The sequence below is a fragment of the Streptomyces sp. NPDC003379 genome (assembly GCF_053589195.1).
In genome coordinates this window covers 169,869-213,109 of record NZ_JBSFRK010000014.1, presented here as the reverse complement: position 1 = coordinate 213,109, position 43,241 = coordinate 169,869, and the positions used below count along the sequence as shown (strand labels likewise).

At 71.2% G+C, this 43,241-nt stretch carries 39 protein-coding genes (1 of these 39 only partly in view); 15 read left to right on the top strand and 24 right to left on the bottom strand.

The features are described from left to right. The first annotated feature begins 601 nt into the window (after nt 1-601). Nucleotides 602-1,612, top strand: coding sequence for a tryptophan--tRNA ligase (trpS, locus tag ACWDVB_RS16525; protein ID WP_451515226.1), 1,011 nt, complete (start codon nt 602-604; stop codon nt 1,610-1,612). Here trpS and ACWDVB_RS16520 read toward each other — a convergent pair. Next, on the bottom strand, nt 1,567-2,592 hold the full coding sequence (locus ACWDVB_RS16520) for a GlxA family transcriptional regulator (RefSeq protein ID WP_451515227.1): 1,026 nt from the start codon (nt 2,590-2,592) through the stop codon (nt 1,567-1,569). The genes trpS and ACWDVB_RS16520 overlap by 46 nt on opposite strands. Nucleotides 2,593-2,666: 74 nt before the next feature. Between ACWDVB_RS16520 and ACWDVB_RS16515 the strand changes: the two genes are divergently transcribed. Next, nucleotides 2,667-3,251: a cysteine hydrolase family protein gene (locus ACWDVB_RS16515; protein ID WP_451515228.1), complete on the top strand. Its 585-nt coding sequence runs from the start codon at nt 2,667-2,669 to the stop codon at nt 3,249-3,251. Between the two features lie 20 nt (nt 3,252-3,271). Here the strand turns inward: ACWDVB_RS16515 and proC are convergent, their stop codons facing one another. From proC to ACWDVB_RS16495, 4 genes are all read right to left on the bottom strand, one after another. Next, the gene (proC, locus tag ACWDVB_RS16510) at nt 3,272-4,096 is read right to left on the bottom strand and encodes a pyrroline-5-carboxylate reductase (RefSeq protein ID WP_451515229.1); all 825 of its coding nucleotides are present in this window, start codon (nt 4,094-4,096) and stop codon (nt 3,272-3,274) included. Nucleotides 4,097-4,190: 94 nt separating this feature from the next. Beyond that, entirely contained in the window at nt 4,191-4,928 is a 738-nt protein-coding gene (locus ACWDVB_RS16505) for an ABC transporter permease (protein ID WP_451515230.1), read from the bottom strand. 26 nt (nt 4,929-4,954) lie between these two features. Continuing rightward, entirely contained in the window at nt 4,955-5,797 is an 843-nt protein-coding gene (locus ACWDVB_RS16500; protein ID WP_451515231.1) for an ABC transporter ATP-binding protein, read from the bottom strand. Nucleotides 5,798-5,868: 71 nt separating this feature from the next. Then, a complete protein-coding gene (locus ACWDVB_RS16495; RefSeq protein ID WP_451515232.1) occupies nt 5,869-6,351 on the bottom strand; it encodes an EamA/RhaT family transporter in 483 nt (160 codons plus the stop codon). Nucleotides 6,352-6,523: 172 nt separating this feature from the next. Between ACWDVB_RS16495 and ACWDVB_RS16490 the strand changes: the two genes are divergently transcribed. Continuing rightward, a complete protein-coding gene (locus ACWDVB_RS16490) occupies nt 6,524-8,782 on the top strand; it encodes a protein kinase domain-containing protein (RefSeq protein ID WP_451515233.1) in 2,259 nt (752 codons plus the stop codon). A 174-nt stretch (nt 8,783-8,956) separates the two neighbouring features. Here the strand turns inward: ACWDVB_RS16490 and ACWDVB_RS16485 are convergent, their stop codons facing one another. From ACWDVB_RS16485 to ACWDVB_RS16465, 5 genes are all read right to left on the bottom strand, one after another. Further along, entirely contained in the window at nt 8,957-9,274 is a 318-nt protein-coding gene (locus ACWDVB_RS16485; protein WP_451611965.1) for an SH3 domain-containing protein, read from the bottom strand. Nucleotides 9,275-9,376: 102 nt separating this feature from the next. Beyond that, nucleotides 9,377-11,230, bottom strand: coding sequence for a dihydroxy-acid dehydratase (ilvD, locus tag ACWDVB_RS16480; RefSeq protein ID WP_451515235.1), 1,854 nt, complete (start codon nt 11,228-11,230; stop codon nt 9,377-9,379). 184 nt (nt 11,231-11,414) lie between these two features. Next, nucleotides 11,415-12,047, bottom strand: coding sequence for a TetR/AcrR family transcriptional regulator (locus tag ACWDVB_RS16475; protein WP_451515236.1), 633 nt, complete (start codon nt 12,045-12,047; stop codon nt 11,415-11,417). Beyond that, complete coding sequence (locus ACWDVB_RS16470; protein ID WP_451515237.1) at nt 12,044-12,868, bottom strand: sugar phosphate isomerase/epimerase family protein; 825 nt, start codon at nt 12,866-12,868, stop codon at nt 12,044-12,046. The genes ACWDVB_RS16475 and ACWDVB_RS16470 overlap by 4 nt, the downstream gene beginning before the upstream one ends. Nucleotides 12,869-12,967: 99 nt before the next feature. Next, nucleotides 12,968-13,903 (bottom strand): Ppx/GppA phosphatase family protein, encoded by a 936-nt coding sequence (locus ACWDVB_RS16465; protein WP_451515238.1) that lies wholly within the window; start codon nt 13,901-13,903, stop codon nt 12,968-12,970. Nucleotides 13,904-14,511: 608 nt separating this feature from the next. Between ACWDVB_RS16465 and ACWDVB_RS16460 the strand changes: the two genes are divergently transcribed. Continuing rightward, complete coding sequence (locus tag ACWDVB_RS16460) at nt 14,512-15,327, top strand: hypothetical protein (protein WP_451515391.1); 816 nt, start codon at nt 14,512-14,514, stop codon at nt 15,325-15,327. Between the two features lie 4 nt (nt 15,328-15,331). Here the strand turns inward: ACWDVB_RS16460 and ACWDVB_RS16455 are convergent, their stop codons facing one another. Next, nucleotides 15,332-17,161: a BACON domain-containing protein gene (locus tag ACWDVB_RS16455; protein WP_451515239.1), complete on the bottom strand. Its 1,830-nt coding sequence runs from the start codon at nt 17,159-17,161 to the stop codon at nt 15,332-15,334. A gap of 177 nt (nt 17,162-17,338) precedes the next feature. Here ACWDVB_RS16455 and radA point away from each other — a divergent pair, with 177 nt between their 5' ends. Both radA and disA read left to right on the top strand, forming a co-directional pair. Further along, a complete protein-coding gene (gene radA, locus ACWDVB_RS16450) occupies nt 17,339-18,748 on the top strand; it encodes a DNA repair protein RadA (RefSeq protein ID WP_451515240.1) in 1,410 nt (469 codons plus the stop codon). Nucleotides 18,749-18,827: 79 nt separating this feature from the next. Beyond that, a complete protein-coding gene (gene disA, locus ACWDVB_RS16445) occupies nt 18,828-19,952 on the top strand; it encodes a DNA integrity scanning diadenylate cyclase DisA (protein ID WP_451515241.1) in 1,125 nt (374 codons plus the stop codon). A 59-nt stretch (nt 19,953-20,011) separates the two neighbouring features. Here disA and ACWDVB_RS16440 read toward each other — a convergent pair whose 3' ends face one another. Continuing rightward, nucleotides 20,012-20,818, bottom strand: a complete 807-nt coding sequence (locus tag ACWDVB_RS16440) for a hypothetical protein (protein ID WP_451515242.1) — start codon at nt 20,816-20,818, stop codon at nt 20,012-20,014. A 196-nt stretch (nt 20,819-21,014) separates the two neighbouring features. Here ACWDVB_RS16440 and ACWDVB_RS16435 point away from each other — a divergent pair, with 196 nt between their 5' ends. Next, entirely contained in the window at nt 21,015-21,707 is a 693-nt protein-coding gene (locus tag ACWDVB_RS16435; protein ID WP_451515243.1) for a phosphatase PAP2 family protein, read from the top strand. 32 nt (nt 21,708-21,739) lie between these two features. Here ACWDVB_RS16435 and ACWDVB_RS16430 read toward each other — a convergent pair whose 3' ends face one another. Continuing rightward, nucleotides 21,740-22,366, bottom strand: coding sequence for a response regulator (locus ACWDVB_RS16430; protein ID WP_451515392.1), 627 nt, complete (start codon nt 22,364-22,366; stop codon nt 21,740-21,742). A 38-nt stretch (nt 22,367-22,404) separates the two neighbouring features. Then, complete coding sequence (locus ACWDVB_RS16425) at nt 22,405-23,991, bottom strand: sensor histidine kinase (protein WP_451515244.1); 1,587 nt, start codon at nt 23,989-23,991, stop codon at nt 22,405-22,407. Between the two features lie 537 nt (nt 23,992-24,528). On the opposite strand from ACWDVB_RS16425, the gene ACWDVB_RS16420 reads away from it, so the two are divergent. The 5 genes from ACWDVB_RS16420 (at nt 24,529) to cseC (ending at nt 29,083) form a co-directional block, all read left to right on the top strand. Beyond that, nucleotides 24,529-25,464, top strand: coding sequence for an A/G-specific adenine glycosylase (locus tag ACWDVB_RS16420; RefSeq protein ID WP_451515245.1), 936 nt, complete (start codon nt 24,529-24,531; stop codon nt 25,462-25,464). A 216-nt stretch (nt 25,465-25,680) separates the two neighbouring features. Next, complete coding sequence (locus ACWDVB_RS16415; RefSeq protein WP_125514296.1) at nt 25,681-26,229, top strand: SigE family RNA polymerase sigma factor; 549 nt, start codon at nt 25,681-25,683, stop codon at nt 26,227-26,229. A 29-nt stretch (nt 26,230-26,258) separates the two neighbouring features. Next, nucleotides 26,259-26,861, top strand: a complete 603-nt coding sequence (locus tag ACWDVB_RS16410) for a hypothetical protein (RefSeq protein WP_451515246.1) — start codon at nt 26,259-26,261, stop codon at nt 26,859-26,861. 69 nt (nt 26,862-26,930) lie between these two features. Next, nucleotides 26,931-27,644 carry a two-component system response regulator CseB gene (gene cseB, locus ACWDVB_RS16405; RefSeq protein ID WP_451515247.1) on the top strand — a complete coding sequence of 238 codons (714 nt, stop codon included), beginning with the start codon at nt 26,931-26,933 and terminating at the stop codon, nt 27,642-27,644. A gap of 8 nt (nt 27,645-27,652) precedes the next feature. Next, nucleotides 27,653-29,083: a two-component system sensor histidine kinase CseC gene (gene cseC, locus ACWDVB_RS16400; protein WP_451515248.1), complete on the top strand. Its 1,431-nt coding sequence runs from the start codon at nt 27,653-27,655 to the stop codon at nt 29,081-29,083. Between the two features lie 22 nt (nt 29,084-29,105). Here the strand turns inward: cseC and ACWDVB_RS16395 are convergent, their stop codons facing one another. Together ACWDVB_RS16395 and ACWDVB_RS16390 are read right to left on the bottom strand one after the other, a co-directional pair. Then, complete coding sequence (locus ACWDVB_RS16395; RefSeq protein ID WP_451515249.1) at nt 29,106-29,552, bottom strand: VOC family protein; 447 nt, start codon at nt 29,550-29,552, stop codon at nt 29,106-29,108. 65 nt (nt 29,553-29,617) lie between these two features. Further along, the gene (locus tag ACWDVB_RS16390; protein ID WP_451515250.1) at nt 29,618-31,264 is read right to left on the bottom strand and encodes an MDR family MFS transporter; all 1,647 of its coding nucleotides are present in this window, start codon (nt 31,262-31,264) and stop codon (nt 29,618-29,620) included. Between the two features lie 155 nt (nt 31,265-31,419). On the opposite strand from ACWDVB_RS16390, the gene ACWDVB_RS16385 reads away from it, so the two are divergent. Further along, nucleotides 31,420-32,007 carry a TetR/AcrR family transcriptional regulator gene (locus tag ACWDVB_RS16385; protein WP_451515251.1) on the top strand — a complete coding sequence of 196 codons (588 nt, stop codon included), beginning with the start codon at nt 31,420-31,422 and terminating at the stop codon, nt 32,005-32,007. A gap of 33 nt (nt 32,008-32,040) precedes the next feature. On the opposite strand, the gene ACWDVB_RS16380 is transcribed toward ACWDVB_RS16385, so the two are convergent. Further along, nucleotides 32,041-32,730: a M23 family metallopeptidase gene (locus tag ACWDVB_RS16380; protein ID WP_451515252.1), complete on the bottom strand. Its 690-nt coding sequence runs from the start codon at nt 32,728-32,730 to the stop codon at nt 32,041-32,043. A gap of 480 nt (nt 32,731-33,210) precedes the next feature. On the opposite strand from ACWDVB_RS16380, the gene ACWDVB_RS16375 reads away from it, so the two are divergent. Continuing rightward, entirely contained in the window at nt 33,211-36,267 is a 3,057-nt protein-coding gene (locus ACWDVB_RS16375; protein ID WP_451515253.1) for an NACHT domain-containing protein, read from the top strand. A gap of 97 nt (nt 36,268-36,364) precedes the next feature. On the opposite strand, the gene ACWDVB_RS16370 is transcribed toward ACWDVB_RS16375, so the two are convergent. Then, complete coding sequence (locus ACWDVB_RS16370) at nt 36,365-38,893, bottom strand: ATP-dependent Clp protease ATP-binding subunit (protein ID WP_451515254.1); 2,529 nt, start codon at nt 38,891-38,893, stop codon at nt 36,365-36,367. Nucleotides 38,894-39,332: 439 nt separating this feature from the next. Between ACWDVB_RS16370 and ACWDVB_RS16365 the strand changes: the two genes are divergently transcribed. Further along, on the top strand, nt 39,333-39,923 hold the full coding sequence (locus ACWDVB_RS16365) for an SCO3374 family protein (RefSeq protein ID WP_451515255.1): 591 nt from the start codon (nt 39,333-39,335) through the stop codon (nt 39,921-39,923). On the opposite strand, the gene ACWDVB_RS16360 is transcribed toward ACWDVB_RS16365, so the two are convergent. The 6 genes from ACWDVB_RS16360 to ACWDVB_RS16335 all read right to left on the bottom strand — a co-directional run. Beyond that, entirely contained in the window at nt 39,902-40,240 is a 339-nt protein-coding gene (locus ACWDVB_RS16360; protein ID WP_451515256.1) for a histone-like nucleoid-structuring protein Lsr2, read from the bottom strand. The two genes, ACWDVB_RS16365 and ACWDVB_RS16360, sit on opposite strands and share 22 nt — an antisense overlap. 227 nt (nt 40,241-40,467) lie before the next feature. Beyond that, nucleotides 40,468-41,010 carry an amino-acid N-acetyltransferase gene (locus tag ACWDVB_RS16355; RefSeq protein ID WP_451515257.1) on the bottom strand — a complete coding sequence of 181 codons (543 nt, stop codon included), beginning with the start codon at nt 41,008-41,010 and terminating at the stop codon, nt 40,468-40,470. 9 nt (nt 41,011-41,019) lie between these two features. Next, complete coding sequence (locus tag ACWDVB_RS16350; RefSeq protein WP_451515393.1) at nt 41,020-41,406, bottom strand: BlaI/MecI/CopY family transcriptional regulator; 387 nt, start codon at nt 41,404-41,406, stop codon at nt 41,020-41,022. 178 nt (nt 41,407-41,584) lie between these two features. Further along, on the bottom strand, nt 41,585-41,764 hold the full coding sequence (locus ACWDVB_RS16345; RefSeq protein ID WP_451515258.1) for a hypothetical protein: 180 nt from the start codon (nt 41,762-41,764) through the stop codon (nt 41,585-41,587). A 14-nt stretch (nt 41,765-41,778) separates the two neighbouring features. Then, complete coding sequence (locus tag ACWDVB_RS16340) at nt 41,779-42,387, bottom strand: hypothetical protein (protein WP_451515394.1); 609 nt, start codon at nt 42,385-42,387, stop codon at nt 41,779-41,781. A 399-nt stretch (nt 42,388-42,786) separates the two neighbouring features. Further along, a protein-coding gene (locus ACWDVB_RS16335) for a type III pantothenate kinase (RefSeq protein ID WP_451515259.1) crosses the window boundary here: on the bottom strand, nt 42,787-43,241 show its 3' portion. Its footprint extends 352 nt past the window's final position; 455 of the gene's 807 nt are visible here — the last part of the coding sequence; its start codon lies off the right edge, out of view; the stop codon is at nt 42,787-42,789.

Genomic DNA, 43,241 nt, shown 5'->3' with positions numbered 1-43,241 from the left:
CTATCAGACTCTTTCGTGTCCGACTTCCTCGGTGCCTTTCCGGTTCCCGCTCCGGCCTTTCGGCTTTCGCGTTTCCCTTTCCGGCGGTTCCGACTCTATCAGATCCTTTCGGGCCTGATTCCCAGTCAGCGGGAGTTGTCTTCGCGGCTGTTGGGCCGTTCCGACGAGTGAGACTTTAGCGGAATCGTGGCTCCCGACCTAATCGGGGGCGTCCTTTCGAACGCCGATTCCTCATTTCGCAAATACACATGAAAACGAGCCGAAGGCGGATCCCGGAAGGGAACGCGACGTCGATCGCTTGATGGTTGTTGCGGAATGGCTGCCCGGGGACCGACCAAGTGGTCGACGCTCACGTCGGGCAACTCGGAGAACACTACGTATGCCCTCCTGGAGTGTCAACTCCCTGCCGGGGGGTCCCCCCAGCGCTAGTCTGAAGGGCATGACAACGCATGCGTACACCCAGCTGTGGTGGGCCGCCTGACGGCGGCCGTACATACGCATGTACCCAACGGCCGCCGTCTCGGCGGCCGTTCGTGTTTCTCCCCCTGGAGGACCCGGAGCCCGGTCGTCGGGCCGGCGGTCCCGAGCAGGAGGCGGAGAGATGACGAGGATCTTCAGCGGGGTCAAGCCGACGGGGCATCTGACCCTGGGGAACTACCTGGGAGCCATCCGGCAGTGGGCCGAGGTGGACCAGTACCGGGCCGAGTCGCTGTTCAGCGTCGTGGACCTGCACGCGCTGACGGTGGACCACGATCCCGGTCGGGTGCGCAGGCTCAGTAGGCAGGCGGCGACGCTGCTGCTCGCGTCGGGGATCGATCCCGAGCGGGCCACCGTCTTCGTCCAGAGCCATGTCGACGAGCATGCCCGGCTCTCGTATCTGCTGGAGTGCGTCGCCACGGACGGCGAGATGCGGCGGATGATCCAGTACAAGGAGAAGTCCGTGCGCGAGCGGGCGCGGGGCGGGAGCGTGCGGCTGTCGCTGCTCACCTATCCCGTGCTGATGGCGGCGGACATCCTGGCGTACGGGGCCGACGAGGTGCCCGTCGGTGAGGACCAGACGCAGCACGTCGAACTCACTCGGGACCTGGCGGTGCGGTTCAACCAGCGGTACGGGCAGACGTTCGTGGTGCCTCGTGCCACGCCTCCCAAGGTGGCGGCGCGCGTCATGGACCTGCAGGACCCGGTGTCGAAGATGGGCAAGTCCCACGAGGCGGGGGCCGGGATCGTCTATCTGCTGGACGAGCCGGACATCGTGCGGAAGAAGATCTTGCGGGCGGTCACGGACAGCGGCAGCGAGGTCGCCTTCGACCGCGAGTCAAAGCCTGGGGTCTCGAATCTGCTGGAGATCCTCGCCGCTTGCGGAGGCGGGAACCCAGAAGCCTTGAGCGGTGTATACGAGTCGTATGGCGCACTGAAAAGGGACACCGCCGAGGCCGTGGTGGAACTTCTCAGGCCCGTACAGGAGCGGCACAAGGAGCTGGTGGCGGATCCCGCGTATGTAGAGGAGGTGTTGCGGCAGGGGGCTGAGCGGGCCAGGGGGATGGCCAGGCCGACGGTGGACGGTGCCTATCGGGCGATCGGGCTGTTGCCGCCGGTGAACGAGGTGCGGTAGGCGCGGGGGCTGGTGGCGAGGCGCGATGCGAAGTGCTGGCGCATCGTGACCTCGCTGCCGAATCCCGCGCGGCGGGCCACCTCGGGCATGGGCAGGTCGGTGCGTTCGAGCAGCTTCTGTGCGGCCGCGATGCGCTGGTCCAGGAGCCAGCGGAGTGGGGTCGTGCCGGTGGCTGCCGTGAAGTGGCGGGCGAAGGAGCGTGCCGACATGCCTGCGCGGGTGGCGAGGTCGGTGACGGTGAGCGGTTCGTGGAGGTGACGGAGGGCGTATTCGCGTACGGAGGCGAGGGCATCGGCGTCGCGGTCGGCGCGTGGTGTGGGGTACTCGATGAACTGGGCCTGGGTGCCGGTGCGGAAGGGGGCGGTGACCATGGAGCGGGCGATGGTGGCTGCTGTTTCGGAGCCGTGGGCGGTGCGGACCAGGTGCAGGCACAGGTCGATGCCGGCGGCTGTGCCCGCGGCGGTCCAGATGTTGTCGTCCTCGATGAAGAGGGCGTCGGGTTCGACGTTGACCAGGGGGTGATGGGTTCGGAGGAGTTCGACGAGGTTCCAGTGGGTGATCGCGCGGCGCCCGTCCAGGAGTCCTGCCTGGGCGAGGGCGAAGGCGCCGCCGCAGAGGGCCGCGATGGTGATGCCTCGTGCGTGGGCCGTGCGCAGGGCTTCGAGGATCGGCTGCGGTGCGGGCGTGAGGTGTTCGTCCAGGCCGGGGACGACGATCAGGTCCGTGCCGGTGAGCCGGGTCAGCCAGGCGAGGGTGCGGTCGGGTGCGAGCGTGAGTCCGCCTCGGATGGGGACGGGGGCGGGGTCCGCGGCGACGCGGCGGAGGTCGAAGCGTGGGACACCGCGGTCGGAGCGGTCGGTGCCCCAGACCTCGGTGATGACGGAGACGTCGAAGGCACGGATGCCGGGAAAGGAGAGGAGGGCGATCCGCTGGGGGTGTTCGGGGGTCTCCGTGGAGGCGGCGGTGCTGGTGCTGGGCACGGTGGCAGTAAACCATCGATCGCTGGCTTCTGCGCCTCTGGGGTGGCGGTGGCCGTGGCGGCAGCATCGTGGTCATGGAGATCGCAGAGAACGCAGCGCTGGTCGTGGTGGACGTACAGAGGGGGTTCGAGGAGGAGGAGTTCTGGGGGGCCAGGAACAATCCGGCGGCCGATGACAACATCGCCGCACTGATCGACGCGTGGCAGACGGCGGGGCGTCCGGTGGTCTTCGTACGGCATGACTCGCCGAAGCCGGGGTCGCCGTTGCGGCCGGGTTATAAGGGGAACGACTTCAAGGAGTACGTCGAGGAGCGGCGGGGGAAGGGGGCAGGGCCGGAGCTGTTGCTGACGAAGACCGTGAACTCGGCCTTCTATGGGACGCCGGATCTGGACGCGTGGCTCAAGGCCGCGGGGATCACGCAGTTCGTGGTGGCCGGGATCCAGACCAACATGTGCGCGGAGACGACCGCGCGGATGGGTGGGAATCTCGGGTACGAGGTGTTGTTCGCGCTGGACGCGACGTACACCTTTGATCTGGCGGGGCCCTTTGGATGGCGGCGTGGGGCGGAGGAGTTGGCGCAGGCCTCGGCGGTTTCCCTGCATGGTGGGGGGTTTGCTGAGGTGGTGACCACCTCGTCGCTTCTCTCGCCGGGGGCGTAGGTCCGGGGCTTGCCGCTGCGTCAGTTGTTGTTGCCGGAGGCCAGTTCGCGGCTGCGGTCTCGGGCGGCTTCCAGGGCGGCGATGAGGGCGGCGCGAACGCCGTGGTTCTCCAGTTCGCGGATGGCGTTGATCGTCGTGCCCGCGGGGGACGTGACGTTCTCGCGGAGCTTCACGGGGTGTTCGCCGCTGTCGCGGAGCATGACGGAGGCGCCGATCGCCGCCTGGACGATCAGGTCGTGGGCCTTGTCGCGGGGCAGGCCGAGCAGGATGCCCGCGTCGGTCATGGCCTCGACGAGGAAGTAGAAGTAGGCGGGGCCCGAGCCGGACAGGGCCGTGCAGGCGTCCTGCTGTGTCTCGGGGACCCGCAGCGTCTTGCCGACGGCGCCGAAGATGTCCTCGGCGTGGGCCAGCGCGTCGGCGGTGGCGTGGCTGCCGGCGGAGATGACGGACATGCCTTCGTCGACGAGGACGGGGGTGTTCGGCATGACGCGGATGACCGGGGTGCTCTCGGCCAGGCGTTCTTCGATGAAGGCGGTGGTGATGCCGGCGGCGGCGCTGATGATGAGGCGGTCGGCGGTGACGTGCGGGGCGAGTTCGTCGAGCAGCTTCGCCATGTCCTGGGGCTTGCAGGCGAGGATGAGGGTGTCGGCCTGCTTGGCGGCGTCGGCGTTGCTGACGGGGGTGACGCCGTAGCGGGTGCGGAGCTCGTCGGCGCGTTCCTGGCGGCGGGTGGTGACCAGGAGGTCGGCGGGGGCCCAGCCGCCGCGGATCATGCCGCTGAGCAGGGCTTCACCGATCTTTCCGGTGCCGAGGACTGCGACTTTCTGGCTCGTGGTGCGGCTCATGAGCGGGGCCTCCGGGGTTGCGTCGTCCGAGGGCCATCCTCGCATTGGGGTGCGTCGGGCAGGTGGTGCGTCCGGTGGGCGGACGGGCCGGGGTTCAGGCCGTGCGGCGGCGCAGGGTCGCCGCGCCCAGGGCGAGGACCAGGAGGGCGCAGGCGGCGACGATGACGGCGTCGCGTACGAAGTCACCGGTGATGTCGGGGTGGCGGAGGACTTCGTTCATGCCGTCGACGGCGTAGGACATGGGGAGGATGTCGGAGATCCGCTCCAGGGCCGGTTGCATGCTGGGGCGGGGTGCGAACAGGCCGCAGAGCAGGAGCTGGGGGAAGATCACCGCCGGCATGAACTGGACGGCCTGGAACTCGGACGCGGCGAAGGCGGAGACGAAGAGGCCGAGGGCGGTGCCGAGCAGGGCGTCGAGCAGGGCGACCAGGAGCAGCAGCCAGGCGGAGCCGGTGACGTCCAGGCCGAGGGCCCACAGCGCGAGCCCCGTGGCGAGGGCGGACTGGACGATGGCGAGGGCGCCGAAGGCGAGGGCGTAGCCGGCGATGAGGTCGCCTCTGCCGAGGGGCATGGCGAGGAGGCGTTCGAGGGTGCCGGAGGTGCGTTCGCGGAGGGTGGCGATCGAGGTCACCAGGAACATCGTGATGAGCGGGAAGATGCCGAGGAGCGAGGCGCCGATGGAGTCGAAGGTGCGGGGGTCGCCGTCGAACACGTAGCGCAGGAGCAGCAGCATCACGCAGGGGACCAGGATCATCAGCGCGATGGAACGCGGGTCGTGGCGGAGCTGGCGCAGGACGCGGGCGGCGGTGGCGAGGGCGCGGTAGGGGTTCATCGGGGGCTCCTCGTCTCTCCTGGCGTTCAGCGGGACGGGGCCGTGGCCTCGTCCACGAGGTGGAGGAAGGCCGCTTCGACCGTGTCGGAGTGGGTGCGGGCGCGCAGGGCTTCCGGGGTGTCGTCGGCGAGGATCTCGCCGTCGCGCATGAGGAGGAGGCGGTGGCAGCGTTCCGCCTCGTCCATGACGTGGGAGGAGACGAGGATGGCGGCGCCTCGTTCGGCGGCGATGGTGTGGAAGAGGTTCCACAGGTCGCGGCGGAGTACGGGGTCGAGGCCGACGGTCGGCTCGTCGAGTACGAGGAGTTCGGGGGCGCCGAGGAGTGCGACGGCGAGGGAGACGCGGCTGCGCTGGCCGCCGGAGAGGTTGCCGGCGAGGGAGTCGGCGTGCGAGGTGAGGTCGACGTCATCGATGGCTCGGGTGACGTGGTCGCGGCGGCGTTCGGCGGCGGTGCCGCGGCCGGGGTCGAGGACGGCCGCGAAGTAGTCCAGGTTCTGGCGGACGGACAGGTCGTCGTAGACGGAGGGATGCTGGGTGACGTATCCGATGCGGGAGCGCAGGTCGGGGGCGCCCGCCGGGTGGCCGAGGACGCACAGGGTGCCGGTGACCTTGGCCTGGGTGCCGACAACCGCGCGCATGAGGGTGGACTTGCCGCAGCCGGAGGGGCCGAGCATCCCGGTGATCCGACCTCGCGGAACCGCGAAGTCGAGGCCGCGGAGGACGGTGCGGGGGCCTCGGACCACGGTGAGGTCCTTGGCGAGGATGGCGGGGCCGGGGCCAGGGCCGGGGCGGGTCTCGTCGCCGTTGGGCTGGTCGCCGTCGGTCTGGCTGAGGAGGGCATCCCTCGGACGCCGCCTGTTATTCATCACACGATGAATAATCCTCCGGGGGGTGTGGCCCGTCAAGGGCTCGTGGGGGCGGCGGCCGGAAACGGCGCGCGTCAGGCCCTGCGCCTCTTCCGTGACGGGTTGCCCGTCCGTCGTGACGTCCGCTTCGCGTACTGGATGCGTGCCGCCTCGTACTCCTCGCGGTGCAGTTGTTCACCCGGGGCCTCGGTCAGGGAGCGGACGAAGTAGGCGAGGAGGCTGCCGATGAAGCCGATCGTCAGCAGGCCTCGCATCGAGGCCTGGGACGCCGGGTCGTGGCGCTTGGTGAAACCCTCCCAGGTGCGGCGGAAGGCGAGCGCGCTACAGATCGCGAACATCACGACGACGAGGAGGTTGACGAACTTGCCCACGTCCGCGATGGCCAGACCCTCGTACGCGAAGCGCAGCACGAAGCAGCCCGCCGCCGCCGCGAGCAGCGAGCCGACGGCGACACCGGCACGGCGGGCGCCGTAGCCGCCGTCGTGGGCGACCCACGTCGCGCCGAAGAAACGGATGGGCTCGGGCCGCGGGCCGGGGATGGTGGGTTCTTCGCTCACCTTTTGATTATCGCCCGGTGAGGGGGCGTGCCCGGCCGGGCGGCGACACGAGGGCTGCGTGGCGCGGCGCCGCGGCGCGCCCTATTCGTCCCCCTCCTTGTCCTCCCCCACCACCCGGCGGCTACGTTGGGCGGCGTAAGACGTAACGGGGGATCGCGGGGAGGTCCGGACAGTGTCACTCCGTGGAGGAGACCCGGAGGAGATCGGCGGCTATCCGCTGGAGGCGCGGCTCGGCGCCGGCGGCATGGGCACGGTCTTCCTGGCGCGCACGGCTTCGGGGCGCCCCGTGGCGATCAAGCTGATCCACCAGCAGTTCGCGGACGACGAGGAGTTCCGGATCCGCTTCCGGCAGGAGGTGGCCGCGGCCCGGCGGGTCAGCGGTGCCTTCACCGCGGCCGTGATCGACGCCGATCCGGAGGCCGCGCATCCGTGGATGGCCACGACGTACATCGAAGGCCATACGCTCGCCCAGCGCATCGCCAAGCACGGGCCGATCGGCGGCGCCGAGCTGCGCACGCTGGCCATTGGTCTGACGGAGGCGTTGCGCGACATCCACCGTGCGGGGGTCGTGCACCGGGATCTCAAGCCGTCCAATGTGGTTCTCTCCCCCGAGGGGCCCCGGGTCATCGACTTCGGCATCTCGCGCGCGGCGGACCAGCAGACGCTGACGATGACGGGGCGGGTCATCGGGACGCCGCCATTCATGTCGCCGGAGCAGTTGCAGGCGCCGCGCGGGGTGGGGCCGCGCTCCGACGTCTTCTCGCTGGGCACGCTCCTCGTCTACGCGGCGACGGGGCAGGGGCCCTTCGACGCCGACAGCCCGTACATGACGGCGTACCAAGTCGTGCACGAGCCGCCGTCGTTGGGTTCGGTCCCGGTCGCGCTGCGGAAGGTCGTCGAGCCGTGCCTGGCGAAGGACCCGAAGGACCGGCCCTCGGCGGACGAACTCCTCGTACGGCTGCGGGACCTGCCCACGGATCTCGGGGGCGCGGCTCCCTCGGGGGGTGGCGCGCGCAGTACGCGTGAGACGGATACGCAGCACCATCTGTCCACGGATGACGCCACGCCGCCTCCGACCGCCCCGCAGCGGGCCGGCACCGGTGCCCCCGGTACCCGCCGCCGCCCGCGTGCCGTACTCGCGGCCGTCGTCGCCGTCGCCGCGATCTGCGGCGGCGTCGCGCTGATGCGGGGCGGTGACTCCGGCGGGCCGGGCGGCGCAGGTGACGCAGGTGGCGCGGGCGACGGGGGACGCAACGTCGCGGCGACCGGGGCGCCCCTCCCGGACGGGTTCCGGCCGTGGCGGAAGACGGTGCCCGGCGGCCGGGCGGACATCCCGGACGAGCTGCGGTGCGAGGCACGCGGTGACGCGCTGTTCTGCGGGGGCGGCGGGGTCGTCGCGACCCGGATCAGGGCGTCCGACGGTTCCCGCGTGTGGACGGAGAAGAGTCCGGGCGTGCCGGTCCAGGGCATGCATCTGGTGGGCGTCACCGACGACACGGTGCTCGGTTACCGCTTCGCGGCCGAGGGCGCGACCGGTCCGGCCACCGAAGTGGTCGCCGTCGACGCGGACAAGGGCGAGGAGCTGTGGTCCGTGCCGTCCGGCGCCCAGTCGACGGCCGTGACGGGGCGGACGCGGGACGCCGTGGTGCTCGGCTCCACCGTCGTGACGGTCGACGCGTCGAACTCCCGCTTCGAGGGGCGGCGGGCGCACAGCGGGAAGGTGCTGTGGCGCGAGCCGTTCCCCTCGGGCACGCAGTGCGCGCCGGTTCCGGCGGGCACGCGGCTGTACGCGATGTGCGCGCCGGACGCCGAGGTGTCCTCGGGCGAGGTGCGCCACCCCGTTCTGCGCGCCGTCGACCTGGCCTCGGGTCGCCTGGGCGGGGCCGTCGCCGTCAAGGGCCCCGTCATGCCGGTCGGTACCGCCGGTGACAGTCTCGTACTCCTTCATCAGCGGATGGAGGGACCGGCGTCGGTCGGCTTCGACGGGGTGACACGGGTGGACCGGGCTCTGCGCAAGGTCACGTACTCGCGCCTGGCGAAGACGTACGACGGTACGCCCGCGACGGCGGGCGGCACGGTCTATGTGAGCGGGCGGACCGGGCTCGTCACGGCGCTCGACCCCGCGACCGGCCGGAAGAAGTGGTCCCGGCAGACGGGCGTGGAGGGCGCGTCGGGGCCGGTGGCCGGGGACGGCGACGGCGACGGCGACGGCGACGGGGTGCTGTACTTCAGCTCGGCCAGCGGCAGGGTCGTCGCGCTCTCCGCACTCAAGGGCGAGCCGCTGTGGACGACGAATCCGCGGGCCGACGGCGTGGCGGGCGAGGTGAACGCCGCGCCGCGCGTCACCGTCGCCGGGCGCCTGCTGGTCGTGGCCGCGGCCAAGAACACGGTGCTCGCCTTCGACGCGACGACGCCGCCGAAATCCGGCTGAGCCCACTCCTCCGGGGCCCGGCAGTTCCCCGGGCCGTGCGCCGCCGTCGGGGGCGTCTCGTGGTCGGGGTCGCAACCGAGAGCACCGTGCTCGCCTTCGACTCGACGACGACACCGCCGCCGAAATCCGGGTGAGCCCCCTCTTCCGGAGTCCGGCGGCTTCCGGGGGCGCTCGTCAGCAGCGTGGTGCCACGTAGCCGTTGCTGCCCGTGCGGACGTACGTGTCCGAGATGTACCGGCCGCTGCCGATTCGGTCCCACAGTTTCGAGGTGCCGGTCGGGCCCGTGACCGTTTCGCCTGATTTCTGGCACTGGATGGTCACGCGGGTGCCCGCGCTGAGGCGGCCGACCTTGGAGTACGACGTGCCGGGGCCGGAGCGGACGTTGACGTCCGCGGCGATCGGGTAGGTCCTGGCGGCGGCCTGCGCTGCCTGCGCTGCCGACGCCTCGGTCTCGGCCTCGATGTCCGTGGCGTCGGACGTCTCTGGCGTCATGACGTTCTCGCTCATCGTGTTCCCCCGTAACCGGCGGCGCGGGCCGCCCTTGGCATGTTCCTCACACCAAGGACGCGCCCGCGCCCCAAAAGGTTTCGGGTCTCAGCCGAGCTTCGACACGTCCCGCACCGCGCCCTTGTCGGCGCTGGTCGCCATCGCCGCGTACGCGCGCAGGGCGGCGGAGACCTTGCGCTCGCGGGCCTTGGGCTCGTACACGCCGCCGAGCGCCTCGCGGCGGCGGTCCAGCTCCGCGTCGTCGACGAGGAGCTCGATCGTCCGGTTCGGGATGTCGATGCGGATCCGGTCGCCGTCCTCGACGAGCGCGATCGTGCCGCCGGACGCCGCCTCGGGCGACGCGTGGCCGATCGAGAGGCCGGAGGTGCCGCCGGAGAAACGGCCGTCGGTGACCAGGGCGCAGGCCTTGCCGAGGCCGCGGCCCTTGAGGTAGGAGGTCGGGTAGAGCATCTCCTGCATGCCGGGGCCGCCCTTGGGGCCTTCGTAGCGGATGACCACCACGTCCCCTTCCTTGACGCCCTTGGTGAGGATCTTCTCGACGGCCTCTTCCTGCGAGTCGCAGACGACCGCGGGACCCTCGAAGGTCCAGATCGACTCGTCGACGCCCGCGGTCTTCACCACGCAGCCGTCCACGGCGATGTTGCCCTTGAGGACGCCGAGGCCGCCGTCCTTGGAGTAGGCGTGGGCGACATCGCGGATGCAGCCGTTCGCGGCGTCCGTGTCGAGGGTGTCCCAGCGCTCGGACTGCGAGAACGCCTCGGCGGAGCGCTTGCAGCCGGGGGCGGCGTGCCACAGCTCGTCGGCCTCGTCCGACGCCGACCCGCTGCGGATGTCCCAGGTGTCCAGCCACTCCTTGATGGACGGCGAGTGGACGGTGTGCACGTCCTCGTTGAGGAGGCCGCCGCGGTACAGCTCGCCGAGGATCGCGGGGATGCCGCCGGCGCGGTGCACGTCCTCCATGTAGTACGTCGTGGTGGGCGCGGCGTTCGGCGCGACCTTGGCCAGGCACGGGACGCGGCGCGAGACGGCGTCGATGTCGGTCAGGTCGTAGTCCACCTCGGCCTCCCTGGCCGCGGCGAGCAGGTGCAGGATCGTGTTGGTGGAGCCGCCCATGGCGATGTCGAGGGCCATGGCGTTCTCGAAGGCCGCGTGGGTGGCGATGCTGCGCGGCAGGACGGAGGCGTCGTCGCCGTCGTAGTGGCGCTTGGTGATCTCGACGACCGTGGCACCCGCGCGCTCGTACAGTTCCTTGCGTGCGGTGTGCGTGGCCAGGACCGTGCCGTTGCCCGGCAGGGACAGGCCGATGGCCTCGGTCAGGCAGTTCATCGAGTTGGCGGTGAACATGCCGGAACAGGAGCCGCACGTCGGGCAGGCGTTCTCCTCGATGCGGAGCATGTCCTCGTCGGAGATGCTCTCGTCGACCGCGTCGCTGATCGCGTTGACCAGGTCGAGCTTGCGGACGGTGCCGTCGACGAGGGTGGCCTGGCCGGCCTCCATGGGGCCACCGGAGACGAAGACCGTCGGGATGTTGAGGCGCAGGGCCGCCATCAGCATGCCGGGGGTGATCTTGTCGCAGTTGGAGATGCAGATCAGGGCGTCGGCGCAGTGGGCCTCGACCATGTACTCCACGGAGTCGGCGATCAGGTCGCGCGAGGGCAGGGAGTACAGCATTCCGCCGTGGCCCATCGCGATGCCGTCGTCCACCGCGATGGTGTTGAACTCGCGGGGGATGCCGCCCGCCTCGCGGATCGCTTCGGAGACGATGCGGCCGACGGGCTGGAGGTGGGTGTGGCCGGGCACGAACTCGGTGAAGGAGTTGGCCACGGCGATGATCGGCTTCCGCCCGATGTCGGCCCCGGGTACACCGGAGGCGCGCATAAGGGCGCGGGCGCCCGCCATGTTGCGGCCGTGGGTGACTGTGCGGGACCTGAGCTCGGGCATCGTCGCTCGCTCCTTCGGAGAGATGGGGCTGCTGTCGAGCGTACGCCGCGGCTCCAGGATCTGGACAGGGTGTCCGGATGGCGGGACGGGTGTCTCGGCGAGCGAGCGGGTTAGCGAATGAGTTGGTGACCCGATCCGGTTGTACGTTCCTGGACTCACGCCCCGGTCGTTCACACCCGGTCGCTCACGCCCCCGTCAGGTGCCCCTGCACCACCGGAGCCACCCGCGCCATGATCTGCTCCACGTCCGCCGAGGCCAGCGGCTCGACCTTGATCACGTACCGCAGCATGGCGATGCCCACCAGCTGCGCGGCCGCCAGTTCGGCCCGCAGCTCCGCGTCCGGCAGGTCGAGGCGGTGCGCGATCCGGCCGAGGAGCTGGGTGGCGATGAGGCGGCGGAAGACCGCGGCGGCCGTGTCGTTGTTCACCGCGGAGCGCACGATGGCGAGCAGCGGCGCGCGCGTGGCGGGGTTCTCCCAGACGCCGAGGATGAAGCGGGTCAGGCGCTCGCCGACCCCGTCCAGCGGGCCTTCCTCGACGGCGGCGGGCGCTTCCAGGGCGGGCGCGAAGGAGACGGTGATGGCCGCCTCGAAGACCTGCTCCTTCGTACCGAAGTAGTGGTGTACGAGCGCCGGGTCCACGCCGGCGGCCTTGGCGATGCCGCGTACGGAGGTCTTCTCGTATCCCCGTTCGGAGAATTCGTCGCGGGCCGCCTGGAGGATGCGGTCGCGCGTAGCGGGTCCGGTCTCCGACTGCGTACGAGAAGGGCGTCCCCGGCGGCGCGGAGCGGCGGCCCCCGACGGCGCGCCCGAGGTCATGAGCGGGGCACCTTCACCGCGGAGGCCAGATGCAGCCGCGTGAAAGCGAGCGCCTCGGCGAGGTCGGCCTCGCGTTCGGCGCTGGACATCGCGCGCCGGGTGTTGACCTCGATGACGACGTGCCCGTCGAAGCCGGTTCTCGCCAGGCGCTCCAGGAGCTCGGCGCACGGCTGTGTGCCGCGGCCCGGGACGAGGTGCTCGTCCTTGGCGGAGCCCTTGCCGTCGGCGAGGTGGACGTGGCCGAGCCGGTCGCCCATGCGGTCGATCATGTCCATCGCGTCCGTGCGGGCGGTCGCGGTGTGCGAGAGGTCGACGGTGAAGTGGCGGTAGTCGTCCTTGGTGACGTCCCAGTCGGGGGCGTACGCGAGCATCTCGCGGTCGCGGTAGCGCCAGGGATACATGTTCTCGACGGCGAAGCGTACGTCCGTCTCGTCGGCCATGCGCCAGATTCCGTCGACGAAGTCGCGCGCGTAGTTGCGCTGCCAACGGAAGGGCGGGTGCACCACGACCGTGGAGGCGTCCAGCTTCTCGGCGGCGGCCTTGGCGCGCTGGAGCTTGACCCACGGGTCGGTGGACCAGACGCGCTGCGTGATCAGCAGACACGGCGCGTGGACGGCCAGGATCGGGATCTGGTGGTAGTCGCTCAGCCTGCGCAGGGCCTCGATGTCCTGGCTGACGGGGTCGGTCCACACCATGACCTCGACGCCGTCGTAGCCGAGGCGCGCGGCGATCTCGAAGGCCGTCGCCGTCGACTCCGGATAGACCGAGGCCGTCGACAGGGCGACCTTCGCATCCGGGATGCGCACCACTGGTTCTGCCACGAAGGACAGGGTACGGGCCGCGCCCGGACGCCGGGGAGGTGGCCTCGTTCCGCCCCGCACATGCCATGTTCCGCCGCGCTCAGGTCGTCGGGGGCCCGCTCAGGACGCCGGGGGAAGGTGGTCGAGCCGCCGCAGGATCACGCCTTCGCGCAGCGCCCACGGGCAGATCTCCACGGTCTCGACGCCGAAGAGGTCCATCGCGCCCTCCGCGACGAGCGCCCCGGCGAGCAGCTGACCGGCCCGACCCTCGGAGACGCCTGGCAGCTCCGCGCGCTCCTGCGTGGTCATCGCGGCGAGCTGCGGAACCCAGTCCTCCAGGGACCTCCGCTTCAGCTCGCGCTGTACGTAGAGACCGTCCGCGGAGCGGGCGGCGCCCGACAGGCGGGCGAGCTGCTTGAACGTCTTCGACGTCGCCACGATGTGGTCCGGGGTCCCGAAACGCGCGAACTCGCCCACCGTACGGGCGATCTGCGCGCGTACGTGCCGCCGCAGCGCCTTCACGTCCGAGGGGTCCGGCGGGTCCGTCGGCAGCCAGGCGGAGGTGAGGCGGCCGGCGCCGAGCGGGAGGCTGACCGCGGCGTCCGGTTCCTCGTCCATGCCGTACGCGATCTCCAGCGAGCCGCCGCCGATGTCCAGGACGAGGAGCTTGCCCGCGGACCAGCCGAACCAGCGCCGGGCGGCCAGGAACGTGAGCTTGGCCTCCTCCTCGCCGGAGAGCACTTGGAGGTCGACGCCGGTCTCTTCCCGGACCCGGGCCAGAACCTCATCGGCGTTGGTCGCCTCGCGCACCGCGGAGGTCGCGAATGGCAGCACTTCCTCCACGCCCTTGTCCTCGGCGGCCTCCATCGCCGCGCGGACGGTGGCGACCAGCCGGTCGACGCCCTCGGGGCCTATCGCCCCCGCCGGGTCGAGGAGTTGGGCCAGGCGCAGGTCGGCCTTGTGCGAGTGCGCGGGCAGCGGGCGCGCGCCGGGATGGGCGTCGACCACGAGCAGATGCACCGTGTTCGATCCCACGTCGAGGACACCGAGTCTCATGTACGGAACGCTACGCCGCATGGGGCACCGGGCCGTCCTCGGGCGGCCCACCGCCCGCATACCCTGGAGACGTGCCAAAGACGAAAAAGACGAAGGCCGACAAATCGAAGTCGGGGAAGTCGTCGCCCACGCCGCCCGGGTCCCAGGAGCCGACGAAGCAAGGGGAGCTGGAGAAGGTGGGAAGTCCGAGCAAGGCAGAGAAGCCGGGTAAGCCGGGTAAGCCGGGTAAGCCAGGCAAGTCCGGTAAGGCGGACAAGCCGGGCAAAGCCGGTAAGGCCGACCGGTCGGAGCGGACCGGCAAGTCGGAACGGGCCAGCAAGCCGGGGTCGGCCGACCAGTCGGAACGGGCCGGGAAGCCCGAGCCGGTCGGCAAGCCTGAACAGACCGGGAAGCCGGAGCAGATCGGCAAGCCGAAGCAGGACGACCAGTCGGAGCGGACCCGGAAGCCCGAGCCGGTCGGCAAGGCGACGCGGGCCGCGAAGCCCGAACCGGTCGGCAAGCCGAAGCAGGGCGACCAGTCGGAGCGGACCGGGAAGCCCGAACCGGTCGGCAACGCGACGCGGACCGGGAAGGCCGAGAAGGTCGGGCGGCCCGAGAAGGCTGAGGAGATCGGGAAGTCCGGCAGGACGGCGAGGGCCGGTCGGGGCGAGCCGGACGAGAAGGGGCTGGACTTCGCCCGTGCGTGGGTGGAGTTTCCCGACCCCGCCGACGACGAGCAGATCTTCCGCTGCGACCTCACCTGGCTGACCTCCCGCTGGAACTGCGTCTTCGGAAGCGGCTGCCAGGGCATCCAGGCGGGCCGCGCCGACGACGGCTGCTGCACGCTGGGCGCGCACTTCTCGGACGACGACGACGAGAAGCGCGTCGCCGGGTACGTGGAGCGGCTCACGCCCGACATCTGGCAGCACCACGACGTGGGCCGGGAGACCGGCTGGATCTCCACGGACGAGGACGGCGACCGCCAGACCCGCCCGTTCAACGGCTCGTGCATCTTCCAGAACCGCCCCGGTTTCGCGGGCGGCGCAGGCTGTTCGCTGCACATCCTGGCGCTCAGGGAGGGCCGCGAGCCCCTGGAGACGAAGCCGGACGTCTGCTGGCAGCTGCCGGTGCGCAGGACGTACGAGTGGATCGACCGGCCCGACGACACGCGCGTCCTCCAGGTGTCCATCGGTGAGTACGACCGGCGGGGCTGGGGCCCCGGCGGCCACGACCTGCACTGGTGGTGCACATCGGCGACGTCGGCGCACGGCGCGGGCGACCCGGTGTACGTCTCCTACCGCCCCGAGCTGATCGAACTGATGGGCAAGGACGGCTACGACCGCCTGGTGGAGCTGTGCGAGCAGCGCCTGAACTCCCAACTCCCGCTGCTCGCCCCGCACCCGGCGGATCCCGCCCACGCTGACACCGGCTCCCTAGCTCCCTAGCTCCCTAAGGAGTCCCCTCGCTCTCGCCGGGAGGCGGTGACGAGTCCCCCGGTCCGGGATCCGACGGCCCGGGATCCGACGGCGTGGGCTCCGGATCCGTCGGCATCGGCGTGGGGCCGGGATCGGAAGGACCGGGGTCCGAGGGTCCGGGGTCGGAAGGCCCCGGATCAGAGGGTCCAGGGCCGGGAGGCCGGGGATCGCTCGGCTTCGGCCCCGGCCCCGGCCGGGAAGGCGGACGCCCATCCCCATATCCGTCGATGGAGACGACCGCGCCCGAGGGTGCGAGGGCGACCCGCGCACGCCATGGCCCGGACGGCTCGCGGCTGTGGTCGACGTACACCTGGATGGTGAACGACTCCCCCGGCGCGAGCGTTCCCGACGAGCGGCTGAGGTAGAGCCAGGACGCGCCCACGCTCGCCGACCAGTGGACCGGCTCACCGCCGGACGCCGTCAGCGTGATGAGCGTCGTGTCGCCGCTGGGCTGCGCCTCGACGGTGAGGCGCCCGGGGCCCGTCGCCGAGCCGGACGGGGGCCCGCCGCCGCTGATGACCTCTACGGAGACGTCGGGTGCGCGGCTGCCCGCGGTGAAGCGGGGCTCGGGTCCCTTGCGGGCGTTGCCCGCGTTCTCGTAGTCCCGGACCCCGTCGCCGCCGAGGCCGTCGGGGCCTTGGCCCTCGCTCGCGGTGACCGAGCTGCCGTCGTGCCCCTCTCCGGTGAGCGGCGCTCCGCGGTAGGCGGCCCAGAGGGCGAGCACCGGGGCGGCCACGACGGTGGCGACGACGGTCGTCGTGACGGCACGCGCGCGCAGACGGTCGCGGCGCGCGGCGTGGTCCTTGGGGTCCATCGGGAAACCGCGCCGGTCGTAGCGGGGGTGGGCGCCCCGCGCGCGTGGGACATGCGCCATGGCTGTGGGCAGGGCGTCCCGCGGGGCCTCGACGACGGGGAGCATGGCCGGGCCGACGGCCGTGCCGGGCCAGGCGCCCGCTCCGGCGCGCTCGGCGGTGCGGCGGCAGCGCGGGCAGTCGTCGACGTGCCGGACGAGCTCGCGGCGCAGCGCCGTGCCGAGCAGCAGCTGATGGTCGGCGGTGAGGCGGGCGACGATGGGGCAGCTGCCGGTCTCCACGACGGCGAGGGCGGCGCGGGTGCGCTCCACCTCGCAGGCGGCGGAGGCGAGCAGTCCGCGGGCCTCGGCGACGTCCATGCCCAGGACGGCGGCGACCTCGGCGGGGGCGAGCTGGTGGCGCACGGCGAGTTCGAGGGCCTCGCGCTGCTCCGGGGTCGTCCCGGCGGCCTCGGGCCAGGCCAGCTGAGCCAGTTCGCGGTGGCGCCGCCGCTCGGTCTCGTCGGAGACGGGGGCGGGGCCTGAACCGGAACGGGAATCGGAGCCTACGGAAGCGGTCCCGGCGGTCCCGGCGGTCCCGGCGGTGGGGACGGACGCGGCGGACGCGGCCGTCTTCGAAGCGCGGGAGCCGGCACCCGCGCCCGCGCCCCTGGCCGCATGCGCACCCTGCCGCTCGCGCTTGGCCTCGGCGAGCCGGCGCAGGCAGACCCAGCGGGCGAGGGCGTAGAGCCAGGCGCGCAGCTCGCCGTCGGCTTCCGGGCCGCGCGATCCCCGGCGCTCGGCCAGGTGGAGCACGTCACTCAGCGCCGCGGTCGCCGCGTCGTGATCGCACAGGACGGACAGGCAGTACGTGAAGAGGCCGTCCAGAAACGGTTCGTAGCGCGCGGGCGGAGTCGTCCGGGGCGCCGGGCGGGGCACCACGCGCTTGCGCGGGTGACGGTGCGCCCGGTGCGCGCCGGTTGCGTTCGCGGATGTTTCCGGCCTGCTGCTCATCACCCGTGCGAAGTTAGGCGGATGATGCAGGCCAGTTCCTCCGCCTTGCGCGCATTTAATCCTTACGGGTGAACAGATCCCTCAAAAGGGGACACGAACCCAGCATTCCGAGGCACTGATCCAGGCGTGGGCTGCTGCCGGACCGCGTTGTCAGTGGTCTCGGCTACGGTTCCGACCATGGCTGCCCGTACGAAAACCGCCAAGGACCGGCCGTCCTACCGCTGCACCGAGTGCGGATGGCAGACGGCCAAGTGGCTCGGCCGCTGCCCCGAGTGCCAGGCATGGGGGACGGTCGAGGAGTACGGCGCGCCCGCCATCCGTACGACCGCCCCCGGCCGGGTCACCTCATCCGCCGTCCCGATCGGCGAGGTGGACGGCCGCACGGCCACCGCGCGCACCACCGGCGTGCCCGAGCTGGACCGCGTGCTGGGCGGCGGTCTCGTGCCCGGCGCCGTGGTGCTGCTCGCGGGCGAGCCGGGCGTCGGCAAGTCCACGCTGCTCCTGGACGTGGCGGCGAAGGCGGCCAGCGACGCGCACCGCACGCTCTATGTGACGGGTGAGGAGTCGGCGAGCCAGGTGCGGTTGCGCGCCGACCGCATCGGCGCGATCGACGACCATCTGTATCTGGCGGCGGAGACGGATCTGTCGGCCGTCCTCGGCCACTTGGACGCGGTCAAGCCCTCGCTCCTGGTCCTCGACTCGGTGCAGACGGTCGCCTCGCCCGAGATCGACGGCGCGCCCGGCGGCATGGCGCAGGTCCGCGAGGTCGCGGGCGCCCTGATCCGCGCCTCCAAGGAGCGCGGCATGTCCACGCTCCTGGTCGGCCACGTCACCAAGGACGGCGCGATCGCGGGCCCCCGCCTCCTGGAGCATCTCGTCGACGTCGTCCTCCAGTTCGAGGGCGACCGGCACGCGCGCCTGCGCCTGGTGCGCGGCGTCAAGAACCGGTACGGCACGACGGACGAGGTCGGCTGCTTCGAGCTGCACGACGAGGGCATCACCGGCCTCGCCGACCCCAGCGGCCTCTTCCTCACCCGCCGCGCCGAGCCCGTCCCCGGCACCTGTCTGACCGTCACCCTGGAGGGTCGCCGTCCCCTGGTCGCCGAGGTCCAGGCGCTCACGGTCGAGTCGCAGATCCCGAGCCCCCGGCGCACCACCTCCGGCCTGGAGACCTCCCGCGTCTCGATGATGCTGGCCGTCCTGGAGCAGCGCGGCCGGATCACGGCCCTCGGCAAGCGGGACATCTACAGCGCGACGGTCGGCGGCGTGAAGCTCTCCGAGCCCGCCGCGGACCTCGCCGTCGCCCTCGCGCTCGCCAGCGCGGCGAGCGACAGCCCGCTCCCGAAGAACCTCGTGGCGATCGGCGAAGTGGGTCTGGCGGGCGAGGTCAGACGGGTCACGGGCGTCCAGCGCAGACTGGCCGAGGCGCACCGCCTGGGCTTCACGCACGCCCTCGTACCGACCGATCCCGGCCGGGTCCCCGCCGGTATGAAGGTCATTGAAGTCGCCGACATGGGGGACGCCCTGCGCGTCCTTCCGCGATCCCGTCGCCGAGAGGCCCCACGGGAGGAGGAAGAGCGCCGGTAGACTTTGCCCTGGTCTCGCCCGTCCGTACGAAGACAGACGTACGGAAGAGGCTGGGACGACCTGCGAGCGAGGGAGTGCAGTGGCAGCCAACGACCGGGCAGCGAATCCCGGCAAGCCCGGCGGAAGCTCCGCTGCCGATGTGCTGATGCGCGCCTCCCTGAGCGCCGTAGCGCCCGGCACGGCCCTGCGCGACGGCCTCGAACGCATCCTGCGCGGCAACACCGGCGGCCTGATCGTCCTCGGCTGGGACAAGACGGTCGAGTCGATGTGCACGGGCGGCTTCATCCTGGACGTCGAGTTCACCTCGACGCGCCTGCGCGAGCTGTGCAAGCTCGACGGCGGCATCGTCCTCGACAAGGACATCACCAAGATCCTGCGGGCCGGCGTGCAGCTGGTGCCGGATCCGACGATCCCCACCGAGGAGACGGGCACGCGGCACCGCACGGCGGACCGCGTCTCCAAGCAGGTCGGTTTCCCGGTCGTCTCCGTCTCCCAGTCCATGCGCCTGATCGCGCTGTACGTGGACGGTCAGCGCCGCGTCCTGGAGGACTCGGCGGCGATCCTCTCCCGCGCCAACCAGGCCCTCGCGACCCTGGAGCGGTACAAGCTCCGCCTCGACGAGGTCGCGGGCACGCTCTCCGCCCTGGAGATCGAGGACCTGGTGACGGTGCGGGACGTCACGGCGGTCGCCCAGCGCCTGGAGATGGTGCGCCGTATCGCCACGGAGATCGCCGAGTACGTGGTGGAGCTGGGCACGGACGGCCGCCTTCTCACCCTCCAGCTGGACGAGTTGATCGCGGGCGTCGAGCCCGAGCGCGAGCTGGTCGTCAGGGACTACGTGCCGGAGCCGACCGCCAAGCGCTCCCGCACGGTCGACGAGGCCCTGACGGAGCTGGACGCCCTCACGCATGCGGAGCTGCTCGAACTCTCCACGGTGGCGCGGGCCTTGGGCTACACCGGCTCCCCGGAGGCCCTGGACTCGGCCGTCTCACCGCGGGGCTTCCGCCTCCTCGCCAAGGTCCCCAGGCTGCCCGGCGCCATCATCGACCGCCTCGTCGAGCACTTCGGCGGTCTGCAGAAGCTGCTCGCCGCCAGCGTGGACGATCTTCAGACGGTGGACGGCGTCGGCGAGGCGCGGGCCCGCAGCGTCCGCGAGGGCCTCTCGCGCCTGGCGGAGTCGTCGATCCTGGAGCGGTACGTCTAGCCGTACTCCCTGAGTGCTGTACCCCCTGAGTGCCGTACTCCCTGAGTGGAGGCCGGGCGTCAGTCCTTCTCCAGGACGAACGAGGTGCGAGCGGTCCCGAGCCCAGGGGCCTTCGCCTCGACAAGGTACGTCCCGGGCGTCGCCGTTCCCGCCGGAGGCGTGGCGCACTGCGGCGCGCTGCCCCGCCGGTCCCACTGCACGGAGTGCGTGACGCGCCCCTCGGCCGGTACGCGCAGCAGCAGTCTGCCGCTTCCGGAGGGGCAGTCGGCCGAGGACCAGAACTCGTCCTCGCCGTCCGCCTGAATGATCGTCAGGACCGTGCCCTTGCCACCCAGATCCAGCTTGCAGGCCTTGCCGCCGGTGTTCTGGGCGATCAGTTCGAACTTCGGCTTCTCGTCGATCCCGTACTCGTTCTTCACGCTGCGCACCTTCAACTTCACCGCGGCGCCGGTGCAGTTGGGCACGCGCGTGCCGGCCGGGAGCCGGTCGCCCGATCCGCCGCCGCCCTTGGCGTCATCGCCCGCGCCGCTTCCGGAGCCCTCGTCCGAGCCGCCGGACCCTCCGGAGCCACCGGAATCCGACCCTTCGGAGCCGCCCGAACCCGAGCCCGAACCCTCGTCCGACTCGTCCCGCCCGCCCGGGTGTTCGCTGATCGCGGGCCCGGACTCGGAGGGGCCGGGGGTGATGGACGTGGCGGGGCCGTTGCCGCTCGGCCCGTCGGCGCCGTTCTTCCCGCCCCCGCCACCGGAGACGGCGACCCAGACGGCGAGCAGCACCAGCAGGCCGAATACGGACAGCAGAACGGCCCTCCGACGCCAGTAGATGGTGGAGGGAAGCGGCCCGACCGGATTGCGCAGAGATCCCACGCCCAAACCTTACGAGAGATCCGGCTCTTCTCCCGCCCCACCCGCCGCCTTGAGCGACAAAGTTTGCCGATCATCATTCCGGAGAGCACCGCACCGCGGAGCCCTCCCGGCCTCCCGACCCTGTCCATCGTCAGGGGTGCGCACGGGTCGATCGTCAGATGTGACGATTCGGACTCACTCCATACCGTCCATAATCATGGACACCATGGACGACGATCTCTACCGCGACATCACCGACTTCGCCCACGACACACCGTCGTGGTTCCAGCACCTCGCCGAGGTGTGGACGGAGCTCGGGCTGCTTCTCTTCGGCGTGCTCTTCGTCGTCGCCTGGTGGCGCGCCCGGCGTGGCGACCCCCGCGCCCTGGCGATCGCCGTGCTCGCCCCCCTCGCCACCGCGGTGGCTTATGTGTGCAGTGAGTTGCTCAAGTCCGTCATCGACGAGGAGCGTCCCTGCCGGGCGGTGAGCGGGGCGCTGAAGCCGCTCGTCGAGTGCCCGGCGTACGGCGACTGGTCCTTCCCCAGCAACCACTCGACGATCGCGGGCGCCGCCGCCATCGGCCTCGCGCTCGCCTGGCCGCGCATCGCGGCCCTGACGGTTCCGATGGCCGTGCTCATGGCCTTCTCGCGGGTCTTCGTCGGCGTGCACTACCCGCACGACGTGGCGGTCGGTCTCGTCTTCGGCGCGCTGATCACGTACGTGGTCGTACGGATCACCACGCGTCCCGTGGCGCGGGTCGGGCAGGCGATGCGCGGGTCGTCGACGGGCGTCGTGAGGTGGTTCGCGGGTCCGGGTCCGGCCCTCGCCCCGTCCCCCGGCGCGGACCCGGCGGCGTACGACTCCCCGACGATGACGTTCCGGCGGCACGGCTCGCACCGCCGCCGCTGACGCCGGCGTCGACGCGTGGGCGGTCCGGGCCCTCAGTCCGTCTCCGGGACGAGCCCCGCTTCGTACGCGACGATCGCCGCCCGCACGCGGTTCTTGACCCCGAGCCGGTCGAGGACGGCGCTCACATACGCCTTGACCGTGCCTTCCACGAGGTGCAGCCGGGCGGCGATCTCCGGGTTGGACAGACCCGCGCCGACCAGGCCGAGCACCTCGCGTTCGCGCGGGGTGAGGGCCGCGACGCGGGCGCGTGCGGCGGCGTCGCGGCCCATACGGCGGGCGCCGAAGCCGTCGATGACGTGCCGGGCCACCTTGGGCGAGAGGAAGGCGGCGCCGCCCGCCACCGCTCGGACGCCCGCGATGAGTTCGTGCGGGTCGCCGGACTTCAGCAGGAACCCGGTCGCTCCGCCGCCGAGCGCCCGTGCCACGTACGCGTCCTCGGAGAACGTCGTCAGCATGGCGACCGCGGTGCCCGGCACCGTACGTACGATCTCCTCGCCCGCGGCGAGGCCGTCCAGGCGCGGCATACGGATGTCGAGCAGCGCCACGTCGGGCCGGTGGGCCTGCGCGAGGGTGACGGCCTCGCGCCCGTCGGCGGCCTCCGCGACGACCTCGATGTCGCGGCCCGCGCCGAGGATGGCGCGCACGCCCGCGCGGATCATGGCCTCGTCGTCGGCCAGCAGGACCCGGATGGCCTGGTTCACCGCGCACGCTCCTTGTTCGCGGCGTCGGCCGTGGGGATCACGGTCTTGTTCACGATCCGAACACCGCCCTTATCGGTCTTGTCAGCCTTATCGGTCTTGCCGAAGCAGATTCTGAAGTAGGGGACGGCGGTGAAGAGTTCACCGCTCGCGCGGTAGTACGCGCAGTCGGCGCCCCGGGGTGGCGGGCTCGGGGCGCGTTCCACGGGCGGGTCGGAGGCGGAGTGGTCCGGCAGTACGCGTTCGGCCTCGGCGCGGGTTTCGCCGACGCGCAGACGGGCGTAGTCGGCGGGGTCGAGCACCGAGTGCGTCCGTGAGTACGCGTACCAGGCGAAGGTCCCGCCGACGAGCAGCACGCCCGTGGTGACGGCGGCGCCGAAGGCCAGGACGGTGCGGCGGCGCGCGTACGCGAGGTGGGCGCCGGAGTGCGGGGGCGCGGGCGCGATCCCCTCGGCGGGGAGGCGTGCGGTGACCCGGAAGCCGTCGCCGTGCGGGCCCGCGTCGAAGGTGCCGCCCAGGTCGGTGACGCGGGCGCGCAGGCCGCGCAGGCCGGTACCGCCCATGCCGCCCTCGGACGGTGAACCGGGCTCCTTGGGGCGGCCGTTGGTGACGGTGACCGTCGTCGTGGTGCCGTCGCGCGCGACCGTGACGGTGACGTGGGCGCCCGGTGCGTGTCTGGCCGCGTTGGTCAGGGCCTCCTGGACCACGCGGTGGACGGTACGTCCCGTCAGCTCGCCGCCTGCGGTGCCGCTTGCCGCGTCCGGTCCGTCATCGGCGTACGCGATCTCCAGTCCCGACTCCGCGGCGCGTGCGACGAGGTCGGCGACGGTCTCCCCGGTCGGCGCGAGCGGGGCCCGCTCGTCGTCCTCGTCGCGGAGCAGGCCGATGATCGCGTGCAGCCGGTCCGTGGCCTGCGAGGCGGCCGCGCGGAGGTCGGCGACCGCCTCGCGGTGCGGGTCCGGCAGGTCGGGGGCGACCTGGAGGGCGCCCGCGCGGACGGCGATCAGGCTCAGTTCGTGGCCGAGGGAGTCGTGCATGTCCTGGGCGATGCGGGCCCGTTCGCGCAGCCGTGCGCGGTCGGCGACGATGCGCTGCTCGCGCTCCAGCTGGTCGGCGCGGGCCCAGCCGGCGGCGGCCAGTTCGCGGCCCTGGCGCCAGTAGCGGCCCGCGAGCCAGGGGAAGACGGCGCCGAACACGAGCGTCCCCATGAGGACGAGCCACTCGACCACGGGGTCGACGTCCCGCACGGCGATCTTGACCGTGCCGACGACGGCGATCGCCCCGAAGGCGAGCAGGGCGGGGCGGGCGCGGGCCGCGCGGCGGCCTAGGAGCAGCGCGAAGAGGGCGAGGGCGGGGCCGTAGGAGAGGGTGAAGAGGGAGGGCGCGGTGAGGAGGCCGAGGGCGGCCGCGGCGAGGAAGGCGAGGAGGGGCCGGGCCCGGCAGATGCCGACGGCGCCGGCGAGCACGGTGAGCGTGCCCAGCTGCGTGCCGGCCGAGTGGGGCTCGTTCAGCCCCACTCGGTCCACCGACACGACGGGCATCGCGAGCCCCGCCCACACCAACAACCCCCGCGTACGCCTCTCCACTCCCCCGACGCTACTTCCCCACTCCGGCTCGCACCCCTGCCGATCGTCAGGAACCCGGAGCTCCCCACCCACCCACCTTTCCAAGTCACCCCGGAGCTACAGGGCGGGCGGCAACCCCGGCGCGGAGCGCACCAGGACACCCCAGGACGCCCAGGACGCCCCCCTGGGCAAAGAGCAGGCAGACGGGAAGCCCGCCGCGCAGCGCGCGACCCCTACCACCCCGAGCAACGGGCGAGCAGGGCGAGAACCCTCGCACGCGGCGCGGAAAAGCCCCCACCACCCGGGGCAACGGGCGGGTGGGTGGGAAAGCCCTCGCGCGCAGCGCGACAAACCCCCACCCACCCGCGGCCAAAGAACAACACTCCGCCCAAGCCCCCCATCACCCCGAGCAACGGGCGGCCGGGCGGCCGGGCGGGAAAGCCCCCGCGCGCAGCGCGACAAACCCTCACCCACCCGCACGCGAAGAGAACAACACCCCCGCCCCAAGCCCCCACGAACCCGTAGAACCGCCAAGGCCATGGCAGGATCGGAACCGCCATGACTGCTCCCCCCAAGCCCACACCGAACAGCCCCGCCCCGGGGGACTCCCCCGAGCGCGCCGGGGACGCCCTCCACACCCCCGTCATCGCCTGGTTCGACGCACACGCCCGTGATCTGCCGTGGCGGCGCGAGGACGCCGGGCCGTGGGGTGTGATGGTCAGCGAGTTCATGCTCCAGCAGACGCCTGTCAGCCGGGTCCTGCCCGTGTACGAGCAGTGGCTGGCCCGCTGGCCGCGCCCCGCGGACCTCGCCGCGGAGGCGCCCGGCGAGGCCGTCCGCGCCTGGGGGCGGCTCGGCTACCCGCGCCGCGCCCTGCGGCTGCACGGCGCGGCCGTGGCCATAACGGAGCGGCACGGCGGCGACGTACCCCGGCAGCACGCGCAGCTGCTCGCCCTGCCCGGTATCGGGGAGTACACCGCGGCCGCCGTGGCGTCGTTCGCGTACGGACAGCGGCACGCCGTCCTCGACACGAACGTCCGCAGGGTCTTCGCGCGGGCCGTGACCGGTACGCAGTACCCGCCGAACGCCACCACCGCCGCCGAGCGCAAGCTCGCCCGCGCCCTGCTCCCCGAGGACGAGCGCACCGCGTCCCGCTGGGCGGCGGCCTCGATGGAGCTCGGCGCGCTGGTGTGCACCGCGAAGAACGAGAACTGCGCGCGGTGCCCGATCGCCGCCCAGTGCGCCTGGCGTGCGGCGGGCAAGCCGGCGCACGAGGGCCCGGCCCGGCGCGGACAGACGTACGCGGGCACGGACCGCCAGGTGCGGGGCAAGCTGCTCGCCGTGCTCCGCGAGGCCCTGACGCCCGTGCCGCAGGCCGCCCTCGACCGTGTCTGGGACGAGCCGGTGCAGCGGGCCCGCGCGCTGGACGGGCTGGTCGCGGACGGTCTCGTCGAGCCGCTGCCGGGGGGTCTGTACCGCCTGCCTCTGACCTGACGGCCCCCGGCTCCCCGTGGCTCCCGTGGCTCTTGTGGCGCCCGTAGAAGTACGTATTTACGCGAGTCCTACTTCTGTTACACAACTTACGTACAGCCGTGCGCCTGCCGCTGGCTGCTCCGCACAGCCCCGTGACACGGCCTCCGTAGCTTCTTGCATGTACCGCACAGGCAGGGACCGCGGTCGGCAATGGGAACGGAACGGAGGCGGTTTGATATGGCGCACGGCGAGGTGCTCGAGTTCGAAGAGTACGTCCGCACTCGGCAGGATGCCCTGCTGCGCAGTGCCCGGCGCCTGGTTCCGGACCCCGTGGACGCCCAGGACCTGCTGCAGACCGCGCTCGTACGTACGTACGGCCGGTGGGACGGTATAGCCGACAAGCGGCTCGCGGACGCCTATCTGCGCCGCGTCATGATCAACACGCGTACGGAGTGGTGGCGGGCGCGCAAGCTCGAAGAGGTGCCCACCGAACAGCTGCCCGACGCGAGCGTGGAAGACTCCACCGAACAGCACGCGGACCGCGCCCTCCTGATGGACATCATGAAGGTGCTCGCACCCAAGCAGCGCAGCGTCGTCGTGCTGCGACACTGGGAGCAGATGTCCACAGAGGAGACGGCCGCCGCACTCGGCATGTCGGCCGGAACGGTCAAGAGCACGCTGCACCGGGCGCTCGCCCGGCTCCGCCAGGAACTGGAGAGCCGGGACCGCGAGGAACTGGTCGCGAGCGCGCTCGAACGTGAGGAGCGGGAGCGTTGCGCGGCCTAGGCCCTGGGGCCACGAGAAGCGTGAAGGCGGTGAGCACGGCGGTGGCCGTGCTCACCGCCATCGGCCTTTCGGTCTCCGCCTGCGCGACGGGCGGTTCGGGCGCGCGCGACGAGGGGCCGGCGCACAGCGAGCCCGTGCTGTCCGCGTCGCCGTCGCCGTCCCCCTCCGCCTCCGTGCCGGTGAAGAAGATCGACGCGGTGCGGCTCGTCAAGGAGGACCCCAAGGTCAGCCCGGCGATCAAGCGGGACCTGAAGCCCTGCGCGGGCGAGACGTACCCGGTCGACGTGTCGTACGGGAACCTGACCGGAGGATCTGCCTCCGATGTCGTGGTGAACGTGCTGACCTGCGCGGACGCCGTCGGCATCGGCAGTTACGTGTATCGCGCCGAGGGAGGCCGGTACGAGAATGTCTTCAAGGCCGAGGAGCCCGCCTCCGTCTACGCCGAGATCGACCGGGGCGATTTGGTCGTGACGGAGCAGCTGTACGAGAAGGGCGACTCGGTGGCCTATCCCTCCGGTGAGGAAGTGATCACGTACCGCTGGTCCTCGCACCGCTTCACCGAGACGGAACGTACGCGCAACGACTTCAGCAACGCGGTCGGCAGCGAGACGGCCGCGCCGTCGGTGGACTGACACCGCACGGACGACGCGACGTACCGAGCCGCACAGACAAGACGTACCGAGAAGAACTGAGAGCAGCCGATGGCAGAGCAGACCCATGTCCTGTTCGTCGAGGACGACGACGTCATCCGCGAGGCGACCCAGCTCGCCCTGGAGCGCGACGGCTTCGTGGTGACCGCGATGCCCGACGGCCTCTCGGGCCTGGAGGCGTTCCGCGCGGACCGGCCGGACATCGCGCTGCTCGACGTGATGGTGCCGGGCCTGGACGGCGTCTCGCTGTGCCGCCGCATACGTGACGAGTCGACCGTCCCGGTGATCATGCTGTCGGCGCGCGCCGACTCCATCGACGTCGTACTGGGCCTGGAGGCGGGCGCCGACGACTACGTGACCAAGCCGTTCGACGGCGCCGTCCTGGTCGCCCGCATCCGCGCCGTCCTGCGCCGCTTCGGGCACGCGAGCGGTCCGGGCGCGGTGGCGCCCGGCGCGGACGAGCGCTCGGCGGCGGACGGCGGTGTGCTGCACTTCGGCGATCTGGAGATCGACACGGAGGGCATGGAGGTCCGCAAGGACGGCGCCCCCGTCGCGCTGACGCCGACCGAGATGCGCCTGCTCCTGGAGTTCTCGTCCGCGCCCGGCACGGTCCTGTCCCGCGACAAGCTCCTGGAGCGGGTCTGGGACTACGGCTGGGGCGGCGACACCCGCGTCGTCGACGTCCATGTGCAGCGGCTGCGTACGAAGGTGGGCCAGGACCGCATCGAGACGGTCCGCGGCTTCGGCTACAAGCTCAAGGCGTGAGCGGGCGCGTGACGAACGGTGTACGGCGGCGGCTCAGGCAGGGCGGGGCGGGGCCGCGGACGCGGGGGACGGGTATGAACGGAGGCCACAGGGCGGTCGAGCGTGTCCGTGAGGTGCTGCGGTCCGGTCTGCGCACGGGCGTGCGCTGGAAGATCAGTGCGGCGATCGCGCTGGTCGGGGCGCTGGTCGCGGTGGCACTGAGTCTCGTCGTACACAACGCCGCGCGGGTCTCGATGCTCGACAACTCGCGCGACGTGCAGGACGAGCGCATCCAGTTCGCCCTGCGGCTGTACTCCTCCTCGCAGCGGCAGACCCTGCAGTTCGGTACGAAGGTCGACGACCCGGAGCTCCCCGAGGAGCTGCGGCAGAAGGTCCTCGCGGGCCGCCGCGCCACCTTCGTCGAGGACAAGCCCGACGGCGTCCCGGACATCTGGGCGGCCGTGCCGCTCGCCGACGGACACGTCCTGTCGCTGCACTCCCGCTTCACCGACCGCAGCGCCACCGTCATGAAGGACCTCGACCAGGCGCTGGTCATCGGCTCGATCGCGGTCGTCTTCGGCGGCTGCGCCCTCGGCGTGCTGATCGGCGGGCAGCTGTCGCGGCGCCTGCGCAAGGCGGCGGCGGCGGCCAGCGAGGTCGCCCAGGGGCAGACGGACGTCAGTGTCCGCGACGCCATCGGCGGTGTCGTGAAGGACGAGACCGACGATCTGGCGAGCGCCGTCGACGCCATGGCCGACGCCCTCAAGCAGCGTCTGGAGGCCGAGCGGCGGGTCACCGCGGACATCGCGCACGAGCTGCGCACGCCGGTGACCGGTCTCCTTACGGCGGCCGAGCTGCTGCCGCCCGGCCGGCCGAGCGAGCTGGTCAAGGACCGCGCGCAGGCGATGCGCACGCTCGTCGAGGACGTCCTCGAAGTGGCCCGGCTCGACTCCGCGGCCGAGCGGGCCGAGCTGCAGGACATCACGCTCGGCGAGTTCGTGACGCGGCGGATGGCGCTCCTGACCGCGGACGTGACGGTGACGGTGGTGCACGAGTCGGAGGTCACCACCGACCCGCGCCGCCTGGAGCGCATCCTCGGCAACCTCGTCGCCAACGCCGCCAAGCACGGCAAGCCGCCCATCGAGGTCAGCGTCGAGGGCCGCGTGGTCCGGGTGCGCGATCACGGGCCCGGCTTCCCCGAGGCGCTCCTCGACGAGGGGCCGAGCCGCTTCCGCACGGGCAGCACCGACCGGGCGGGCCACGGTCACGGCCTCGGCCTGACGATCGCCGCGGGCCAGGCGCGGGTGCTCGGCGCGCGGCTCACCTTCCGCAACGTGCGCCCGGCGGGGGCGGCGCCCGGTGCGCCCTCCGAGGGCGCGGTCGCCGTGCTGTGGCTGCCGGAGCACGCGCCCACGAACACGGGGAGCTTTCCCCTCCTTCAGCTGCCGGACAGCCTTTGACCTGCACTTTTGCGCTTTCTCGCTAGCAGGACCAGTCCTTGCCGAGGTCCAGGCCGCCCTCGCGGTGCTGTGTGAACGAGAACCAGTTCCCCGAGTCGTCGCGGAAGAGCGCCTCGATGCCGTACGGGCGCTCCTGCGGCTCCTGGAGGAACTCGACGCCGCGTGCCTTCAGCTTCTCGTAGTCACCGTGGACGTCGTCGGTGGCCAGGACGCCCGCGCCGATCACGCCCTTGGCGACCAGCTTCTTCATGGCCTCGGCCGACTCGGGGTCCAGCGCGGGCGCGCCCGGCACCATCAGCGCCAGCTCCACGTCCGGCTGATCCTTGGCGCCGACCGTGAGCCAGCGCATGCCGCCGTCGCCCATCGTCATGTCCGTACGCACTTCGAGGCCGAGCTTCTCGGTGTAGAACGCCTTGGCCCGGTCCTGGTCCAGGACCCAGACGGTGGCGATGGCGAGTCCCTTGATCATGGCGTGCTCCTAGCGGGAGGGTGCGCCGGGCGGTGTTCCGCCCCGCCTGAACACCGTAGGCACGATCAGGCGGTGGCGCCCGCGACCGACTCCTTGACGACCGACTCCTTGGCGACCGGGTCCGCGGGCTTCTCGTCGGCGGGGCCCGAGCCGCGCAGCGGGACCTCCTTCACGAAGAGCGAGGCGAGCAGCGCGACGACGCCGACGGCGGCACCGAGCAGGAACGCCGAGTGCGTGCCGGAGGCGACGGCGAACTTGTACGCGTCGCTCACCTGCTCCGGCAGCTTCGCCAGGCTGTCCGCGTCGAGCTGCGCCGACTTCTCGGTGACCTTGCCGCCCAGTTCGCCGGCGCGCTCGGCCATCACGTCCTGGACGCGGTGGTTGAAGAGCGCGCCCATGATCGCGACGCCGAAGGAGGAGCCGAGCGTACGGAAGAGCGTGGCCGAGGACGAGGCGACGCCCATGTCCTTCATCTCGACGCTGTTCTGGGCGACGAGCATGGTGATCTGCATCAGGAAGCCCATGCCGGCGCCGAGCACCGCCATGTAGAGCGACGAGGTGAGCCGCGAGGTCCCGGTGTCCATCTGCGCCAGCAGGACGAAGCCGACGACCATCAGTACGGTGCCGACGATCGGGAAGGCCTTGTACTTGCCGGTGGCCGTGGTGTACCGGCCCGCGAACATCGAGACGGCCATCATGGAGAGCAGCATCGGGAGCAGCAGCAGCCCGGAGTTGGTCGCCGAGGCGCCCTGTACCGCCTGCTGGTAGAGCGGCAGGAAGAGCATCGCGCCGAACATCACGAAGCCGGTGATGAAGCCGATGACGGACATCAGCGAGAAGTTGCGGCTGCGGAAGATGTGCAGCGGCATGATCGGCTCGGTGGCCTTCTTCTGTACGAGGAGGAAGCCGATGAGCGAGACGACGCCGATCGCGACCAGCTCCATGATCACGGCCGAGCTCCAGGCGTACTCCGTGCCGCCCCAGGTGGTGACGAGCACGAGCGCGCTGATGCCCGCGGTGAGCAGGGCCGCGCCGAGGTAGTCGATCCGTCCCTCGGCCTTCTTCCTGGGCAGGTGCAGGACGGCGGTCACCATGGCGAGCGCCACGGCGCCCAGCGGCAGGTTGATGTAGAACGCCCAGCGCCAGCCGAGGTGGTCGGTGATGGTGCCGCCGACCAGCGGGCCGCCGATCATCGCGACCGCCATGACGCCGGTCATCATGCCCATGTACTTGCCGCGGTCCCGCGGCGGCACCAGGTCGCCGATGATCGCCATGACGCCGACCATCAGTCCGCCCGCGCCGAGCCCCTGGATCGCGCGGAAGCCGATGAGCTGCCCCATGTCCTGCGCCATGCCGCTCAGCGCGGAGCCGGCGAGGAAGATGACTATGGCGGCGAGGAAGGCGCCCTTGCGCCCGTACATGTCGCCGAGCTTGCCCCAGATGGGGGTCGAGGCGGCGGTGGCCAGGGTGTAGCCGGTCACGACCCACGACAGGTGCTCCATGCCGCCGAGGTCGCCGACGATCGTCGGCATCGCGGGGCCCACGATCATGTTGTCGAGCATCGCGAGCAGCATCGTGATCATCAGGGCCATCAGCACGACGCGCACGCTGCGCTGCCGGGGCTCGGCCTTGCCCTGCCGCGGTCCGGCCTTGCCCTGCGGCCCGCTCCCGCCCTGCTCCGGTCCGGCTCCCGCCGTGGTCCTGTCAGCCATGGTCCCCACTCCCCGCGCTCCCCGGGACGCCCGTGCGCGCACGCCCCCGACTCGCCGACGCCTTACTTGCCGCCCGGCTAGTTGATTACACTGAGGGAAGGTAGACCCCCAACTAGCCGGGCGTCAAGTAAGTTAGCGGAGTCGAGGAGTCCCTGATGGGCACGGGCACAGGCAAGCAGCAGCGCCGCGGAAACACCCGGCAGCGCATCCAGGACGTGGCCCTCGGACTCTTCGCCGAGCAGGGGTACGAGAAGACGTCACTGCGCGAGATCGCGGAGCGTCTGGAGGTCACGAAGGCGGCGCTGTACTACCACTTCAAGACCAAGGAAGACATCCTGGACAGCATCTTCGACGACCTCACCAGGCCCATCGACGAGCTGATCGCATGGGGTCACGAGCAGCCGCAGCCGCTGCCCCTGGACGTCAGGCAGGAGGTCCTGCGCCGCTACAGCGAGATCCTGATCGACGCGGCGCCGCTCTTCCGCTTCATGCAGGAGAACCAGGCCACGATGCGCGACCTGAAGACGGGCGAGAGCTTCAAGGAACGCATGTTCCGGCTCTACGAGATCCTCAAGGACCCGGGCGCGCCGATGGCCGACCAGGTGCGCTGCTTCAGCGCGCTGTTCACGATGCACGGCGGGATGTTCGTGCTCAAGGACGTCGAAGGCGACCCCGAGGAGAAGCGGAAGGCCATCCTCGAAGTCGCCATCGACCTGGTCACGCAGGCGCACTCGGGCGACTGAGCCCGAGCCCGGCGCGCCCCGCCCACCCCTGGGTCAGACCGTGACGCCCACCGTGCGCAGGAAGGCGACGGGGTCGACGGCCGAGCCGTAGTTCGGGGTCGTACGGATCTCGAAGTGCAGGTGCGGACCGCTGGAGTTGCCGGTGTTGCCGGAGAGGGCGACGCGCTGGCCGGTGGTGACGGTCTGCCCCACGCGGACGTCGACCTGCGAGAGGTGCGCGTACTGCGAGTACGTGCCGTCGCTGTGCTTGATCACCACGGCGTTGCCGTAGGCGGGCCCGTCACCGGCGCCGTTCGGGCCGGTCTTGACGACCGTACCGCCGTGCACGGCGGCGACCGGGGTGCCGACCGGGACGGCGAAGTCCTGGCCGGAGTGCTTGTGGGACCACATGCTGCCGCCGAGACCGAAGGTCGCGGAGAGCGTGTAGCGCTCGACCGGGTGGACCCAGGAGGCGGCCTTCGCGGCGGCGGCCTTCTTGATGCCGGCGGCCTTCTTGGCGGCGTCCTGCTGCGCCTTCTCGGCGGCCTTGGCCTGGGCGGTGGCCTGGGCCTGAACGGAGTTCACGGTGATGCCGGGCAGGGCACCGCCGCTCTTGGCGCTGTCCGCAGCGACCGAGACCCCGGCCCCGAGAACCACCGACGCCCCGAGGCCCACGGCGAGGACGCCCGCACGCATACGGAACATGGACGGGCGGGGATGGTGGGACTTGGTGCGCTTCGACATGAGGACGTCCTTCGCAGTTCGACGACTGAAACCGAGGGGGGCGTGAGGAGACCCGGCGGGCCGTGAGCGGGAGAAGTCCCGCAGTGCACGCTTCGCCGGGTCGGTCATCCCTTGGTAACCCGCGCTTCGATCCCTGCCAAACCCCCCATCTACTACCGAAAGCCGTAGCTGGACGTCCTGATTTCGCCCCCTTGACACCATCAAATCAGGACAATTGCCCCGCACCTTTTCGCGGGATCTCCTCCCACCCCGAGGGTTTAACCGCACGTCGGGCCGCCCCGTGGCCCCGGTTCCCGCCGGGCTCCCGCTCCGGACCGCCCGACGCGGCAAAGGTCCCGGAGGTTGCGGGCCGAAGGTCCCGGACCGCCTTCCACCCGCGTCCACTATTCCGCCTAGTACCGGGCAAAACCCCTGTGCGCCATGTCACCGGACCCGAAGATCCACCCCACCGCCGATGTGACGCCCACTACGCTCACGCCCATGGATCCCGCGGTCATGGGCACCCGCCTCGCATCGAGCGTCATAGCCCCGCTGATCAAGAAACTGTTCGTGCGGGAGGGGCCGGGGGCCGGCCTGGTGGAGCGGCCCGTGCGGGTGTCCGGGCTCGTCTCCTTCCGGGGCGAGAAGCGGGTCCTGACCGAGGCCGACGTACGCCGCCTCGCCGAGCGGCTGGTGGCGCGCTCCCTGGCCTCGCCCGGTGAGCGCCCCTTCCCGCCGGACGAGGGCGGCGCGGTCACCGAAGCCCTGTCCTGCGTGCTCCTCGCCCTCGGCGACCTCGACATGGACGACGTGCAGGCGGTCCGCCTCGGCCACCGGAAACTGGCCCGCTTGCTCCTCCACAGAGCGGCGCCCGCCACCGCCTGGCTCTCCGCCGACGCCTCCCGCTACCTCGACGCGGTCACCGAATGGGCCTGCCTGCACATCCTGCACTTCTTCACCCAGCGCTCCACCTTCGTGGCGGCGACGCTGGTCGCGCAGAGCCGGGCCCAGGACGAGCTCATCGCCAAGGTCGACGAGCTGATCGCCCGCAGTCCGCTCCCCGGAGCACGGGACGCGGCCTTCGAGGAGCGCTACCTCGCGTACGTGGCGAAGAAGCACGGCAAGCTGACGATCTTCGGGATCGACCTGACCGGCTCCCCGGGCAAGTGGCCGCTGGATGCCGCGTACATGTCGCTGGAGGCGGCGGCACCAGGGTGCGTGATGACGGCCCGCTATCCGGCGGGCGCGGAGTACCACGCGGAAGAGATGGAGGTGGCCGACCTGATCGAGGACGCGCCCCCGCTCCCCGCCGACCAGGCCCTCGCCGCCCACGACCGCGTCCTGCTGCGCGGCGAGGCCGGCTCAGGCAAGACGACGCTCGTGCAGTGGCTCGCGGTCAGCGCGGCCCGCCAGGAGCCCGGCGACGGCCCCATGACGTACCTCCACGACCGCGTTCCCTATGTCCTGCCCCTGCGCGCCCTCACCCGCCACGGCGAGCGGCTGCCCGCCCCCACCGTCTTCCTCGCCGCGGTCGGCTGCCCGCTCGCCGGCACGCAGCCCGCCGGCTGGGAGGCGCGCGTCCTGTCGGCGGGCCGGGGCCTGATCCTGGTCGACGGCATCGACGAGATCCCGGACGCCGAACGCGCCGCCACGCGCGCGTGGCTCACGGATCTCATCGACGCCTTCCCCGGCAACCGCTGGCTGGTGACCTCGCGCCCGTCGGCGGTACGCGCCGACTGGCTGGCCGAGGAGGGCTTCGCGGAGCTGACCCTCTCCTCGATGGGCGGGAAGGAGGTGACCGCGTTCATCGAGCGCTGGCACGCGGCGGCGGCCACGGGCGCGGCCGACGAGGACGCCGCCCTCACCTCGTACGAGAGTCAGCTCCTGGCGGCGGTGCGGTCGAAACCGGACCTGGGCCGCCTGGCCACCAACCCGCTGATGTGCGGCCTGATCTGCGCCCTGCACCGGGACCGCAGGGGTTTCCTGCCGCTGGGCCGCAAGGACCTCTACACCGCCGCCCTCTCCATGCTCCTGGTCCGCAGGGACCGCGAACGCCATATGTCCGTACCGGAGCTGCGCGAGGAACCGCAGCTCCAGCTGCTGCAACGCCTCGCGTACTGGCTGATCCGCAACGGCCGCGCGGTCCTTGACCGTTCACGCGCGGAGTCGATCATCGCGGACGCGCTGCCGGCCGTGCCCGAGCTGGCCGCGCTCGGCGACGCGAAGGCCGTCTACGCCCATTTCCTGCACCGGAGCGGCCTCCTGCGCGAGCCGGGCCCGGACACCGTCGACTTCGTCCACCGCACCTTCCAGGACTTTCTCGGCGCTCGCGCGGCGGTCGACGAGGGCGACTTCGGCGTCCTCGCCCGGCACGCGGCGGACGACCAGTGGGAGGACGTCATCCGCATGGCGGTGGCCCAGGCCCGCCCCCGCGAACGCGCCGAGCTGCTGCGCGAGTTGCTGGCCTACGGAGACGGCCACCCTGACGAACGCTCCCGGAAGCGGATCCACCTCCTCGCCGCGGCCTGCCTGGAACACGCGGCGGAACTGACCCCCGAGGTACGGGAGGAGGTGCGGCGCCGGACGGCCGGGCTCATCCCGCCGCGCGACACCGAGGACGCCCGCGCGCTCGCGAAGGTCGGCCCCATGGTGCTCGACCTCTTGCCGGGCCCGGACGGCCTGAGCGACGAAGAGGCCCGCTTGGTGACGATCACCGCGACCCACGTACGGTCCGAGGCGGCGATCCCGTTCCAGGCCCGCTTCGCGCGGCACCCCGGCCTCATGGTCCGCAGCCAGTTGCTGTGGGGCTGGCACCGCTACGACTGCCGCGCGTACGCGGAACAGGTCATCGCCCACCTCGACGAGACCGGTATCAACTTCACCCTCCGCAGCGACGACCAGATCGTGGAGCTGGAGCGGCTGGGGCTGCACCCGAAGCGGCTCGACATCAGGGTCGGTGTCTCCCCCGGTGTCGCTTCCCGCTTCCTGGCCGCCTGCGAGCCCACCCTCCTGATGTTGTCCTACTCCCCGGCCCACCTCACAGCCGAGGGACTGGCCGCGCTGCACAGCCTGGACGGGCTGAGTCTCTACAGCGTCTCCGAGGTCGGCGAGCCCTGGAGCCTGACGCTGATCCCCGCCGAGGCCCCACTGCGTTTCCTCGTTCTCGCGGGATCCCGCCCCTCTGTACGGGACCTGGAACTGCTGCCCAGATGGCCGCTGCTGGAGCGCGTGACCTTCCAGGGCGATGGCCCGGACACGGCCGAGGACTGGGAGACGCTCGCGCGCCTGCCCCGGCTCGCCTGGCTGCACTGCGGCTCCCACGGCCTCCGGCACGCGCCCGGGGAGCTGCGCCTGCCCGGCCTCACGGACTTCCACCTCTCCCTCGACGACCACGGTGACGCCGCGATCGCCCGTCTGGCCACCCTCATGCCGGGGCTCCAGCGCCTCTACGTAGAGGCCCCCACCGGCACGGGAACGACCGAGGCGAGGCGGCTGCCGGACGTCTCCTCCCTGCCCGCGCACATCGACGTCCGGACCTACGGCCCGCCCACACTCTGAGCGCCCCCGGCGTACGGAAAAGAGGCTGCCCCGGAACCGTACGAAACGGTCCGGGGCAGCCCCTTCAAGCGTGCCCTGAGGCAGACGTGCCCGGAGGCTACGCCTCCTTGCTCAGGTTCGGGCCCGCGCCGCCACCGGCGGCCGACTCGATCGGCGGCACGTCGGGGAGCGCCGCCTTCTCCTCGCCGCGGAAGGTGAACGTGGCGGTCTCGCCCTCGCCCTCCGTGTCGACGACCACGATGTGGCCCGGACGCAGCTCGCCGAAGAGGATCTTCTCGGAGAGGGTGTCCTCGACCTCGCGCTGGATCGTGCGCCGCAGCGGACGCGCGCCGAGCACCGGGTCGTAACCCTTCTTCGCGAGCAGCTCCTTCGCGGACTGGGAGAGCTCGAGGCCCATGTCCCGGTCCTTGAGGCGCTCGTCCACCTTGGTGATCATCAGGTCGACGATCTGGAGGATGTCACCCCGGCTGAGCTGCGGGAAGACGACCACGTCGTCCACGCGGTTCAGGAACTCCGGGCGGAAGTGCTGCTTCAGCTCGTCGCTGACCTTGTTCTTCATCCGCTCGTAGTTGGACTTCGTGTCGCCCTGGGCCGCGAAGCCGAGGTTGAAGCCCTTCGAGATGTCACGGGTTCCAAGGTTGGTCGTCATGATGATGACCGTGTTCTTGAAGTCCACGACACGGCCCTGGGAGTCGGTCAGACGACCGTCCTCCAGGATCTGCAGGAGCGAGTTGAAGATGTCCGGGTGGGCCTTCTCCACCTCGTCGAAAAGGACGACGGAGAACGGCTTGCGGCGGACCTTCTCGGTCAGCTGACCGCCCTCTTCGTAACCCACGTAACCGGGGGGCGAACCGAAGAGACGCGAGACCGTGTGCTTCTCGCTGAACTCCGACATGTCGAGGGAGATCAGCGCGTCCTCGTCACCGAAGAGGAATTCGGCGAGCGCCTTGGACAGCTCGGTCTTACCGACACCGGACGGACCGGCGAAGATGAACGAGCCACCGGGACGCTTCGGGTCCTTCAGACCCGCACGCGTACGCCGGATCGCCTTCGAGAGCGCCTTGACGGCGTCCTTCTGGCCGATGACGCGCTTGTGGAGCTCGTCCTCCATGCGCAGCAGGCGGCTCGACTCCTCCTCGGTCAGCTTGAAGACCGGGATGCCGGTGGCGGTCGCGAGGACCTCGGCGATCAGCTCGCCGTCGACCTCGGCGACGACGTCCATGTCGCCGGCCTTCCACTCCTTCTCGCGCTTGGCCTTGGCGGCCAGGAGCTGCTTCTCCTTGTCGCGCAGGGAGGCGGCCTTCTCGAAGTCCTGCGAGTCGATCGCGGACTCCTTGTCCCGGCGGACACCGGCGATCTTCTCGTCGAACTCGCGGAGGTCCGGCGGCGCGGTCATCCGGCGGATGCGCATCCGGGAACCGGCCTCGTCGATCAGGTCGATCGCCTTGTCCGGCAGGAAGCGGTCCGAGATGTACCGGTCGGCCAGGGTGGCGGCCTGGACCAGCGCCTCGTCGGTGATCGAGACACGGTGGTGCGCCTCGTACCGGTCGCGCAGGCCCTTGAGGATCTCGATGGTGTGCGGCAGCGACGGCTCAGCGACCTGGATGGGCTGGAAGCGGCGCTCAAGCGCGGCGTCCTTCTCCAGGTGCTTGCGGTACTCGTCGAGCGTCGTGGCACCGATGGTCTGCAGCTCACCGCGGGCCAGCATCGGCTTGAGGATGCTCGCGGCGTCGATGGCGCCCTCGGCGGCACCCGCACCGACCAGCGTGTGCAGCTCGTCGATGAACAGGATGATGTCGCCGCGGGTGCGGATCTCCTTGAGCACCTTCTTCAGGCGCTCCTCGAAGTCACCGCGGTAGCGGGAACCGGCGACCAGCGCGCCGAGGTCGAGGGTGTAGAGGTGCTTGTCCTTGAGGGTCTCGGGCACCTCGCCCTTGACGATGGCCTGCGCGAGGCCCTCGACGACGGCGGTCTTGCCGACGCCGGGCTCACCGATCAGGACCGGGTTGTTCTTCGTGCGGCGGGACAGCACCTGCATGACCCGCTCGATCTCCTTCTCGCGCCCGATCACCGGGTCGAGCTTGGACTCGCGAGCCGCCTGCGTCAGATTCCGGCCGAACTGGTCGAGCACCAGGGACGTGGAGGGCGTGCCCTCGGCAGGACCGCCGGCGGTGGCGGTCTCCTTGCCCTGGTAACCGGAGAGCAGCTGGATGACCTGCTGCCGCACCCGGTTGAGATCGGCGCCCAGCTTGACCAGGACCTGGGCGGCGACGCCCTCGCCCTCGCGGATCAGGCCGAGCAGGATGTGCTCCGTGCCGATGTAGTTGTGGCCCAGCTGAAGGGCCTCGCGGAGCGACAGCTCCAGGACCTTCTTGGCACGGGGGGTGAAGGGGATGTGCCCGGACGGAGCCTGCTGGCCCTGCCCGATGATCTCCTCCACCTGCTGGCGGACCGCCTCGAGCGAAATCCCGAGGCTCTCCAGGGCCTTAGCGGCGACACCCTCGCCCTCATGGATCAAGCCCAGGAGGATGTGCTCGGTGCCGATGTAGTTGTGGTTGAGCATCCGGGCTTCTTCCTGAGCCAGGACGACAACCCGCCGCGCGCGGTCGGTGAACCTCTCGAACATCGTTAATCGCTCCTCAGAGCGGTCAGGCAGTAAGGGGTCGGTCCCCTCCCTGTCCTTCCGCAGCTTAGTCCCGCAAGCGGGGACCGCTCATTCCAACTGCCGACACCCGGCCCCATCTCTGGGGATCTCCAGACCGAGAACGCCGACAATTGCTCCAACCCGATGGTGCGAGACGATGTTCCCGCAGGCCAGGCAGTTACCCCCACCATCAGTACGCCGATGGCGAACGTGAGACGCCGGAAACCGCGTGTCGCCCCTCCCCACTAGGGATGTCTTACCCGTAAGGACTGACACTCCATGCGGCGCACGCCGGTTCCCTCCGCTACGGGCGAACACCCTTGCGCCGCCGAACGCTTCCTTACGCCCCCTCTCCGCACACCGTGCGCACACGGGCGGCGACTCTGCGTAACTCCGACGGCCTTCCAGCTGTTGCTGGGGCATGGCCCCCACAGTCCCTCAGCCCCGCACGCCCGTCGAGCAGAGCGACCCGGTGCGGCAGTGGTACGAGAACGAGCTCGGCTGGGCGACCGCGCCCGAGCCCGGTCCGGTGCGCCTGGTGACGGGGCTGCGCTTCGACGTCCTCGAACTGCCCGCGGAGGCGGGCTTCGCGGCACTGCGCCACCTGGGACCGAAGGCGCCGGTGGCGCTGCGCGGGGAAACGATGCGGCTGCTGGTGAGCGCGGGTAGCGCGGATGAGCTGCCGGGGTTGCTCGACTGGCTGGAGTGGGGGGACATCCCCCTCGGTCTCACCGCCGTCGGGGTGGGCGGGCGGATCGACGCCCCCACGCCTCCGGGGTGGTCCGGCTCCCGGGTGGCCGCCGTGTGGCTGCGCCCCCCGGAGCCCGGATGCGAGGTGGAGCCGACGCTGCCGGCGCTGGTGTCCCTGCCCTCCGTGTGGGGCGGCGGGACCGCGCACCACAGCGACCCCGCCGTGGGCTCCGATCTCGTACGGCTGGTGGACACGGCGGCGACCCACTGCCACCGGGTCCGGCTGCGCCGTCGCAGCCGTCAGCCGTTGGCCTTCTCGTAGGCCTCACGGATCGACGCGGGGACACGGCCGCGGTCGTTGACCTCGAAGCCGTTCTCCTTCGCCCAGGCGCGGATCGCGGCGGTGTCCTGACCACCGCTCGCCGCCGCCGAGCGCGCCTTGCCGCGGCCGCTCGAACCACGGCCGCCGGTACGCCGACCGGCCTTGACGAAGTCCTCCAGGGCGCCACGGAGCTTGTCCGCGTTGGCCGTCGTGAGGTCGATCTCGTAGGACTTGCCGTCCAACGCAAACGTCACGGTCTCGTCCGCCTCGCCACCGTCGAGGTCATCGACAAGAAGGACCTGAACCTTCTGTGCCACCGGATTTCCTTTCATCGATAACTTGGAGGCCGGCCCGCACGGCGTACGCCGCCGATTCACCGGCCCCTGTTATATGCAGTACTGCAGTACGTCGGAAAGCAAACCGCTTTTGCGGGAAAAACACAAACCCCTGGGAGAGACCCGTGACCCCGAGAAGCCTGGAAACGTGCGCGTTTCGGACATAGGCCACCGGGGCGGGTGGGCGGCCCGGAATACCACAGAGGCGATCACAGATGCAGAAGCATCCGGCTGTTGCCCAAGGTGTTCGGTTTCACTCGTTCGAGGCCGAGGAACTCCGCGACGCCCTCGTCATAGGAACGCAGCAGCTCGCTGTAGACATCTCCGTCGACCGGAGTCTCGCCGATCTCCACGAAGCCGTGCTTCGCGAAGAAGCGGACTTCGAAGGTGAGACAGAAAACCTTGCGCACACCGAGCCACCCGGCGGTCTGCAGCAACTTCCCGAGCAGCTGATGCCCCACGCCGGCCCCCTTGACCGCCGGATTCACCGCGAGGGTGCGGACTTCCGCGAGGTCTTCCCACATCACATGCAGGGCCCCGCAGCCCACCAACTCGGCGTTGTCGTCCCGTTCCGCCACCCAGAACTCCTGGATGTCCTCGTAAAGGGTCACCGTCGCTTTGTCCAGGAGGATGCGCTCGCGGACGTACGAGTCGAGGAGCCGGCGCACGGCCGGTACATCGGAGGTTCGCGCCCTGCGGACGGAGACCGCTTTTGCGCTGAGTTCGCTGAGTTCGGGGACCTCTGCTGCCATGAGCGGACGCTATCGCTCTGCGCCGCGCTCCGCGGAGCCGGGGTTCTCCGGGCCTTGGACGATACGCATGGCGTCGCTCAGGGCTTCGCGCTGTTCCGCCGACATCATGCCGAAGAAGGCGACGAGAGCGGCGGCGGGGTTGTCGCTCCGCGACCAGGCTTCGTTCATCAGTGCGGCAGCGTAGGCGGCACGAGTGGAGACCGCCTCATATCGATAGGCGCGTCCTTCCGCTTCGCGGCGCACCCAGCCCTTCTGATGGAGATTGTCCAAAACGGTCATCACGGTCGTGTACGCGATGGACCGTTCCTGCTGAAGGTCTTCCAGGACTTCTCGAACGGTCACGGGGCGGTTCCACTTCCACACCCGTGTCATGACGGAGTCTTCGAGTTCTCCCAATGGACGAGGCACAGCTGAACAATAGTGGGAGACGTCACTAATTACACGACATTACGGACGTTGCACAGCAAAAAGGGCGTACGACTCGACGGGTCCGTGAGTCGTACGCCCTGCTGTGCGCGGGTGCTTCGCGGGCAGGTACAGCCGATGAATACAGCCGCTGACCTGGGCCGGGGGCTCAGGCGCCGCCGGTCTTGGGGGTCTGGCGGACCGCTTCGGCGCGGCTGATCGCGGCATCCACGGCCGCGTCCTCCTTGGCCTTGTTGGCACCGCCCTGGGTCTTCACGATCGTCACGATGAGACCGCCGAAGAACACGGCCATCACTACGGGGGGCACGAGCGCGGAAACGTAGTCCATGCCCCCCAGAGTAGCTAGCCCGCGACGAGCTGATGCGGCGGGCCCGCGGGTGTCGGCGGTGTGGGTGGCGTGGGGGGCGTCGGGCGGCGTTTGGGAGGGAAGACCTCCGCCGGGGTGGGGACCGGGCGCGGCGGTTCCTGTTCGGCGGCGCCGAGCCCGCCCGGCAGGGCGAGCAGGCGGGTGCGGGAGGCGGGAACGTTGGGGCGGACCGGGCGCGCCGGACGGGCCGGGCGGGCCGGCGCCGGGATGGCGCGGCCGGCGAGACGGGCTCGTACGTCGCGCTCGGCGAGGACGCGGCAGCGGTCGAGCAGAGCGGCCGCGACAGGGTTGCCGCGCAGGGCGCGCAGGGCGGCGAGGTCGTCCGGGCCGGGCTGGTACCCGGTGCCGAGTACGTCGTCGAGGAGGGCGAGGTAACCGGAGGCGGTGCCGGGCAGGGCGGCCCGGTAGCGGACGAGATCGGCCATCAGGAAGGCGCGGAGCCTGGCGCCTTCCCGTGCGGCCTCGTCCACCGATTCGGCTAGGCGGAGACAGTCCTGGACGTCCTCGTCACGGGCGGGGCTGGGGTGCAGGGCAAGCGCCAGAGCACGGCGGAGCACACGCAGCTCCTCCGCACTGAAGGCCATGCCGCCGCGGGATCCGTATGGCGTGGGCATGGCCTGACGATACGCGCCAAACGGACAAAATCGGCTTAACGCCAGTATGCGCGGGCGCGTCTTCTGGCCGGGGGCGCCTTGGGCGGGGGGCGCCTTGTGTTCCGCTCGGGTGCGCCGGCGGCTGCGGGCCGTTTCGGCTCGGTCGGTGACCTGGCCCGCCCACCCGCCCGTCTCGCCGCGATGGACGCGGCAACCTAGGAACCAGTCGCCCCCACGCCCCTACGTCCACCCCTGCGACGCGGGGCAAACGGGTGGGTGGGAGACATCCGCCGCGGAGCGGCGGGACAGGGCCGCCCCCGACGGCGGGAAGAGGAACGACGAGCCCCGCACCGCCCCAGGCCCAAGGCCCAAGGCCCAAGGCCAGTCATCTCAGCCCCGGGAGATGTTCCGCTCGTACACCAGGCGGAGCCCGATCAGCGTGAGCCACGGCTCATGCTCGTCGATGACCGACGCCTCGCCGAGGACCATCGGCGCGAGCCCACCCGTCGCGATCACCGTCACGTCGTCGGGGTCACCGCTCGCGCCCACCAGCTCACGCGCCATCCGGTTCACGACGCCGTCGACCTGCCCCGCGAAGCCGTACAGGATGCCCGCCTGCATGGCCTCGACGGTGTTCTTGCCGATGACGCTCCGCGGGCGTGCCAGCTCGATCTTGCGCAGCTGGGCGCCCCGTACGCCGAGGGCCTCTACGGAGATCTCGATGCCAGGGGCGATGACGCCACCCGCGTACTCCCCGCGCGCGGAGACCGCGTCGAAGGTCGTGGCGGTGCCGAAGTCGACGACGATCGCGGGCCCTCCGTAGAGCTCGACCGCCGCGACCGCGT

Excerpts from the sequence above, each read along its gene's own strand:
- trpS (WP_451515226.1), top strand. The coding sequence starts at position 602 with ATGACGAGGATCTTCAGCGGGGTCAAGCCGACGGGGCATCTGACCCTG.
- ACWDVB_RS16515 (WP_451515228.1), top strand. The coding sequence starts at position 2,667 with ATGGAGATCGCAGAGAACGCAGCGCTGGTCGTGGTGGACGTACAGAGG.
- proC (WP_451515229.1), bottom strand. The coding sequence starts at position 4,096 with ATGAGCCGCACCACGAGCCAGAAAGTCGCAGTCCTCGGCACCGGAAAG.
- ACWDVB_RS16505 (WP_451515230.1), bottom strand. The coding sequence starts at position 4,928 with ATGAACCCCTACCGCGCCCTCGCCACCGCCGCCCGCGTCCTGCGCCAG.
- ACWDVB_RS16485 (WP_451611965.1), bottom strand. The coding sequence starts at position 9,274 with ATGACGCCAGAGACGTCCGACGCCACGGACATCGAGGCCGAGACCGAG.
- ilvD (WP_451515235.1), bottom strand. The coding sequence starts at position 11,230 with ATGCCCGAGCTCAGGTCCCGCACAGTCACCCACGGCCGCAACATGGCG.
- ACWDVB_RS16475 (WP_451515236.1), bottom strand. The coding sequence starts at position 12,047 with ATGACCTCGGGCGCGCCGTCGGGGGCCGCCGCTCCGCGCCGCCGGGGA.
- ACWDVB_RS16465 (WP_451515238.1), bottom strand. The coding sequence starts at position 13,903 with ATGAGACTCGGTGTCCTCGACGTGGGATCGAACACGGTGCATCTGCTC.
- ACWDVB_RS16455 (WP_451515239.1), bottom strand. The coding sequence starts at position 17,161 with ATGAGCAGCAGGCCGGAAACATCCGCGAACGCAACCGGCGCGCACCGG.
- radA (WP_451515240.1), top strand. The coding sequence starts at position 17,339 with ATGGCTGCCCGTACGAAAACCGCCAAGGACCGGCCGTCCTACCGCTGC.
- ACWDVB_RS16435 (WP_451515243.1), top strand. The coding sequence starts at position 21,015 with ATGGACACCATGGACGACGATCTCTACCGCGACATCACCGACTTCGCC.
- ACWDVB_RS16430 (WP_451515392.1), bottom strand. The coding sequence starts at position 22,366 with ATGATCCGCGCGGGCGTGCGCGCCATCCTCGGCGCGGGCCGCGACATC.
- ACWDVB_RS16420 (WP_451515245.1), top strand. The coding sequence starts at position 24,529 with ATGACTGCTCCCCCCAAGCCCACACCGAACAGCCCCGCCCCGGGGGAC.
- ACWDVB_RS16415 (WP_125514296.1), top strand. The coding sequence starts at position 25,681 with ATGGCGCACGGCGAGGTGCTCGAGTTCGAAGAGTACGTCCGCACTCGG.
- cseB (WP_451515247.1), top strand. The coding sequence starts at position 26,931 with ATGGCAGAGCAGACCCATGTCCTGTTCGTCGAGGACGACGACGTCATC.
- ACWDVB_RS16395 (WP_451515249.1), bottom strand. The coding sequence starts at position 29,552 with ATGATCAAGGGACTCGCCATCGCCACCGTCTGGGTCCTGGACCAGGAC.
- ACWDVB_RS16390 (WP_451515250.1), bottom strand. The coding sequence starts at position 31,264 with ATGGCTGACAGGACCACGGCGGGAGCCGGACCGGAGCAGGGCGGGAGC.
- ACWDVB_RS16385 (WP_451515251.1), top strand. The coding sequence starts at position 31,420 with ATGGGCACGGGCACAGGCAAGCAGCAGCGCCGCGGAAACACCCGGCAG.
- ACWDVB_RS16380 (WP_451515252.1), bottom strand. The coding sequence starts at position 32,730 with ATGTCGAAGCGCACCAAGTCCCACCATCCCCGCCCGTCCATGTTCCGT.
- ACWDVB_RS16375 (WP_451515253.1), top strand. The coding sequence starts at position 33,211 with ATGGATCCCGCGGTCATGGGCACCCGCCTCGCATCGAGCGTCATAGCC.
- ACWDVB_RS16370 (WP_451515254.1), bottom strand. The coding sequence starts at position 38,893 with ATGTTCGAGAGGTTCACCGACCGCGCGCGGCGGGTTGTCGTCCTGGCT.
- ACWDVB_RS16365 (WP_451515255.1), top strand. The coding sequence starts at position 39,333 with ATGGCCCCCACAGTCCCTCAGCCCCGCACGCCCGTCGAGCAGAGCGAC.
- ACWDVB_RS16355 (WP_451515257.1), bottom strand. The coding sequence starts at position 41,010 with ATGGCAGCAGAGGTCCCCGAACTCAGCGAACTCAGCGCAAAAGCGGTC.
- ACWDVB_RS16345 (WP_451515258.1), bottom strand. The coding sequence starts at position 41,764 with ATGGACTACGTTTCCGCGCTCGTGCCCCCCGTAGTGATGGCCGTGTTC.
- ACWDVB_RS16340 (WP_451515394.1), bottom strand. The coding sequence starts at position 42,387 with ATGGCCTTCAGTGCGGAGGAGCTGCGTGTGCTCCGCCGTGCTCTGGCG.